Source organism: Streptomyces sp. NPDC045695 (assembly GCF_056432025.1).
The window spans coordinates 143,919-199,786 of record NZ_JBWKJU010000002.1 but is presented as its reverse complement, the minus strand read 5'-3'; the positions used below and the strand labels follow the sequence as shown (position 1 = coordinate 199,786).

Annotated in this window: 55 protein-coding genes and 1 pseudogene; 30 read left to right on the top strand and 26 right to left on the bottom strand. The window is 71.8% G+C overall.

What is annotated here, in order from left to right:
- Positions 1–59: 59 nt before the first annotated feature.
- The 5 genes from AC07DU_RS04045 (at position 60) to AC07DU_RS04025 (ending at position 5,866) form a co-directional block, all read left to right on the top strand.
- Positions 60–821: an isoprenyl transferase gene (locus AC07DU_RS04045; RefSeq protein WP_360898798.1), complete on the top strand. Its 762-nt coding sequence runs from the start codon at positions 60–62 to the stop codon at positions 819–821.
- 354 nt (positions 822–1,175) lie between these two features.
- Positions 1,176–2,492: a PhoH family protein gene (locus tag AC07DU_RS04040; RefSeq protein ID WP_360898703.1), complete on the top strand. Its 1,317-nt coding sequence runs from the start codon at positions 1,176–1,178 to the stop codon at positions 2,490–2,492.
- Between the two features lie 455 nt (positions 2,493–2,947).
- Positions 2,948–3,640: an aggregation-promoting factor C-terminal-like domain-containing protein gene (locus tag AC07DU_RS04035; protein WP_360898705.1), complete on the top strand. Its 693-nt coding sequence runs from the start codon at positions 2,948–2,950 to the stop codon at positions 3,638–3,640.
- 131 nt (positions 3,641–3,771) lie between these two features.
- Positions 3,772–5,148, top strand: a complete 1,377-nt coding sequence (locus AC07DU_RS04030) for an AI-2E family transporter (RefSeq protein WP_360898707.1) — start codon at positions 3,772–3,774, stop codon at positions 5,146–5,148.
- Between the two features lie 19 nt (positions 5,149–5,167).
- Entirely contained in the window at positions 5,168–5,866 is a 699-nt protein-coding gene (locus AC07DU_RS04025) for a hypothetical protein (protein ID WP_479109494.1), read from the top strand.
- A 59-nt stretch (positions 5,867–5,925) separates the two neighbouring features.
- Here AC07DU_RS04025 and AC07DU_RS04020 read toward each other — a convergent pair whose 3' ends face one another.
- Positions 5,926–6,462, bottom strand: coding sequence for an alkyl hydroperoxide reductase (locus tag AC07DU_RS04020; RefSeq protein WP_360898711.1), 537 nt, complete (start codon positions 6,460–6,462; stop codon positions 5,926–5,928).
- Positions 6,463–6,465: 3 nt separating this feature from the next.
- Entirely contained in the window at positions 6,466–7,020 is a 555-nt protein-coding gene (locus AC07DU_RS04015; protein ID WP_360898713.1) for a peroxiredoxin, read from the bottom strand.
- A 135-nt stretch (positions 7,021–7,155) separates the two neighbouring features.
- On the opposite strand from AC07DU_RS04015, the gene AC07DU_RS04010 reads away from it, so the two are divergent.
- Positions 7,156–8,103 (top strand): hydrogen peroxide-inducible genes activator, encoded by a 948-nt coding sequence (locus AC07DU_RS04010; RefSeq protein WP_360898715.1) that lies wholly within the window; start codon positions 7,156–7,158, stop codon positions 8,101–8,103.
- Positions 8,104–8,200: 97 nt separating this feature from the next.
- Here AC07DU_RS04010 and AC07DU_RS04005 read toward each other — a convergent pair whose 3' ends face one another.
- From AC07DU_RS04005 to AC07DU_RS03985, 5 genes are all read right to left on the bottom strand, one after another.
- Positions 8,201–10,507 carry an ABC transporter permease gene (locus AC07DU_RS04005; RefSeq protein WP_479109890.1) on the bottom strand — a complete coding sequence of 769 codons (2,307 nt, stop codon included), beginning with the start codon at positions 10,505–10,507 and terminating at the stop codon, positions 8,201–8,203.
- A 32-nt stretch (positions 10,508–10,539) separates the two neighbouring features.
- A complete protein-coding gene (locus AC07DU_RS04000; protein ID WP_361949076.1) occupies positions 10,540–11,226 on the bottom strand; it encodes an ABC transporter ATP-binding protein in 687 nt (228 codons plus the stop codon).
- Positions 11,223–11,747: a PadR family transcriptional regulator gene (locus AC07DU_RS03995; protein WP_360898721.1), complete on the bottom strand. Its 525-nt coding sequence runs from the start codon at positions 11,745–11,747 to the stop codon at positions 11,223–11,225. Before AC07DU_RS03995 ends, AC07DU_RS04000 begins: the two co-directional genes overlap by 4 nt.
- Positions 11,748–11,845: 98 nt before the next feature.
- The gene (locus AC07DU_RS03990; protein WP_360898723.1) at positions 11,846–12,079 is read right to left on the bottom strand and encodes a type II toxin-antitoxin system antitoxin; all 234 of its coding nucleotides are present in this window, start codon (positions 12,077–12,079) and stop codon (positions 11,846–11,848) included.
- Positions 12,076–12,984 (bottom strand): SPFH domain-containing protein, encoded by a 909-nt coding sequence (locus AC07DU_RS03985; protein ID WP_479026781.1) that lies wholly within the window; start codon positions 12,982–12,984, stop codon positions 12,076–12,078. Before AC07DU_RS03985 ends, AC07DU_RS03990 begins: the two co-directional genes overlap by 4 nt.
- A 231-nt stretch (positions 12,985–13,215) precedes the next feature.
- On the opposite strand from AC07DU_RS03985, the gene AC07DU_RS03980 reads away from it, so the two are divergent.
- A complete protein-coding gene (locus AC07DU_RS03980) occupies positions 13,216–15,483 on the top strand; it encodes a transglycosylase domain-containing protein (protein WP_360898727.1) in 2,268 nt (755 codons plus the stop codon).
- A gap of 90 nt (positions 15,484–15,573) precedes the next feature.
- Here AC07DU_RS03980 and AC07DU_RS03975 read toward each other — a convergent pair whose 3' ends face one another.
- The 3 genes from AC07DU_RS03975 to AC07DU_RS03965 form a co-directional block, all read right to left on the bottom strand.
- Positions 15,574–17,946 (bottom strand): SpoIIE family protein phosphatase, encoded by a 2,373-nt coding sequence (locus tag AC07DU_RS03975; protein WP_479109491.1) that lies wholly within the window; start codon positions 17,944–17,946, stop codon positions 15,574–15,576.
- 276 nt (positions 17,947–18,222) lie between these two features.
- Positions 18,223–18,942 carry a cytidylyl-2-hydroxypropylphosphonate hydrolase gene (fomD, locus tag AC07DU_RS03970; protein WP_360898731.1) on the bottom strand — a complete coding sequence of 240 codons (720 nt, stop codon included), beginning with the start codon at positions 18,940–18,942 and terminating at the stop codon, positions 18,223–18,225.
- Positions 18,943–19,072: 130 nt separating this feature from the next.
- Complete coding sequence (locus AC07DU_RS03965; protein WP_479026788.1) at positions 19,073–20,476, bottom strand: class II fumarate hydratase; 1,404 nt, start codon at positions 20,474–20,476, stop codon at positions 19,073–19,075.
- A 132-nt stretch (positions 20,477–20,608) separates the two neighbouring features.
- On the opposite strand from AC07DU_RS03965, the gene AC07DU_RS03960 reads away from it, so the two are divergent.
- On the top strand, positions 20,609–20,851 hold the full coding sequence (locus tag AC07DU_RS03960; protein ID WP_479109489.1) for a hypothetical protein: 243 nt from the start codon (positions 20,609–20,611) through the stop codon (positions 20,849–20,851).
- Positions 20,852–20,943: 92 nt separating this feature from the next.
- On the opposite strand, the gene AC07DU_RS03955 is transcribed toward AC07DU_RS03960, so the two are convergent.
- Positions 20,944–21,717: a glycerophosphodiester phosphodiesterase gene (locus AC07DU_RS03955; RefSeq protein WP_479109487.1), complete on the bottom strand. Its 774-nt coding sequence runs from the start codon at positions 21,715–21,717 to the stop codon at positions 20,944–20,946.
- A gap of 100 nt (positions 21,718–21,817) precedes the next feature.
- Between AC07DU_RS03955 and AC07DU_RS03950 the strand changes: the two genes are divergently transcribed.
- Complete coding sequence (locus AC07DU_RS03950; RefSeq protein ID WP_479026795.1) at positions 21,818–22,210, top strand: hypothetical protein; 393 nt, start codon at positions 21,818–21,820, stop codon at positions 22,208–22,210.
- Positions 22,211–22,213: 3 nt separating this feature from the next.
- Here AC07DU_RS03950 and AC07DU_RS03945 read toward each other — a convergent pair whose 3' ends face one another.
- Positions 22,214–22,852, bottom strand: coding sequence for a hypothetical protein (locus tag AC07DU_RS03945; RefSeq protein ID WP_479109485.1), 639 nt, complete (start codon positions 22,850–22,852; stop codon positions 22,214–22,216).
- A 136-nt stretch (positions 22,853–22,988) separates the two neighbouring features.
- Complete coding sequence (locus tag AC07DU_RS03940) at positions 22,989–24,653, bottom strand: fumarate hydratase (RefSeq protein ID WP_360898741.1); 1,665 nt, start codon at positions 24,651–24,653, stop codon at positions 22,989–22,991.
- Positions 24,654–24,824: 171 nt separating this feature from the next.
- Between AC07DU_RS03940 and AC07DU_RS03935 the strand changes: the two genes are divergently transcribed.
- Both AC07DU_RS03935 and AC07DU_RS03930 read left to right on the top strand, forming a co-directional pair.
- Positions 24,825–25,490, top strand: a complete 666-nt coding sequence (locus AC07DU_RS03935) for a DUF1707 SHOCT-like domain-containing protein (RefSeq protein ID WP_360898743.1) — start codon at positions 24,825–24,827, stop codon at positions 25,488–25,490.
- Positions 25,491–25,662: 172 nt separating this feature from the next.
- Positions 25,663–26,070, top strand: coding sequence for a WhiB family transcriptional regulator (locus AC07DU_RS03930; RefSeq protein ID WP_392050538.1), 408 nt, complete (start codon positions 25,663–25,665; stop codon positions 26,068–26,070).
- A gap of 224 nt (positions 26,071–26,294) precedes the next feature.
- Here the strand turns inward: AC07DU_RS03930 and glpX are convergent, their stop codons facing one another.
- Positions 26,295–27,326, bottom strand: a complete 1,032-nt coding sequence (glpX, locus tag AC07DU_RS03925) for a class II fructose-bisphosphatase (protein ID WP_360898745.1) — start codon at positions 27,324–27,326, stop codon at positions 26,295–26,297.
- Positions 27,327–27,562: 236 nt separating this feature from the next.
- Between glpX and AC07DU_RS03920 the strand changes: the two genes are divergently transcribed.
- Positions 27,563–28,087: a DUF4245 domain-containing protein gene (locus tag AC07DU_RS03920; protein ID WP_453372829.1), complete on the top strand. Its 525-nt coding sequence runs from the start codon at positions 27,563–27,565 to the stop codon at positions 28,085–28,087.
- Positions 28,088–28,219: 132 nt separating this feature from the next.
- On the opposite strand, the gene AC07DU_RS03915 is transcribed toward AC07DU_RS03920, so the two are convergent.
- From AC07DU_RS03915 to AC07DU_RS03900, 4 genes are all read right to left on the bottom strand, one after another.
- Complete coding sequence (locus tag AC07DU_RS03915) at positions 28,220–28,810, bottom strand: malonic semialdehyde reductase (RefSeq protein ID WP_360898746.1); 591 nt, start codon at positions 28,808–28,810, stop codon at positions 28,220–28,222.
- Positions 28,811–28,914: 104 nt separating this feature from the next.
- Entirely contained in the window at positions 28,915–29,133 is a 219-nt protein-coding gene (locus tag AC07DU_RS03910; RefSeq protein WP_360898748.1) for an exodeoxyribonuclease VII small subunit, read from the bottom strand.
- Between the two features lie 123 nt (positions 29,134–29,256).
- Positions 29,257–30,519, bottom strand: coding sequence for an exodeoxyribonuclease VII large subunit (gene xseA, locus AC07DU_RS03905; RefSeq protein ID WP_479109482.1), 1,263 nt, complete (start codon positions 30,517–30,519; stop codon positions 29,257–29,259).
- A 121-nt stretch (positions 30,520–30,640) separates the two neighbouring features.
- The gene (locus tag AC07DU_RS03900; RefSeq protein WP_479109888.1) at positions 30,641–32,020 is read right to left on the bottom strand and encodes an APC family permease; all 1,380 of its coding nucleotides are present in this window, start codon (positions 32,018–32,020) and stop codon (positions 30,641–30,643) included.
- 86 nt (positions 32,021–32,106) lie between these two features.
- Between AC07DU_RS03900 and AC07DU_RS03895 the strand changes: the two genes are divergently transcribed.
- Complete coding sequence (locus AC07DU_RS03895) at positions 32,107–33,099, top strand: 4-hydroxy-3-methylbut-2-enyl diphosphate reductase (RefSeq protein ID WP_360898752.1); 993 nt, start codon at positions 32,107–32,109, stop codon at positions 33,097–33,099.
- A 21-nt stretch (positions 33,100–33,120) separates the two neighbouring features.
- Entirely contained in the window at positions 33,121–33,873 is a 753-nt protein-coding gene (ppgK, locus tag AC07DU_RS03890) for a polyphosphate--glucose phosphotransferase (RefSeq protein WP_479109479.1), read from the top strand.
- Here ppgK and AC07DU_RS03885 read toward each other — a convergent pair.
- Positions 33,870–34,286 (bottom strand): DUF6542 domain-containing protein, encoded by a 417-nt coding sequence (locus tag AC07DU_RS03885; RefSeq protein ID WP_360898756.1) that lies wholly within the window; start codon positions 34,284–34,286, stop codon positions 33,870–33,872. The genes ppgK and AC07DU_RS03885 overlap by 4 nt on opposite strands.
- A gap of 231 nt (positions 34,287–34,517) precedes the next feature.
- Here AC07DU_RS03885 and ychF point away from each other — a divergent pair, with 231 nt between their 5' ends.
- Positions 34,518–35,606, top strand: coding sequence for a redox-regulated ATPase YchF (gene ychF / locus AC07DU_RS03880; protein ID WP_360898758.1), 1,089 nt, complete (start codon positions 34,518–34,520; stop codon positions 35,604–35,606).
- Between the two features lie 98 nt (positions 35,607–35,704).
- Here ychF and AC07DU_RS03875 read toward each other — a convergent pair.
- From AC07DU_RS03875 to AC07DU_RS03865, 3 genes and pseudogenes are all read right to left on the bottom strand, one after another.
- Positions 35,705–35,967: pseudogene (locus AC07DU_RS03875) on the bottom strand (type II toxin-antitoxin system RelE family toxin).
- On the bottom strand, positions 35,960–36,133 hold the full coding sequence (locus AC07DU_RS03870; RefSeq protein ID WP_479109886.1) for a type II toxin-antitoxin system prevent-host-death family antitoxin: 174 nt from the start codon (positions 36,131–36,133) through the stop codon (positions 35,960–35,962). The pseudogene AC07DU_RS03875 and the gene AC07DU_RS03870 overlap by 8 nt, the downstream one beginning before the upstream one ends.
- Before the next feature lie 112 nt (positions 36,134–36,245).
- Positions 36,246–36,827 (bottom strand): Uma2 family endonuclease, encoded by a 582-nt coding sequence (locus AC07DU_RS03865; RefSeq protein WP_479109477.1) that lies wholly within the window; start codon positions 36,825–36,827, stop codon positions 36,246–36,248.
- A gap of 125 nt (positions 36,828–36,952) precedes the next feature.
- Between AC07DU_RS03865 and AC07DU_RS03860 the strand changes: the two genes are divergently transcribed.
- From AC07DU_RS03860 to AC07DU_RS03845, 4 genes are all read left to right on the top strand, one after another.
- Positions 36,953–37,408, top strand: a complete 456-nt coding sequence (locus AC07DU_RS03860) for a hypothetical protein (RefSeq protein ID WP_479109475.1) — start codon at positions 36,953–36,955, stop codon at positions 37,406–37,408.
- 423 nt (positions 37,409–37,831) lie between these two features.
- Positions 37,832–38,197: a hypothetical protein gene (locus AC07DU_RS03855; protein ID WP_479109473.1), complete on the top strand. Its 366-nt coding sequence runs from the start codon at positions 37,832–37,834 to the stop codon at positions 38,195–38,197.
- 82 nt (positions 38,198–38,279) lie between these two features.
- Positions 38,280–38,657, top strand: coding sequence for a PadR family transcriptional regulator (locus AC07DU_RS03850; RefSeq protein ID WP_479026873.1), 378 nt, complete (start codon positions 38,280–38,282; stop codon positions 38,655–38,657).
- Entirely contained in the window at positions 38,654–39,253 is a 600-nt protein-coding gene (locus AC07DU_RS03845; protein ID WP_479026875.1) for a hypothetical protein, read from the top strand. The genes AC07DU_RS03850 and AC07DU_RS03845 overlap by 4 nt, the downstream gene beginning before the upstream one ends.
- Positions 39,254–39,261: 8 nt before the next feature.
- Here the strand turns inward: AC07DU_RS03845 and AC07DU_RS03840 are convergent, their stop codons facing one another.
- Positions 39,262–40,236, bottom strand: coding sequence for an SMP-30/gluconolactonase/LRE family protein (locus AC07DU_RS03840; RefSeq protein WP_479109471.1), 975 nt, complete (start codon positions 40,234–40,236; stop codon positions 39,262–39,264).
- An 82-nt stretch (positions 40,237–40,318) separates the two neighbouring features.
- Here AC07DU_RS03840 and AC07DU_RS03835 point away from each other — a divergent pair, with 82 nt between their 5' ends.
- The 4 genes from AC07DU_RS03835 to AC07DU_RS03820 all read left to right on the top strand — a co-directional run bounded on the left by AC07DU_RS03835 (position 40,319) and on the right by AC07DU_RS03820 (position 44,251).
- Positions 40,319–40,756: a MarR family winged helix-turn-helix transcriptional regulator gene (locus tag AC07DU_RS03835; RefSeq protein WP_366868197.1), complete on the top strand. Its 438-nt coding sequence runs from the start codon at positions 40,319–40,321 to the stop codon at positions 40,754–40,756.
- Positions 40,757–40,996: 240 nt separating this feature from the next.
- Positions 40,997–42,091, top strand: coding sequence for an alpha/beta hydrolase (locus tag AC07DU_RS03830; RefSeq protein WP_479109469.1), 1,095 nt, complete (start codon positions 40,997–40,999; stop codon positions 42,089–42,091).
- A gap of 289 nt (positions 42,092–42,380) precedes the next feature.
- Positions 42,381–43,463 (top strand): alpha/beta hydrolase, encoded by a 1,083-nt coding sequence (locus AC07DU_RS03825; RefSeq protein WP_479109467.1) that lies wholly within the window; start codon positions 42,381–42,383, stop codon positions 43,461–43,463.
- A gap of 5 nt (positions 43,464–43,468) precedes the next feature.
- Complete coding sequence (locus tag AC07DU_RS03820; protein WP_479109465.1) at positions 43,469–44,251, top strand: trypsin-like serine peptidase; 783 nt, start codon at positions 43,469–43,471, stop codon at positions 44,249–44,251.
- Positions 44,252–44,371: 120 nt separating this feature from the next.
- Here the strand turns inward: AC07DU_RS03820 and AC07DU_RS03815 are convergent, their stop codons facing one another.
- The 3 genes from AC07DU_RS03815 to AC07DU_RS03805 all read right to left on the bottom strand — a co-directional run bounded on the left by AC07DU_RS03815 (position 44,372) and on the right by AC07DU_RS03805 (position 48,223).
- On the bottom strand, positions 44,372–45,313 hold the full coding sequence (locus tag AC07DU_RS03815; protein ID WP_479109463.1) for an EamA family transporter: 942 nt from the start codon (positions 45,311–45,313) through the stop codon (positions 44,372–44,374).
- A gap of 44 nt (positions 45,314–45,357) precedes the next feature.
- A complete protein-coding gene (locus AC07DU_RS03810) occupies positions 45,358–46,179 on the bottom strand; it encodes an isocitrate lyase/PEP mutase family protein (protein ID WP_479026891.1) in 822 nt (273 codons plus the stop codon).
- Positions 46,180–47,110: 931 nt separating this feature from the next.
- On the bottom strand, positions 47,111–48,223 hold the full coding sequence (locus AC07DU_RS03805) for a pyridoxal-phosphate dependent enzyme (protein ID WP_479109461.1): 1,113 nt from the start codon (positions 48,221–48,223) through the stop codon (positions 47,111–47,113).
- A gap of 246 nt (positions 48,224–48,469) precedes the next feature.
- On the opposite strand from AC07DU_RS03805, the gene AC07DU_RS03800 reads away from it, so the two are divergent.
- From AC07DU_RS03800 to AC07DU_RS03770, 7 genes are all read left to right on the top strand, one after another.
- Positions 48,470–50,041 carry a S8 family peptidase gene (locus tag AC07DU_RS03800; RefSeq protein WP_479026897.1) on the top strand — a complete coding sequence of 524 codons (1,572 nt, stop codon included), beginning with the start codon at positions 48,470–48,472 and terminating at the stop codon, positions 50,039–50,041.
- A 310-nt stretch (positions 50,042–50,351) separates the two neighbouring features.
- Positions 50,352–51,926 (top strand): S8 family peptidase, encoded by a 1,575-nt coding sequence (locus AC07DU_RS03795; protein WP_479109459.1) that lies wholly within the window; start codon positions 50,352–50,354, stop codon positions 51,924–51,926.
- Between the two features lie 199 nt (positions 51,927–52,125).
- Positions 52,126–53,331: a DUF4190 domain-containing protein gene (locus AC07DU_RS03790; RefSeq protein WP_479109457.1), complete on the top strand. Its 1,206-nt coding sequence runs from the start codon at positions 52,126–52,128 to the stop codon at positions 53,329–53,331.
- Between the two features lie 177 nt (positions 53,332–53,508).
- Positions 53,509–54,261, top strand: coding sequence for a GntR family transcriptional regulator (locus tag AC07DU_RS03785; RefSeq protein ID WP_360900787.1), 753 nt, complete (start codon positions 53,509–53,511; stop codon positions 54,259–54,261).
- A 275-nt stretch (positions 54,262–54,536) separates the two neighbouring features.
- Complete coding sequence (locus tag AC07DU_RS03780; protein WP_360900784.1) at positions 54,537–54,722, top strand: SPOR domain-containing protein; 186 nt, start codon at positions 54,537–54,539, stop codon at positions 54,720–54,722.
- 39 nt (positions 54,723–54,761) lie between these two features.
- Positions 54,762–55,190: a (deoxy)nucleoside triphosphate pyrophosphohydrolase gene (locus tag AC07DU_RS03775; protein ID WP_479109455.1), complete on the top strand. Its 429-nt coding sequence runs from the start codon at positions 54,762–54,764 to the stop codon at positions 55,188–55,190.
- Between the two features lie 185 nt (positions 55,191–55,375).
- On the top strand, positions 55,376–55,804 hold the full coding sequence (locus tag AC07DU_RS03770; RefSeq protein WP_479026907.1) for an ATP-binding protein: 429 nt from the start codon (positions 55,376–55,378) through the stop codon (positions 55,802–55,804).
- Positions 55,805–55,868 lie beyond the last annotated feature (64 nt).

Here is a 55,868-nt window from a genome sequence, read left to right as displayed (position 1 = left end):
GCCGCCTCGGGGGAGACCGCAATTCGCACGGGGGCATGGCACGGAGGGGCTGGAAGATCGTGAAGCTGCGCGACCTGGTGTACAGGCTCTATGCACGCCGGGTGGAAGGCCGTCTCGACCATGACGCGGCGCCCAAGCACATCGGCGTCATCCTGGACGGGAACAGGCGCTGGGCGAAGGCGTCCGGAGGTACGACGGAGCAGGGCCACCAGGCCGGAGCCGACAAGATCTCCGAGATGCTCGGCTGGTGCACCGAGACGGACGTCGAGGTCGTCACCCTGTGGATGCTCTCCACGGACAACCTGGACCGGCCGGAGGTCGAGCTCCGCCCCCTGCTCAACATCATCGAGAACACGGTCCGGGGCCTCGCCGCGGACGGCCGCTGGCGCGTCCACCACGTCGGCAACCTCGACATCCTGCCCGCCGGGACGCAGACGGTCCTGAAGGAGGCCGAGGAGGCCACCCACGGCGTCGACGGGATACTCGTCAACGTCGCCGTCGGCTACGGCGGCCGCCAGGAGATCGCCGACGCGGTCCGCTCGCTGCTCCTGGAGCACGCGCGCAAGGGCACCTCCTTCGAGGAGCTCGCGGAGATCCTCGACATCGACCACATCGCCGAGCACCTCTACACGCGCGGCCAGCCCGACCCGGACCTCGTGATCCGTACCAGCGGCGAGCAGCGGCTGTCCGGATTCATGCTGTGGCAGAGCGCGCACTCCGAGTACTACTTCTGCGAGGTCTTCTGGCCGGCCTTCCGCAAGGTCGACTTCCTGCGGGCCCTGCGCGACTACGCCGCCCGCCACCGGCGCTACGGCACCTGAGCCCACCTCTTCCCGCAGCCGGGGGGTCTGACGGCCCCTCGGTCCCGGCATGCCCCGGCGCGTCCCCCTCGCCCCGCCTCCGAAGCCTTCACCAGGGATTCACCGAGCGTCCGTCATATGCCATGGCATGGCCGGGCCTGTTCGGGGAATATCCCTTTCAGGTCGACGCCCGATCCACGGGTGTCGAGTCTCAGCGGACGGCATGGGGTCGTCCGCCCGGGAGGCCCTTTGCACCAGGACGCACGTGCGGTTCGCACGGACGAAGTGGGAGGGCCGGAAATCGGCCCTGGCATGGGTGCCGATGACCGGTCCGGTCTTCATGGCCCGACCTCTTCCGAGGGGGTACGTCCTTCCGTGGTGACCAGCACAAAGCGCCGCCTGCCCGACAGGCGGACCTACGTCCTCGACACCAGCGTCCTGCTGGCAGACCCCAACGCGATCACCCGCTTCGACGAGCACGAGGTCGTGCTCCCGATCGTGGTGATCACCGAGCTGGAGGCAAAGAGGCACCATCCCGAACTCGGCTACTTCGCGCGCCAGGCCCTGCGCCTGCTCGACGACTTCCGGGTCCGGTACGGACGTCTCGACGCCCCCATCCCGCTGGGCGATCTGGGTGGCACCCTGCGTGTCGAACTCAACCACTCCGACCCGGGCGTCCTGCCCGCCGGCTTCAGGCTGGGGGACAACGACTCGCGCATCCTCGCGGTCGCCCGCAACCTTCAGGCCGAGGGCTACGACGTCACGGTGGTCTCGAAGGATCTCCCCCTGCGCATCAAGGCCTCCTCGGTGGGCCTGCTCGCCGAGGAGTACCGCGCCGAGCTCGCCATCACCGACGGCGGCTGGACGGGCATGAGCGAGCTCGCCCTCTCCGGTGAACAGGTGGACCTCCTCTACTCCGAGGAGCGGCTCTACGTGCCCGAGGCCGCGGAACTGCCCGTGCACACCGGACTGGTCCTGCAGTCCGAGCGCGGCAAGGCGCTGGGCCGGGTCACCGCCGACGGCAACGTGAAGCTCGTACGGGGCGACCGCGAGGCCTTCGGGCTGCACGGCCGCAGCGCCGAGCAGCGCATCGCCCTGGACCTCCTCCTGGACCCCGAGATCGGGATCATCTCGATGGGCGGCCGGGCCGGCACCGGAAAGTCCGCGCTGGCGCTCTGCGCGGGCCTGGAGGCGGTGCTGGAGCGCAGGCAGCACCAGAAGGTCATGGTCTTCCGGCCGCTGTACGCGGTGGGCGGGCAGGACCTCGGCTATCTGCCCGGGGACGCCGCCGAGAAGATGAGCCCCTGGGCGCAGGCGGTCTTCGACACCCTCTCGGCGGTCGCCGGGCGGGAGGTCATCGAGGAGGTGCTGAACCGCGGGATGCTGGAGGTCCTGCCCCTCACGCACATCCGCGGCCGCTCGCTGCACGACGCCTTCGTGATCGTGGACGAGGCGCAGTCCCTGGAGCGGAATGTCCTTCTGACCGTTCTGTCCCGAATCGGCGCCAATTCGCGGGTCGTTCTGACCCACGACGTCGCCCAGCGGGACAACCTGCGGGTCGGCCGGTACGACGGAGTCGTCGCCGTGGTCGAGAAGTTGAAGGGGCATCCGCTGTTCGCGCACGTCACGCTGACGCGTTCCGAGCGCTCCCCGATCGCCGCACTGGTCACCGAGATGCTGGAGAACCTCTAGGCCCGGGAGGCCCTGGAGGTCCGGCAGGGAGGGCTGGCAGGCCCGTCGAAACGGTCAAAAACCCCATAGCGGGAAGGTGAGTTCGCGCCGCCCGGTAAAGGCCCGAGAGCCTAGCCGGGCGGCGCCGTGCTGCACAGGCTTTTGTCCAAAACAGCGGCGACATACCTGGTGTGACCTTTCCCACGCAACGGAGAATTGCCTTGCGGCGTCGCGTTCCGGCAGAGTCTGGTTTCCGTCAGGCCCCGCATACGGCACACCTGTACCTCCCGTGAGGTACCGCAGCACCACAACTCCACAGACGATGGCCGTATGCCGCCCGAGCTTCACGCGGCAGCCCCCGCAAGGGAGTTGCCCACGGGCCCGCGCCTCCAGTGACCGTAGAACCACGGAGGCCAGAGTCGAGGGGCACTTTTGCGCCCGCGCGGTCACTGCGGACGCTGCTGGAAGGACACCGTGTGAGCCGGATCTCGGTCCGGGGGTTCGCCGTGGCTTCGGCCACCGCGGTCACCACCGTCGGCGCAGTCGTGGGCGTTGCCACCGGCGACCCCACGAACGATCTCGAAACGACCGCATCCGGGGCGACCCTCCTCGCCGACATCCCGGTCGGCGACCAGGCGCAGGTCCAGAGCGCGTCCCTGACGCAGCAGGCCGACACCATCGCCCACGCGGCCGACGCCGAGGCCAAGCGCTCGGCCGAGGAGGCCGCCCGCCTCCAGGCCGCCGAGGACGCCAAGGCCAAGAAGGCCGAGGCGCAGAAGGCCGCCGACGAGCAGGCGAAGAAGGACCGCGAGGCGAAGGAAGCGGCCAGCCGCTCCGCCGCCCGCGACGCCGGGGACTTCGCGCTCCAGAGCTCCTACACGGTCGCCCAGGTCAAGGCCATCGCCCAGCAGATGGTCCCGGCCGGCCAGTTCCAGTGCTTCTCCAACATCATCAACCAGGAATCCACCTGGAACTACAAGGCCGTCAACTCGTCCTCGGGCGCCTACGGTCTCGTCCAGGCGCTCCCGGGCTCGAAGATGGCCTCGGCCGGTGCCGACTGGCGCACCAACCCCGCGACGCAGATCAAGTGGGGCCTGAACTACATGGAAGACCGCTACGGCAGCCCCTGCGCCGCATGGACCTTCCACCAGGCCAACGGCTGGTACTAGGCGCTGTCGTCAAAGTCCCGCCTAGCCCCGCTCAACCTCCGGGAGCCCCGCACCGTCCTACGGTGCGGGGCTCCTCGCGTGTACGGTCGTCGGGGTGTGCCCGCAGACCGGGGGCGGGGGAAGGAAGCGACATGACGAAGAGGGCAGGCTGGCTCGGCCGGCTGGGAAACAGGCTGAACCAGCTGGAGGCGCGGCTGAACGAGCTGCGCGCCGAGGTCGACGCCCAGAGCAGGGGCGACCTGCCGGGGCCCGTCGCACCCGAACCGGCGCCCGCCCCGGCGCCGCCGGCTCCCCCCGCCCCGCCCGTCGCCGCGCCTCCGGCCCCGGCGGCCCACGCGACCGCCGTCGCCGTCCCCGAGCGTCCCTCGCCCGCGAGCGTCATCCCCTGGGGGATGCGCGTCGCCGCCGAGGCCAGCTGGCGGCTGCTGCTGCTCGCCGGGATGCTCTGGGTGATGATGAAGGTGATCAGCGAAGTCCGCCTGGTCGTCCTCGCCTTCGCCGCCGCCATGCTCGTCACCGCGATGCTCCAGCCCTTCGTCGTCCGGCTCCGCAGACTGGGCCTGCCGAGGGGGCTGGCCACGGCGGTCACGGCCATCCTGGGCTTCGTGGTCATCGGGCTCGTGGGCTGGTTCGTGGTCTGGCAGGTCATGGAGAACCTCGACGACCTCTCCAACCGGGTGCGCGAGGGCATCAACGAACTCAAACTCTGGGCACTGGACAGTCCGTTCCACGTGACCGAGAAGCAGATCAACGACATCGCCAAGAACCTCAGCGAGACCATCGGCACCAACACCGAGCAGATCACCTCCGCCGGCCTGCAAGGTGTGACGGTGCTCGTCGAAGTCATGACGGGCATGCTGCTCGCGATGTTCTCGACGCTCTTCCTGCTCTACGACGGCAAGCGCATCTGGACCTGGACGCTCGGCCTGGTCCCCGCCGCCGCCCGGCCCGGGGTGGCCGGTGCCGGACCGCGCGCCTGGCGCACGCTGACCGCGTACGTGCGGGGCACCGTCCTCGTCGCGCTCATCGACGCCATCTTCATCGGCCTCGGCATCTACTTCCTCCACGTGCCGATGGCCGTCCCGCTCGCCGTCTTCATCTTCCTGTTCGCTTTCATCCCGCTGGTCGGCGCGGTGGTCTCGGGCGCGCTCGCGGTGGTCGTGGCGCTGGTGACCCAGGGCGTGTGGAGCGCGCTGATGGTGCTGCTCGTGGTGCTGGCCGTGCAGCAGATCGAGGGGCACGTGCTCCAGCCCTTCATCCTGGGCCGGGCGGTACGGGTGCACCCGCTCGCGGTGGTGCTGTCGGTGGCCGCGGGCGGGATGATCGCGGGCATCGGCGGCGCCGTGGTCGCCGTCCCGCTGGTCGCCGTCACCAACACGGTGGTCGGCTACCTGAGGGCGTACTCGCGCGAACACCACCTCGGAGCCGGAGCGGCCGGCCCGGCGCCGCACGGCTCGACGGCCCTGGGCCGCGCACTGCCGGAGGAGACGGCCCGGAACGGGTCGTAAGGGACATCGGGGGGCGGACATGATCACCGAGCCGGAGATCGACGGGGGCTGGGACACGGCGGGGACGGCGCAGCCGCCGCAGGAGTTCGCCCCGGGCGGGCGGGCGGCGACGGCGGGCGCCTCCACGGCGCGGCCCTGGCTGTGGGCGCTGGGTGGCGTCGTGGTGGCGTCGGCGGTGTGGGCCGGCGGACTGTACGCCTTCGGGGACCGGCTGTCGGAGCCGACGCTCTCCTACCGGGCGTCGAAGAACCTGTGCGAGGACTTCAAGGCCCGCACGCTGAGCGGCCTGACCGGAGACCTGCACAAGAAGCGGCCGATGAACCAGGAGAGCGACCATCCGGCCGTGTACGGCGCGGCGTGCGTGCTCAACAACGTCGAGGGCATGCCGGACTTCGTCGTGCGTGCGCAGGTCGACCTGCACAAGAAGACCGACCCCTCCACCGAGTTCGACGTGCCACCGCTGGCGGCCATCGCCTCCACCGGCGACGTCCGCACGGAAGCGGTGCCCGGTCTCGGTGAGCGTGCTGTCGTGCTCACGTCCCCCGGCGGTCTGGATCAGGAGCTCAAGGTGCTGGACGGCGGTGCGGTGTTCACCGTCCGGGTGCTCGCCAACGGCACCTACGAGGAGAAGAACGGCCGACCCGCCACTGACGCCACCGCGGTCCAGGCGGCGATGATCGAGGACATGCGCGCGCTGATGACGGCCCTGAGGAAGTGAACGCGCGGGGCCCCCGCGGCCGTGAACGGCTGCGGGGGCCCTGGTGGCCGTGCGGGTGACTACGGGGTCGCGAGGGCGGCCTCGGCGTCGAGGGTGACCGCGACGGCCTGGATCACCGAAGCGATCTTGAAGGCCTCCTGGATCGTCTCGCGCTCGACGCCCGCCTTGCGCAGGACCTGCTCGTGCGAGTCCAGGCACTGGCCGCAGCCGTTGATGGCGGAGACCGCGAGCGACCACAGCTCGAAGTCGACCTTCTCCACGCCCGGGTTGCCGATGACGTTCATCCGCAGGCCCGCGCGCAGGTTGCCGTACTCCGGGTCGGAGAGCAGGTGCCGCGTGCGGTAGAAGACGTTGTTCATCGCCATGACCGCGGCGGCGGACTTGGCGGCGGTGTACGCCTCCGGGGAGAGGTTCGCCTTCGCCTCGGGCTCCAGCTCACGCAGGACGCGCGGGGAGCGGGCGGCGATCGCGCAGGACAGGACCGTGCCCCACAGCTGCTGCTGCGGGAGGTCGCTGTTGCCGATGACCGAACCGAGGTTCAGCTTCAGGTCCTTGGCGAAGTCCGGGATCGACGACTTGAGGGAGTCGAGGGACATCCGTCACTCACCGGCCAGCAGCGCGCCGGCGTCGATCGTGCTGTCGCCCTTGTTCCAGTTGCAGGGGCACAGCTCGTCGGTCTGCAGGGCGTCGAGGACCCGCAGGACCTCCTTGGGGTTACGGCCCACGGAACCGGCGGTCACCATCGAGAACTGGATCTCGTTGTTCGGGTCCACGATGAAGACGGCGCGCATCGGCAGGCCGTCCTCGCCCAGGATGCCCAGGTCGCTGGAGAGCTCGCGCTTGATGTCGGACATCATCGGGAAGGGCAGGTCACGCAGGTCGGCGTGGTCCTTGCGCCAGGCGTGGTGCACGTACTCGGAGTCGAGGGAGAAGCCGAGGACCTGCGCGTCGCGGTCGGCGAACTCCTCGTTCAGCTTGCCGAAGGCGGCGATCTCGGTCGGGCACACGAAGGTGAAGTCCAGCGGCCAGGCGAAGACAACCTTCCACTTGCCGTCGTAGGTCTTGTGGTCGATCTGCGCGAACTCGGCGCCGGCCTCGAGCGAGACACAGGCGGTCAGGTCGAAGGCGGGGAACTTGTCACCAACAGTGAGCACGCGCTCTCCTTGAGAAAGGGAAAGATCCCCTTTTGGGGGTTTTCCGATGGGGTTGGACGTATCTCACATGCTGACACACCTGCATTGATTGCGGAAATAGCTACTCTTGACCTGGGTGATCGGAGGTACCTATCAGTGGCTGTGGGTAATAGGGGAGCGAAGCAACCGACGCTCGCCCAGCTGCGCGCCTTCGCGGCCGTCGCCGAGCACCTGCACTTCCGGGACGCCGCGGCGGCCATCGGCATGAGCCAGCCCGCGCTCTCCGGAGCCGTCTCCGCGCTGGAGGAGGCCCTCGGCGTGCAGCTGCTGGAGCGCACCACCCGCAAGGTGCTGCTCTCCCCGGCGGGCGAGCGGATCGCGGCCCGGGCGCAGGTGGTGCTCGACGCCATGGGCGGGCTGCTGGAGGAGGCCGAGGCGGTACGGGCGCCCTTCACCGGGGTCCTGCGGCTCGGGGTGATCCCCACGGTGGCGCCGTACCTGCTGCCGACGGTGCTCGGGCTGTTCCACCGGCGCTATCCCCGGATGGACCTCCAGGTGCACGAGGAACAGACCTCCTCGCTGCTGGAGGGGCTGGCCGGCGGACGCCTGGACCTGCTCCTGCTGGCCGTGCCGCTCGGGGTGCCGGGGGTCACCGAACTCCCCCTCTTCGACGAGGACTTCGTCCTGCTCGCCCCCCGGGAGCACGAGCTGGCCGGGCGCCGGGACATCCCGCTGGAGGAACTGCGCGGGCTGCAACTGCTGTTGCTGGACGAGGGCCACTGCCTGCGCGACCAGGCCCTCGACATCTGCCGCGAGGCGGGCCGCACGACGGGGGCGGACGTCACGACCACCGCCGCCGGGCTGTCCACCCTCGTACAGCTGGTCGCCGGGGGACTGGGCGTGACGCTGTTGCCGCGCACCGCGCTGCGCCTGGAGACCGCCCGCAACGAACACCTGTCCACCGGGTACTTCGCCGAGCCCGCCCCCTCGCGGCGGATCGCCCTGGCCATGCGCACCGGGACCGCCCGCCAGGAGGAGTTCCGGGCCGTCGCCGCCGCACTGCGCGAGGCCGTACGCCCCCTCCCCGTGTGGCCCACCGACTAGGGGGGTGCCTGGCGGATCAGGCCGGATCCACCAGACACCTCCCAGGCCCGCGGGCCACGGGCGGGAACGGGCGTACGGGACTACGCGCGCCGCCCGTTCACTCCGTGCGCAGGCCGTCCGGTCGCATCATCCGCAGCAGCGCCGGCAGGCTGAGGGCGGTCACCAGGGCGACCACGCCCGCACCCGCGCCCGTCATGGCCGCGACCGAGGCCCAGTCGATGCGCACGGGCCGGGAGGCCATCCGCATCAGGACGCTCCCCAGCCCCACGCCCACCACCGTGGCCAGGGCCAGCCCCAGCCCGACGGGCAGCGCCGTCTGCCACAGCACCGAAAGGCTCAGCGTGGAGCGCTTGGTGCCGAAGGCGACCAGGGACGACAGCAGGCGCTTGCGTTCGCGCAACTGCTCCAGCTGCGAGACCAGCAGGCTCGCGGCGATCAGGATCAGTACGGCGGTCGCACCGAAGAACAGCCCGGTGCGGATCGCGGCGTAATCGGAGTCCCTCCGGGTGGACTTCAGCGTCATCGTGCGACTGAGCGGATCCGCCGTGAAGACGGCGGTACGGGCCCGTTCCATGGCGTCCGGCACGGACTCGTCGAGCTCGACGAACACCTGGGCGGACCCGGCGTCCGCCACGCCCTTCGGTGCGAGCGAGGGCGTCGCCAGGATCCCGTCGCGCAGCGCACCGGTCGGGTCCTCACGGCTGGCGACCGTGGCCGCCGCGACCGGGACGGTCCACTCGACGCTCTGCCGCTCCTTCGGTGTGTCCGTGAAGGGGTTGACGGAGAGCGTGTCGCCCGGCTTGGCGGGGGAGCCGTAGACGCCGGAGTCCTTGTCCGCGGTGCCGGTGAGCACGAAGGCGTCGCCGTCCTCGCAGGAGTCCAGTACGGCGACTTCGCGCAGCGCCTCGCAGGTGCCGACGGTGATCTTGACCTTGTCGCCCGTGTCCGGCCGGCGGTCGGCGTAGACGGTCGCCAGCGGGGTCGCGGCGGCGACGCCCTGCGCGCCGGCGATCCTGGCGGCGAACTCCTCACCCCGGTCCCAGTCGGCCGGGGGCAGCAGGACGGAGAGCGCCGCCCGGGACGGGTCGTGGCCGGTGTGGACGGTGTAGTCGTCCTCCACGGAGGCGAAGAGCATCTGCAGGGCGATGGCCCCGGCCACGGCGACGGCGATGCCGTTGACCAGCCGGACGGCGGGTCCCCCGCTCACCTGGAGGCGGCGGACGGCCAGTTGCCAGGAGAGCGGGCCGCTGCCCGACATCAGGGCGACGAGCCGCTCCAGCAGCCAGGGAAGCAGCGCGGTGATCCCGACCAGGAGCAGGGCGACGCCCGCGCTGACCTGCCACTGGTTGAAGTCCTCGCCCTCGCCGCCGCCCGTCAGCGGGACCAGCAGCCCCAGTCCGCCCAGCGGCAGCAGCAGCCGCCACCAGATGCGGCGCCGCCGCGGGACGGTCCTGCGGACGAGACCGAGCGGCTCGACGACCACCCCGCGCAGCGCGAACAGGGTCACGGCGACGGCCGCGGCGGGCACCACGAGCGCGACGAGCAGGGCCAGCCACAGCGATGGATCGAGGTCGGCGGGGAAGACGCCGCGCTGGCGCAGGGTGACGCTGCCCACGAGGGCGCGGCCGGCGGCGAAGAACCCGACGCCCAGGGCCAGTCCGACCAGCGATCCGCCGAGCGCCTCGCCCGCGGCGATCCGCCGCACCGTGCGGGTGTCGGCGCCGACCAGGCGGATGGCCGCGAGCCGCAGGTCGCGGCGCTCACCGCCGAAGCGGACGGCGGCGGCGATGAACACCGCGACCGGCAGCAGCAGCGCGACGAAGGTCAGCACCACCAGGAGCATCAGCACGGGGTCGAGCGGCTCGGGCTCCTCCCCGGCGCCGAAGCCGGTGATCCGCTGGACGCGGTAGTGCTCGGGGCCGGTCTGGTGCAGGCTGTCGTTGCCGGCGTAGAAGAGCAGCTCGCCGGGGCCGACCAGGCCCGCGTCCCCGATGACCTCGCTGACCGGCCAGTCGAGGCGCTCGCGCAGGAGCGTGCCCCCGGGGGAGTCCAGCAACCGGCGCAGGGCGGGGGAGACGGCCATCTCGCCCGGCCCGGGGATCTTCGTCAGGCCGGGCGGGACGGGTGCGTCCGGGCCCTCGGCCTTCAGGTAGGCGCCCCCGATGTCCCTGCCGCGGTACGTCTGGTTGGCGGCCGAGATCAGCAGGGTGTCGGGGCCCGGCTGAGCGGCCGTCGGCGCGTTCGTCGTGGAGCGGGCGTCGTCGCGTTCGTAGCGGACGGCGAGGGCGCTCGGCAGGGCGGTGGTGATCAGCAGCAGGGCGACGCCGAGGCCGACGCCTATGCCGGTGAACAGGGTGCGGGTCCAGCCCTCGCGGCCGCCCCCGAAGGCGAACCGGACCCCCATGGAGAGGTCCCGGGTCCATCCCCCGAGCGCGCTCACGCGATCCGCTCCATGTCGCGCGTCCGGCCGTCGCGTACGACGATCTCGCGGTCGGAGTAGGCGGCCACGCGCGTCTCGTGCGTCACGAGGACGACGGCGGTGCTGGCGGCCCGGGCGGTCTCGGTGAGCAGCTGCATCACGAGCTCGCCGTTGAGGGAGTTCAGGGCGCCGGTCGGCTCGTCGGCGAAGACCACCCGGGGCCGCGTGACCAGCGCGCGGGCGACGGCCACCCGCTGGCCCTGGCCTCCGGACACCTCGCCGGGCCGCTTGCGGGCCAGGTCCTCGACCTGGATCCGCTCCATCCAGTGCAGGGCGGTCCGTTCGGCCTCCTTGCGCTTGACGCCGGTGAGGCGCAGCGGGAGGGCGACGTTCTCCAGGCAGGTCAGCTCCGGTACCAGCTGGCCGAACTGGAAGACGAAGCCGAACTCGGAGCGGCGCAGGGCGCTGCGCTCGGCGTCGCTCATGGAGGAGAGCTCGCGGCCGGCGTAGGTGAGGGAGCCCGAGTCGGGAGCGACGATCCCGGCGAGGCAGTGCAGCAGGGTGGACTTGCCGGAGCCGGAGGGCCCCATGACGGCGACGATCTCGCCGGCGTGGATGGAGAACTCGGCGCCGTCGAGCGCCTGGGTGCTTCCGTACGCCTTGCGGAGGTCCGTCGCGGCGAGCAGAGAGCCGGCCGGGGTCATCGGCGTACCTCCTGGGCGAGCTGGTCGAGGCGGGCCGCGGTGAGCTCCAGCCACCGCAGGTCCGCCTCCAGATGGAACAGGGCGTGGTCGCAGACGAGCTGGTCGGCGATGTCCCCCTTGCGCTTGCGCTGGGTGAGGATGCGCATGAGGCGCAGGTGCTCGGCGCGCTGGGTGTCCAGCAGCTCGTCCGCGCGGCGGCCGGTGAGCAGCGCGAGGACGACCTTGGTGAAGAGGGTCGACTGGAGGTACGGCTCCGGCTTCTCGGGTTGCGAGAGCCAGGTCTGCACGTCGGTGATGCCGGCGTCGGTGATGGCGTACCGCTTGCGGTCGGGACCGCCGCCGCTCTCGATGCCGTCGACCTCGACGAGGCCGTTCTTCAGGAGGCGGGACATGGTCGAGTAGACCTGCCCGTAGGCGAGGGGGCGGTCGTGGCCGAACTTCTCGTCGAAGGCGCGCTTGAGGTCGTAGCCGTGGCGCGGGCCGGCCTCAAGGAGGCCGAGCAGGGTGTGACCGATGGACATGCCACGACTGTACACGCCGTGTATACCTCGTGTGTATACCTGCCGCGTATAGCTCCCCAGGGCCCGCGCCTCGACGCCGACGGGCGCCAACGCGCGGGTCAGTCCGCGGGCTTCGGGGGCCGCCCCCGGCGCGGGATGGGGGCCGGGCCCGAGGGGAGGCGGCCGGCCTCGGCGAGGGCCCGGCGGAGCAGGAACTCGATCTGCGCGTTCGCGCTGCGCAGTTCCTCGCCCGCCCAGCGGGCCAGCGCCTCGTACACCTGCGGGTCGAGTCGCAGCAGTACCTGCTTGCGCGCCTGGCGGCCCGCCGGTTTCTCCTCGCCGCCGGGGGTCACTGGTAGAGGGTGCCCGTGTTGACGACCGGCTGGGCGGCGCGGTCGCCGCACAGGACCACCATCAGGTTCGAGACCATGGCGGCCTTGCGCTCCGGGTCCAGGTCCACGATGTCCTCCTCCGCCAGGCGGGTCAGGGCCAGCTCGACCATGCCCACCGCGCCTTCGACGATCTGCTTGCGGGCCGCCACGACCGCGCCCGCCTGCTGGCGCTGGAGCATCGCGGAGGCGATCTCCGGAGCGTACGCGAGATGCGTGAAGCGGGACTCGATGATGTGCACCCCGGCCGCCTCCACCCGCGCGTGCAGCTCCACGGCCAGCTTCTCGGTGATCTCCTCGGCGTTCCCGCGCAGCGACAGGCCGCCCTCCTCGTGCGCGTCGTACGGGTACTCGATCGCGATGTGCCGCACCGCCGCCTCGGTCTGCGTCTCGACGAACTCCGTGAAGTCCTCGACCTCGAAGGTGGCCCGCGCGGTGTCCTCGACCCGCCACACCACGACCGCCGCCAGCTCGATGGGGTTGCCGTAGGCGTCGTTGACCTTCAGGACGGCCGTCTCGTGGTTGCGCACCCGGGTGGAGATCTTCTCGCGCGAGGTCAGCGGATTGACCCAGCGCAGCCCGTCCGCGCGGATCGTCCCCCGGTAGCGGCCGAAGAGCTGGACGACCCGGGCCTCGCCGGGGGCCACCGTGTTCAGCCCGCTCATCGCGATCAGGGAGGTGAGTACCAGGATCACGCCGGCCGCGATCAGCGCCGCCTTCAGGGCGACGGCGCTCGACAGCGCCCCGCCCGCGATCAGCCCCGCCCCGCCCAGCAGGCCCGCCAGCCCGAGCAGCAGCGCGGCGCCGCCGGCCACGCTGTTTGCGGGGAACTCCCGTACGCCGTCAGGTGTCGAGATGTCCTTCGTCATGCTATGCCCCGTTTCGTTCGCCGCGGTCGGTCGAACCGCTTATCAAAGTGATATCACTTTTTTGCGCTACAGCAACCCTTCGGCTTAGGTGGGCGTCGGTTCCAGTGATGTGGGTGCTGATTCTCACGTCCGAATTGACCGGTATTGGCCATGGTTGGCCAGCCTTTGTCACAGCCTGCGGTGTTAGCTTTCTGAGCTGACGTCGGGGGGTAATCGAGCGGAGCGGGAGCGATGGGCCGAGCAGAAGTGCGTAAGGCGCAGCAGCAGCGCGGTGCGCGGCGTGCGCCGAGCGGACGCGCGAAGGGCACCAAGGGCACGGCAAGTGGCGGCAAACGCACGGGCATACGCCGCTTCTTCACCTGGAAGAAGGTCCTCGGCACCCTTCTCGGGCTGGTCCTGCTCGGCATGGCCGCGCTGATGGCCCTGTACTTCTACGTCGAAGAACCGGACCCCAACAAGCAGGCGCTCCAGCAGAGCAACGTCTACAAGTACGCAGACGGCACGATCATGGCCAGCAAGGGCAAGGTCAACCGCGAGATCCTGCCGATCAGCAAGATCCCGCTGGACGTCCAGGAGGCGTTCATCGCGATCGAGAACAAGTCCTTCCGCAAGGACCGAGGCGTCGACTTCAAGGGCCTGGCCCGCGGCCTGTGGAACACGGCCAGCGGCCGCGGCAAGGCCGGCGGTTCAACGATCACCCAGCAGTACGTCAAGAACTACTACCTGACCCAGGACCAGACGGCGAGCCGCAAGCTCAAGGAGCTGGTGATCTCCCTCAAGGTCGACCAGCGGATGAAGAAGCCCGAGATCCTCGCGGGCTACCTCAACACCAGCTACTTCGGCCGCGGTGCGTACGGGATCCAGGCCGCGGCCCAGGCCTACTACGGGGTCGACGCGGAGAAGCTGACGCTGGAGCAGGGCGCGTACCTCGCGACCCTCGTCCAGGCGCCCAGCCAGTACGACTGGTCGACCGCCAGCGAGGAGACCAAGAAGCGGATCAAGATCCGCTACGACGCGACCCTCGTCAACATGGTCGACATGGGCAAGCTGGACGAGGCCAAGCGCAAGGAGATGAAGCTCGCGGAGCCGATGCCGCCCCAGCCGCCGATGGGCATGGACGGCCAGAAGGGCTACCTGGTCCAGGCCGCCGAGGCCGAGCTCGTGAGCCAGGGCGTCGAGAAGAAGCTGATCGACGCCGGCGGCTGGACCTTCACGCTCAACATCGACCCGAAGAAGCAGGAAGCCCTGGAGAAGGCCGTCCAGGAGGAGCTGGAGTCCAAGCTCGAACGCGAGAACACCAAGGGCCGCCCGCAGGACCAGAGCGTGCAGGCCGGCGCCACCTCCGTGGACCCGAAGACCGGTCACATCGTCGCCATGTACGGCGGTACCAGCCTGAAGGACCACTGGTCGAGCAACGCCCTGCGCAAGGACTACCAGCCGGGCTCGACCTTCAAGCCGGTCGTGCTCGCCTCCGCACTGGAAACCGGGGCGACCACCCAGGACGGCAAGCCGATCACCCCGAACGCGCTCTACGACGGCACCAGCAAGAGGCCCGTCGTCGGCAGCAAGATCCCGTTCGCCCCGCAGAACCAGGAAGACCGCAACTTCGGCGACCCGATGATGACGGTCCAGGAGGCCACCAACTACTCGGTGAACTCCGTCTACGCGCAGATGATCGTGGACGTGAAGCCCGCGGTCGTGAAGAAGACGGCCCTGGCCCTCGGCATGAAGGACCGTGACGGCTGGCCCGAGGACAAGCCGGCCATGGCGCTCGGCACCATGAGCGCCAACACCGTGGAGATGGCGGGCGTGTACGCCACCCTCGACAACCACGGCAAGAAGGTCACGCCGACCATCATCAAGAAGGCCGAGCACAAGGACCGCGAGGTCGAGCCGGCGCAGCCCATCGGGGCGCAGGCCATCAGCCGCCGCACCGCCGACACCGTCACCAAGGTGCTCACGGGCGTCGTCAACGACGACGGCGGCTCCGGCAACAAGGTCCGCAGCAGCGCCTACGAGGCCGCGGGCAAGACCGGTACCACCGAGAACAACTACTCCGGCTGGTTCACCGGCTACACCCCGGAGCTGGTCACCGTCGTCGCGATCTTCGGTGAGGAGCCCGGCACCGCCAAGCAGGTCACCCTGACCGGTGCGGCCGGACTCGGCCGTCTCGGCGGTTCCAGCTTCCCCGCCTCGATCTGGAAGGCGTACACCCTCGCCGTCCTCAAGGGCGAGGACACGGGCAAGTTCCAGCTGACCGAGGCGGACATGGGCGCTGTCCAGGCGCCGTCCCGCACCGCCTCGCCGACGCCCACGACGAGCCAGTCCTCCAGCGCACCGGCCACCAGCAGCGCCCCGCCGCAGTCGCCGACGCCGACCCCGACCCCGACGCCGACCCGGACCGGTGCGTCGCCGACCGCGACGCCCACCCCGACGCCCACGTCGACCAAGACCGGCGGTCCCAAGCCGCCGGACCCGCCGCTGGTGCCCGAGAACTAGACACCGGGCCCGTGACGACACACCGCCGCCCCGCAGCCTTCACGGCTGCGGGGCGGCGGTCTTCTCAGCGGCGGTCTTCTCGGGCTCTCCTCAGCGGGGCTCTGGCGTCCCGGGCAGTGCGAGCTCGAACCAGACGACCTTTCCGCTGCTGAGCCGGGTGGCACCCCAGCGGCGGGCCATCCGGTTGACCAGGAACAGGCCGCGGCCGCCCTCGTCGGTGTCCCGCGCCCGGCGCTGGCGCGGCAGTTGCGGGGAGTCGTCGCCGACCTCGCAGCGCAGTACGTCCGTCCGCAGCAGGCGCAGCGTCACCGGCCGCTCCGCGTACCGGACGGCATTGGTGACCACCTCGCTCACCAGCAGCTCCAGGGAGTCCTCCAGCTCCTCCAGGCCCCAACGCGCCAGCGCGCGGCGGGCGAACCGGCGGGCCCTGCCCGGAGCGGTCTCCTCCGGGTCCAGGAACCAGTACGCGACGTCGCTGGGCGCGATCCCGTCGAAGCGGGCCGCGAGCAGCGCGATGTCGTCGTCCCGGTCGCCCGGGCCGAGCATGTCCAGGACGTCGTCGCAGAGCGCCTCCAGCGGCGGCGGGTGGTCCAGGCCCGTCAGCTGGGCGGTGGTGGCCAGGCGCTCGCGGAGCTGCTCGATGCCGGTCCACACGTCCCGCAGGCGCGATTCCACCAGGCCGTCGGTGTAGAGCAGCAGGGTGGCCCCGGCGGGCGCGTCCAGCTCCACGGCCTCGAAGTCCACGCCGCCGACGCCGATGGGGGCGCCGGGGGGTACGCGCAGCACCTCGGCGCGGCCGCCCAGGTGCAGCAGGACCGGCGGCGGGTGGCCGGCGTTGGCGATGGTGATCCGGTGCGCGACGGGGTCGTAGACGGCGTACAGGCAGGTGGCCATGCGGTCGGAGCCGAGGCGCTGCGCCTGCTCGTCCAGGTGGTGCAGGACCTCGGCGGGCGGCAGGTCCAGCTGGGCGAGGGTCTGCGCGGTGGTGCGCAGCTGCCCCATGATCGCGGCGGAGGTCATGGAGTGGCCCATGACGTCGCCGACGACGAGGGCGACCCGGCTGCCGGGCAGGGGTATCGCGTCGTACCAGTCGCCGCCGACCCGGGCCGTCTCGGCGGCGGGCAGGTAGCGGGAGGCCAGGCGCACCCCGGTGGGCTGCGGAAGGCTGTCCGGCAGCATGGTGCGCTGGAGCTCGTCGGCGATGTACGCCTCGCGGCCGTACAGGACCGCCTTGTCGATGCCCAGCGCGGTGTGGGTCGCCAGCTGAGCGGCGACCAGGAGGTCGTTCTGCTCGAAGGCGGGGCGCTCCGGGGTACGCAGGAACACGGCGGCGCCGATCACCCGGCGGCGGCCGCGCAGGGGCGCGAGGACGGCCCGGTTGCCGCGCGGCAGCGGATGCTCCGAACCCAGCAGCTCCGCCAGCGCCTCCTTCGCGCCGGCCGCGGACCCGAAGACGGGCCGTACGCCGCGCAGCACCTCGGCGAGCGCGCCGCCGGGCAGGATCTCGCACAGCTCGGCCGCGGGGAGGTCACCCTGCGGGCCGACCAGCGGCAGTTGGCTGAAGTCGAGCTCGCCGGTGGTCCGCGCGGCCCCGGCGAGGTCGGTTCCCGCGCCGATGGTGCCGTTGCCGTCGGTGAAGTCGTCGATCGGCCGGAGCCGGTCGGTGCGCCGGAGCCTTAAGACGACCGGCCCGAGGGGGCGTTCGTCCCCGACCGGGAGCGGGTCGCGCAGGTAGACGAGGATGGCGTCCGAGAAGGTCGGCACCGTGGCCCGGCACAGGCCGAGCACGATCTCGTCGAGGTCGATGCCGCGGGCGATCCGCCGGGTGGCGGCGCCGACGAAACGCAGCCGGTCCCCTTCGCGCCGGGCCGGCTCGCCTGCGGCGGGGTACGCGGCCGCGGTCCCCGGCGGGTCCTGCGCGACGGGGCGCCCTTCCGGCCCGGCGCCTTCGACGGGACGCCCGGCTTCCGGCCCGGCGCCTTCGACGGGGCGCCCTTCCGGCCCGGCGGCGTCCTGCGCGGTGCGCGCGGGGTCGTCCGCCACGGGGCGGGGGGCTGCCTGCCCGGGGAAGTCCTGTGCGGTGCGGGCCGGCTCGGCGTCCCCGCCCTGCGGGCCGTCCACCGGCCGGGCGGCGCCCCGGGCCCCGCCCGGACCCGACGCGTTGAGGGCGGCCTCGGTGTCCCGCGGTCGGGCGCTGCCCGGGCCCTCGCCGGGGCCTGCGGCGGCCTTGCGGGGCCGGGGGAGGCCGCTGCCGGGTCCCGGGCCCACCGCGGAGCGGGCCGCGCGCGTGTCGGAGGCCGCGGCGGCCGCGCCGCCCTGCTCGGCCGCGGCACCGGGGCCCGGCGCATGCGTGCGTACGGCCTCGGCAGCGGCGATGGGCGCCTTGCCGTGGCCGGCCTCGTCCGTCCCTGCGCCGGAGGCGACGGGCTTCGGGCCCTCCTGGGAGGTGGGGTACTCCGTCACGCGTGGAATTCCGTCCGTTTGCGCTCGATGTGCGCTGCACTCAACTCGGTCAGTCGCGGTATACCCGCTCAGCGGCCCGGGCACCATCGCCCCGAGGATCCTCCCCCAAACTCCCTGCGGCGGACCGCCGCCCCTCGCTGCCTCTCGTCCTGTGTCGAGCCGTCAAGTCCCGCGTGCGGCATGACGCTTGCCGGTGCGCGGCCCGACCGCGCCGTCCCGCGCGCGACCTCGCGGGGGACGATCCTACGGTCGAACCCCCGGGGCGCATCAAGGGTCTCATGAGGTCATATACGCCGGGGTGCGGTCCCAGTCCCCGGGCAGGACCGGAACGGGCCAGGCCGGATCCGGCCGCCAGTCCTGCCAGCCGTCGGAGAACGGCGCCCCCCACGCCTCGATCACCTCGACCGCCGCCCGCCCGGCGGCCCGTACGTCCCGCGCCTGCCGGCGGTCCATCAGGCCGGAGCGCTGCGCCTGCGCGAACTCGTCCTCGTCCAGCCACTTCCAGGTGCGGTCCGGGTAGACCGCGATGTCGAGGAAGTGGTCCACGGAGTCGACCCCGCCGGCCCAGCGGGAGCGCGGGTCCTCCAGGTTCACGTACCAGTTCTTGAACCGCCAGCCGTTGCCCCAGAACAGCCAGACCGACCAGGGGTCCCCGGGCCGTGCCAGCTTCAGCACGCCCCCGCCGAACCAGCGCGAGCGCACGGTGGTGCGCGGCGCGGTGTAGCGGGTGGCGAGCGGCTCCTGGTGGACGGGGGCGCCGTCGGTGAGGGCCGGTCTGACGCATTCGGTGCCGGGCGCCATCCAGACGGCCAGGAGCTCGTCGGTGTCCTGCACGACGGTCACCGGGCGGCAGATGTGCACCGGGCCCTTCAGCCCGGGGGCGTGGTCGCGGTAGCGCCAGAGGATCTGCTCCCCGGGCGCCCAGCGCCTGCCCTGCGCGGGGTCCGACGGCGCGCTGCGCGCCGCGTCGCTCCCAGGCTTGAAAGTACCTGTCATGCGGAGATCTTAGGGCGGGGCCCCGCGGGCCCGCTGCGGGGCGGGTCACCGTGGAGGTCGCCCCGGCCGGGCCGGGGGGAGGGTCCGGGGACGAGAATCGGCCGAATCCGGCCCCCGCCCGGCGGGTGGGTCAGGGGCGCGTCATGCGCAGGACGTCCAGGGCCTCGTCGAGCTGCTCCAGCGTGAGGGCGCCGCGTTCCACGTAGCCGGACTCCAGCACGACCTCCCTGATCGTCTTGCGTTCGGCGAGGGACCTCTTGGCGACCTTGGCGGCCTCCTCGTAACCGATGTAGCGGTTGAGCGGGGTCACCACGGACGGCGAGGACTCGGCGTACTCCCTGGCCCGGGCCTCGTTGGCGGTGATCCCGTCGACCGTGCGGTCCGCGAGCAGGCGGCTCGCGCTGCCGAGCAGCCGGATCGACTCCAGGAGGTTCCTGGCCATCACGGGGAGCATCACGTTGAGTTCGAAGTTGCCGGCCGCGCCCGCCACGGCCACGGTGGCGTCGTTGCCCATCACCTGTGCGGCGACCATCAGGACGGCCTCCGGGATCACCGGATTGACCTTCCCGGGCATGATCGACGAGCCGGGCTGGAGGTCCGGCAGGTTGATTTCGGCCAATCCGGTGCGCGGCCCGGACGCCATCCAGCGCAGGTCGTTGGAGATCTTGGTGAGTGAGACGGCGACCGTACGGAGCATCCCGGAGGTCTCCACGAGCGCGTCCCGCGCGCCCTGGGCCTCGAAGTGGTCGCGCGCCTCGGTCAGCGGCAGGCCGGTGGCGGCGGCCACCTCGGCGATCACCGCGGCGGAGAACCCGGGCGGGGTGTTGATCCCGGTGCCCACCGCGGTGCCGCCCAGCGGCAGCTCGGCGAGCCGGGGCAGGGACGCCTGCAGCCGCTCGATCCCGTAGCGGATCTGCGCCGCGTACCCGCCGAACTCCTGGCCCAGGGTGACCGGGGTGGCGTCCATCAGGTGCGTCCGCCCGGCCTTGACCACCTCCGCGAACTCGGCGGACTTGCGCTCCAGGGCGATTTCGAGGTGGCGCAGGGCCGGGACGAGCTCCCGGGTGACCGCGGCGGTGGCGGCGATGTGGAGGGAGGACGGGAAGACGTCGTTGGAGCTCTGCGAGGCGTTGACGTGGTCGTTGGGGTGGACCTCGCGGCCCAGGCGCTCGGTGGCCAGGGTGGCGATCACCTCGTTGGCGTTCATGTTGGACGAGGTGCCCGAGCCGGTCTGGAAGACGTCCACGGGGAAGTGGTCGTCCCAGCGGCCGTCCGCGACCTCCTCGGCCGCGGACCGGATGGCGTCGGCCACGTCCTGGTCCACCACGCCCAGCCGCGCGTTGACCACGGCGGCGGCGGCCTTGATCCGGGCGAGGGCCTCGATGTGGGCGCGCTCCAGCCGCTGCCCCGAGACGGGGAAGTTCTCCACGGCGCGCTGGGTCTGGGCGCGCCACTTGGCGTGCGCGGGCACCCGTACCTCGCCCATGGAGTCGTGCTCGATCCGGAACGCTTCGGCCTGCTGATCATCGGTCATTTTCACGGCCTCCTCGAAAACATGAGCAATGGTCTGGTTCAAAGTGTTCCCAACTCCCCTACCGGCCGGTAAATCCGGTGGGTAACACCGATGCCCGGGGCGGCGTTCATGGCACGTGCGCGCACCAGACCCGTGCTCAGATCTACCGTCGCCGCGGCCGCGGCGATCGCGGCCGCCCTCGGGGGCGTCACCGCCGTCACCCCGTCGGCCCAGGCGGCGGCCACTGCCGGGGCCCCGGCGGCCACGACGGGAGCCGTCACCCCTGTCGAACTGACCCAGGACCGCTTCCTCGACGCCCCGGGCGCCGCCTACGGCTCCGGCACCGGCCTGATCGTCTGGAACTGCCACGGCGGCACGAACCAGCGCTTCGCGTAACACCGCCGCCCTGTCGGGCCCGTCCCCGACCCGCCCCCACACCCGGCCGGCGCACCCCGGCCGGGCGCTCACCCGACCGCTCACCGCTCACCTCACAGGTCGAGCAGCAGCTTGCGCACGTCCCGCGGCCGGTTGGTGATGATCGTGTCCACGCCGAGCCGCACGCACAGCTCCACGTCCTCGGGCTCGTCCACGGTCCACACCCGCACGGACAGCCCCTCGGCCTTCAGCCGGGCCACCAGACCCGGGTCCCGGCGCACGAGATCGATGCCCGGGCCCGCGTGGGTCGCGTACGGCGGCCGCGGCGGCCTGACCGCCCGCTCGATCAGATAGACGGCCGGCAGCCCGGGCGCGAGCCGGTGCATCCTCGTCAGCGCGTTCCGCGAGAAGCTCATCACCTCCACCCGGCCGGTGGAGCCGTCGGCGAGCCCGTACTCCCGCAGCATCCGCGCCAGCTCGGCCTCCAGCCGGCCGCCCGCGCGGGTCGGGTGCTTGGTCTCGACGGCGAGCCCCACCGGCCGCGGCGCGGCCAGCGCCTCCCGCAGCAGGTCCTCGAAGAGCAACACCCCCGCCCCGCGGTGCTCCTCGCCCTTCCACCCGCCGAAGTCGAGCGCGGCGAGCTCCTCGTACGTCATCTCGGAGACCGCCCCCCGCCCGTCGGAGGTCCGCTCCACGCGCCGGTCGTGCACGCAGACCAGCTTCCGGTCGGCGGTGAGCCGCACATCGCATTCGAGCGCGTCGGCCCCGTCGGCGATGGCCTGCCGGTACGCGGCCATCGTGTGCTCGGGATGCTCGTGGGAGGCCCCCCGGTGGGCGATCACCCGCGTGTCGCGGGCGGTACGGGGGGAGGAGGTCGTCGCTGCCATGGGGAAATCCTTGCAAACCGGCGTGCACGGACAGGTGCGGGGTCGTGTCCCCGACGTTAACCGGATGCGGGCCCCCTCCCGCGCAGGGCAGGGTGACGCCATGCCGGAACCAGGATGGACCCTCTGTGCACCGTGTCCACACTGCGTCTTCCACGCCTGGCAGCGGATCGACGGCGGGAGGTTGTGCTGGGAAGCGGAGTGGGAGTGCGACCAGTGCGAGTTCGGGGGGCCACGCGACGCGTGCACCATCGACGGGGGGTGGGGGCCGGCGCCCGATGGCGTCCGGGCGGCCGTCGTCGCCGCCGAGGGCACGGTGCTGCTCCGCGTGGAGGGCTCCGGGGGCGCGGCCCTGAAGGTCCTCCGCGACGCGCTCGGCATGACGATCCCGCAGGTCCTGGCCGCCGTGCGCGACGGGTACCGGGCCACCCCCGTTGAGGCCCGGTACCTGACGCAGCGGCTGCGCGCCGCCGGGTTCGGCGTCCGCACGCAGTAGGGCCTACTGCTGCGCCGCCGGGCGGGGGGCCAAGGGAGCCGGGGTGACCTTGAAGCCGCCCCGGGTGACCTCGGTGAAGGGCGCCGGGGCCATGCAGGTGCCCACCGTCGGCTCGGCCACCGAGCCGTCGGGCTTCACGTCGACGTTGGCGATGGCCCACGAGAAGCCGACGCGGTCGGGGCCGCCGCGTTCGCCGTCCTGGACGCTGATGCCGATCCGCTTGCCCTCCCAGCCGACGTTCGAGCTCGTGACCACCGCGGTGACCGAGGCCGTCTTGCCGCCGGTGACCATGCAGTCGACCTCCGCCTCGGCCACACCGGTGAAGTCCCGCGCCGGCATGTGGTGGTAGACGGTCACCCGGCCGCGGGCGTCGGTCGGCAGCCCCTGCTCCAGGCCTGTGGACGGATGGGGCCTGCTCCACGGGGCCGATTCGGCGTCGACCGTGAAGCGGATGTCGTCCTCCTTCGGGGCGTAGGGGAAGAGCACCGTCCCGCCCCCGTGCACGGAGGCGGGCTTCGCCGCCACCGCCGCCGCGGACGTGGCGGTGCCGGGTGCGGCCGGTGCGGGGGCCGCCGCGATCAGGCTGGCGACCAGGGCGGCTGCCGATCCGGTGAGGACGAGGGCGCGCGTGCGGTTCTTCATCGTGAATTCCCGTTCCGGGTAGGCCGTTCGGATACGGGAACAGCCTCGCCGGGACCCCGCGCGCCTGCCATCTGCCGAGAGGCGGACATGCGCGAGGGCCCCTCCCCCGAACGGGGGAGAGGCCCTCAGCCGTGCGCTACAGACCCGGTCCGCGGACCGGGATGTGCGTGAACGTCGGCTCCGGGGCCGGGTTCTGGAAGAAGTCGTTGCCCTTGTCGTCCACGACGATGAAGGCCGGGAAGTCCTCGACCTCGATCTTCCAGACCGCCTCCATGCCGAGCTCCTCGTACTCCAGGACCTCGACCTTCTTGATGCAGTCCTGGGCCAGGCGCGCCGCGGGCCCGCCGATCGAGCCCAGGTAGAAGCCGCCGTGCGTACCGCACGCGTCCGTCACCTGCTGGGAGCGGTTGCCCTTGGCCAGCATGACCTTGGAGCCGCCCGCCGCCTGGAACTGCTCGACGTAGGAGTCCATGCGGCCCGCCGTGGTGGGGCCGAAGGAACCGGAGGCGTAGCCCTCGGGGGTCTTCGCGGGGCCGGCGTAGTAGACCGGGTGGTCCTTGAGGTACTGGGGCATCGGCGCGCCCGAGTCCAGCAGCTCCTTGATCTTGGCGTGCGCGATGTCGCGCGCCACGACCAGCGGGCCGGTCAGCGAGAGGCGGGTCTTGACCGGGTGCTTGGTCAGGGTCGCCAGGATCTCGTCCATCGGCTGGTTCAGGTCGATGGAGACGACGTCGGCCGACTCGTCCAGGTGCGAGTCCGTGGTGTCCGGCAGGAAGCGCGCCGGGTCCGTCTCCAGCTGCTCCAGGAAGACGCCCTCGGCGGTGATCTTCGCGGTGGCCTGGCGGTCGGCCGAGCAGGACACGGCGATCGCGACGGGCAGCGAGGCGCCGTGGCGCGGCAGGCGCACGACGCGGACGTCGTGGCAGAAGTACTTGCCGCCGAACTGCGCGCCGATGCCGATCTTCTGGGTGAGCTCGAAGACCTTCTCCTCAAGGCCCAGGTCGCGGAAGCCGTGGCCGGTGGCGGAGCCCTCGGTGGGCAGCTCGTCCAGGTAGTGCGCCGAGGCGTACTTCGCGGTCTTCAGCGCGTGCTCGGCGGAGGTGCCGCCGACCACGATCGCCAGGTGGTAGGGCGGGCAGGCCGCCGTACCGAGCGAACGGATCTTCTCCTCCAGGAACTTCATCATGGAGGCCTCGTTGAGGACCGCCTTGGTCTCCTGGTAGAGGAAGGACTTGTTGGCCGAGCCGCCGCCCTTGGCCATGAAGAGGAACTTGTACGCGCCGCCGTCGGTCGCGTACAGCTCGATCTGCGCGGGCAGGTTCGAGCCGGTGTTCTTCTCCTCCCACATGGTGAGGGGGGCCATCTGCGAGTAGCGCAGGTTCAGCCGCGTGTACGCGTCGTAGATGCCGCGCGAGAGGGCCGCCTCGTCGCCGCCCTCCGTGAGGACGTTCTGGCCGCGCTTGCCCATCACGATGGCCGTGCCCGTGTCCTGACACATCGGCAGGACGCCGGCCGCCGCGATGTTCGCGTTCTTCAGCAGGTCCAGGGCCACGAACTTGTCGTTCGAGGAGGCCTCGGGGTCGTCGATGATGCGGCGCAGCTGCGCGAGGTGCGCGGGGCGCAGGAAGTGCTGGATGTCGTGGATCGCCTCTTCGGCGAGCTTGCGCAGCGCCTCGGGCTCGACCTTGAGGAACGTACGGCCGTCCGCCTCGAAGGTGGACACGCCCTCGGCGGTCACCAGCCGGTAGGGGGTGGTGTCCTCGCCCAGGGGCAGCAGGTCGGTGTACGCAAACTCTGGCATGACGGCAGTCATTCCTCACTCGGCAGACAGCACTGGCGACCATTTGGCAGCGCGGTTAACCAGCGTAGGACCTCTTCCGGGCGCTTCGTCTGTGAGGTAAGGCTCATTGGGCGGGCGCGGGACTCCACTGAGGAGTATCGCGATCTATCGTGTCTGGCTATGCTGGGTGGCGTGGACCTGGAAAAGCACCCCGCCGCCCCCGCCGCACCGGCCGATCTGCGTGCCTCCGACGCCGACCGGGACCGGATCGCGCAGATCCTCTCCGACGCCCTCGCCGAAGGCCGCCTGACGGCCGAGGAACACTCCGACCGCCTGGACTCGCTGTACGCCTTCAAGACGGTCGGTGAGCTGGAGGTCCTCGTACGGGACCTCCCCGCGCCCGGCGGCGTCCATGCCCCGGCCGCGCATCCGGCGCACGCCGCCCCGGCCGACGGCCCCGGCGGCTACACCGAGACGATCGTCGCCGTGTGCAGCAGCTCCGCCCGCAAGGGCCGCTGGCGGCCGGGCGCGCACACCCGCGCGATCTCGGTCATGGGCGACATCACCATCGACCTCACCGAGGCGGTCTTCCAGCAGCAGGTCACCGAGATCAACGTGACCAGCGTCCTCGGCAACGTCGAGGTCCTGGTTCCGGAGAACGTGACCCTGCGCGGCTACGGCAGCGGGGTCCTCGGCAACTTCGAGGTGCGCGGCGAGGGCCGCGGGGAGACCGACCCGCAGGCGCCGGTGGTGATCGTCCGGGGCTTCGCCCTGCTGGGCAACATCGAGGCGCGGCCCCGGCTCGGCGCCCGCCTGGTCGACCTGGCCCGCAAGCTGCGCAAGCCCGACGAAGGCTGACGGCAGCTGACGACGGCTGGCGTGCCGGGGCCCTCGGGGGCGGGGTCTCGCCCAGGGGCTCGTTTCGGCCGAACCCGGCCCGACCCGTGCCACGCGGTGCATAGGGGCGCGTACAGCGGGTAGGGACAGGTGCGTCGTCTCTCGCTCACGTATCCGTCGTCAGGAGTAGACCGTGCCGCAGCCGCCGCATCAGTCCCTGCAGGTCGCCGTCGTGAAGAGCCTTCAGGGTCCTGGGGTGCTCCCGGCGGCAGTCCCGAAGCCACGGGTGCCGGCGCGGGCGGACGACGGCCCATGGCACGCGGAGGCCGTGTGCCGCCGCGACGAGGCGGGTCTCTTCTTCGCACCCTCCAAGGAACCGACCGCGGCCCGGCTCTCCCGCGAGGAAGCCGCCAAGCGCGTCTGCGCCCGCTGCCCGGTGATGGTCGCCTGCCGGGAGCACGCGCTGCTCCAGCCGGAGCCTTACGGGGTCTGGGGCGGGCTCACCGCGGCCGAGCGCCGGGTGGTGCTGACGCGGATGCGGCGCAGGTCGGCCGAGCTGCGCCAGGCCCCGGACGCCGGACCCATCGCCGCCGCGGGCTGAAGTCCAGCGCCGCCGGCGTTTGAGGCGCGGGTCGGGGCGGAGCCCCGGGAAACGCCGCGGCAGGCCGCCCGGTGCACCTGGCACCCCCCGGCCGTCGCTGCCGCCGGCCGCAGGCCGGGGCCGCGGGCGCGAGGCCCCGTAGACCTGCTGCGGTACGCGTACATGCGGAAGGGGCGGTCACCGCCGCATACGGTGACCGCCCCTCTCGTGCCGCCGAGCGCCGACTAGAGCGCGCGGTCGAAGTCGATCGCGCTGTACGCGCGCAGCTTCGACAGGCGGTGCGTGGAGTCGATCTGCCGGATCGTGCCGGACTTCGAGCGCATGACCAGCGAGGACGTCGTCGCGGTCTCCGAGCGGTAGTGGACGCCGCGCAGCAGCTCGCCGTCCGTGATGCCGGTGGCGACGAAGAAGACGTTCTCCCCGGACACCAGGTCGTTCGTGTGCAGGACGCGGTCCAGGTCGTGGCCCGCGTCGATGGCCTTCTGGCGCTCGGCCTCGTCCTTGGGCCACAGCTTGCCCTGGATCGTGCCGCCGAGGCACTTTATGGCGCAGGCCGAGATGATGCCCTCGGGGGTGCCGCCGATGCCGAGCAGCAGGTCCACGCCGGTGCCCTCGCGGACGGCCATGACGGAGCCCGCGACGTCGCCGTCGGAGATGAACTTGATCCGGGCGCCGGTCTCGCGGATCTCCTTGACGATGCCCTCGTGGCGGGGGCGGTCCAGGATGACCACGGTGACGTCCTCGACGGCCATGTTCTTGGCCTTGGCGACCCGGCGGATGTTCACCGAGACGGGCGCGTTGATGTCGACGAAGTCGGCGGCCTCGGGGCCCGTGACCAGCTTCTCCATGTAGAAGACGGCGGACGGGTCGAACATGGTGCCGCGGTCGGCGGCGGCCAGGACGGCGATGGCGTTCGGCATGCCCTTGGCGTTCAGGGTGGTGCCGTCGATCGGGTCCACGGCGATGTCGACCTCGGCGCCGGTACCGTCGCCGACCCTCTCACCGTTGAACAGCATGGGGGCCTCGTCCTTCTCCCCCTCGCCGATGACGACGACGCCGTTCATCGAGACGGTGGAGATCAGGGTGCGCATCGCGTTGACCGCGGCGCCGTCCGCGCCGAGCTTGTCGCCGCGGCCGACCCACCGGCCCGCGGCCATGGCGGCGGCCTCGGTGACCCGGACGAGTTCCAGGGCGAGGTTGCGGTCGGGGGCCTCCGGAGAGACCACGAGCTGGGGCGGCAGGTTGTGCTCGGTCATCGGAGCGCACCTTTCTGTACGGCGACGGCCGGGAAGTGAGGGTGCTGGAACTCTATCGGTAGGTCGACATATTGAGCAGGGCGGGTCACGTATGAGCGGAATATCGGTCAGTCCATTGGCCTGAGCGGACATCTTGCGGCCCCCGGCGCTCCGCGCGTGTCCGACGCGCCGCCCGGCGGGGGTGACCCCGGCGGAGATCGCCCGCGGCGATGCGGGACGATGGTGCCGTGGCAGGTATGAAAGGCAAGCAGACGATCTGGGACATGGTCCGGTCGCTGGGTGTGGTGGGCCTCGTGGTCGCGGGGATGGGGATCTACCTCTTCATCCCGCACGACGACAAGGCCGATCCGACGCGCCCGGTCGACTACCGGGTGGAGACGCTCACGGCCCGGCGCGCGGCCCCGTACCCGGTGGCGGCCCCCGTGGGGCTCCCGGAGCAGTGGCGGGCGACCTCGGTGACGTACGAGCGCAGGAACGCCAACGCCTGGCACCTGGGCTTCCTCGACCCCGACCAGCAGTACGTGGCGGTCGAGCAGTCCACGGACACCTCGCCCGCCTACCTGACCCGCGTCACCCAGAAGGCTGCGGCCACCGGTCAGACGCAGCAGGTCGGCGACACGGCCTGGGAGCGCTGGGACGGCGAGAAGTACGACGCCCTCGTGCGGCGCGAGCAGGGGCACGTGACGGTGGTGACCGGCACGGCCTCCTTCGAGCAGCTCGGGGCGATGGTGGCGGCGCTGGAGTTCAAGCAGGGCGCGTAGCGCGAGCGGGACGCGTAGCGCGAGCGGGGCTGTGGCCCCGTACGCCCGTACCGCGTGCGAAAGGGCCGTGCCCCCGGAAACCCGGGGGCACGGCCCTTTCGCGTGCGGCTGCGACGGCAGCGGCGTCTGCGGTCAGACGGTGGTGACGACCTCGTCGAACGCCAGGCGCGGGGAGCGCGGGAACGCGGCGTCCTCGCCCGGCTTGCCGATGTTGATCACCATCAGCGGGGTGTGGTCGTCGTCCAGGAACTCCTTCTGGAGGCCGTGGAAGTCCACGCCGGTCATCGGGCCCGCGGCCAGGCCGGCGGCGCGGACGCCGACGATGAAGTACGCGGCCTGGAGCGTGGCGTTGACCAGCGCGGACTGCTCGCGCACCGGGCGCTCGGCGAAGAACATGTCCTTGGCCTGCGGGAAGTGCGGCAGCAGCTTGGGGATCTCCTCGTGGAACTCGTTGTCCGCGGAGAGGATCGCGACCAGCGGGGCGGCGGCGGTCTTGGCCTGGTTGCCCTCGTACATGTGCTGCACGAGGCGCTCGCGGGCCTCGGGGGAGCGGACCAGGGTGATGCGCAGCGGGGTCTGGTTGAAAGCGGTGGGGCCGAACTTCACCAGGTCGTAGATCGCCTGCACCTGCTCCTCGGTCACCGGCTCGTCGGAGAACGAGTTGGCGGTGCGGGCCTCGCGGAAGAGGAGGTCCTGCGCGGCGGAGTCAAGAACGAGAGACATCGGAAAGCCTTCTTCCATACGGAGGTGAAGCGTCGAGCGATGTCTCCGACTCTACGGCTGAAGTAGATGAAATTTCAACTAAACCGCTGGGGCGGTGACCGGGATCACTCCTCCGCGGCGGGCTCCCGCGCCGCCAGCGCCGAGTCCAGCCGGGCGCGCGCGCCCTCCAGCCAGTGCCGGCAGACCTTCGCCAGCTCCTCGCCGCGCTCCCAGAGCGCGAGGGAGTCCTCCAGCGAGGTCCCCCCGGCCTCCAGCTTGCGGACGACCTCGATGAGCTCGTCGCGGGCCTGCTCGTACCCCAGCGCCGTTTCGGCCTCTGCCATTCCCTCTTCCCTCCTGTGCGTCGTACGACCCGGTGGTCGAGACGATCTGTTGGTGGCGACGATCTGTTGGTGACAACGATCTGTCGGTCGCGGCGGCGGCCCGATGGCTGCGGCCGTGTGCCCCTACTGCGAAGCCGCGGGCGCCTCGGCCGGCTCCTCGGCCGCCGGTCCCTCGTCCTCGGCGCCCACCCGCACGCAGAACGTGCCCTCCGCCACCCGGGCCCGCAGCGCCTCGTGCGGCGCGACCTCCCCCGGTGAGCGCACCACGTGCCCGTCGGCCCGCTGGAGGACGGCGTAGCCCCGCTCCAGGGTCGCGGCGGGGGACAGCGCCACCACCCGGGCCAGGGTGTGGGAGAGCTCCGAGTCCGCCCGGTCCAGCAGGTGGCCCAGCGTGCGGCGGCTGCGCGCCAGCAGCGCGTCGAGCTCGTCCTCGCGGATGTCCACCATCCGCTGCGGATGCACGAAGACCGGCCGGGCCAGCGCGTGCGCGAGCCCCCGCTCCTCCCGGTCGAGCAGCCCGCTCACCGCGCGCAGCCCCCGCGCCTGCAACTGGCGTACGCGCTCCAGCTCCTCGCCCACGTCCGGCACGACCTTCTTGGCGGCGTCCGTGGGCGTGGAGGCCCGTACGTCCGCGACCAGGTCCAGCAGGGGGGAGTCGGGCTCGTGGCCGATGGCCGAGACCACCGGGGTGCGGGCGGCGGCGACCGTCCGTACGACCTCCTCGTCGGAGAAGGGCAGCAGGTCCTCCACGCTGCCGCCGCCGCGCGCCACGATGATCACGTCCACCTCGGGCAGGGCGTCGAGCTCCTTGACCGCCTCGATCACCTGGGGCACCGCGTGCACCCCCTGGACGGCGACGTTGCGCACCTCGAAGCGGACCGCCGGCCAGCGGCGGCGGGCGTTCTCCAGGACGTCGCGCTCGGCCGCCGAGGCCCGCCCGACCACCAGCCCGACCAGCTGCGGCAGGAAGGGCAGCGGCTTCTTGCGGTCCAGCGCGAAGAGGCCCTCCGAGGCGAGGGACCGCTTGAGCCGCTCCAGCCGGGCGAGCAGCTCACCGATGCCGACCGGCCGTATCTCCGTGGCCCGCAGGGAGAGCTGACCGCGCGGGGCGTACCACTCGGGCTTGGCCAGTACGACCACCCGCGCGCCCTCCGAGACGGCGTCCGCGACCTCGTCGTAGACCTGGCGGAAGCAGGTCACGCTGACCGAGATGTCGTGCGACGGGTCGCGCAGCGTCAGGAAGACCACCCCCGCCCCCGGCCGCCGCGAGAGCTGCGTGATCTGCCCCTCCACCCACACCTGACCGAGCCGCTCGATCCAGCCCCCGATGAGCCGGGACACCTGGCCTACCGGCAGCGGCGCCTCGGCCGACGTATTCAGACCCATGTGCGCAGGTTATCCGTCGGCGCTGACAGCGTCTCAGGCTCCCGCGCGGTGTCGCGGTCCGCGGCCCCGCGCCCGCTCGCGGCGACGCCGGCCGTCCCCGCCGGTCCGCGGCCCCGCCCGCTCACGGCGAAGCCGGCCGTCCCCGCTGGACGAACAGCACCCCCAGCCCCACCACCAGCCACACCGCCCCCACGAGCTGCGCCGTCCTGGCGGCCCCGGCGATCACCGCGACCGTCACCACGGCGCCCAGCACCGGGACCAGCAGGTGCTTCCACCAGTTCGGCGTGCCCTCCCGGCGCCGGACCACGAACCAGCCCACGACCGAGGCGTGCAGCAGCGTGAACGCCACCAGTGCCCCCACGTCCACCACGGACACCAGCTGGTCGAGTCCGTCGTCGCGCCGGGCCGCCCACACGGCCGCGGTCAGCGTGACGGCGGCCGACACCAGCAGCGCGGGCCGCGGGGCGCCGCCCGAGGTCCGCGCGAGCAGCCGGGGCAGGCGCCGCTCCCGGGCCATCGCGAACACCAGCCGCGCGGCCGCCGCCTGCCCGGCCAGTGCCGCGAAGGCCGCCCCGACGGCCTTGCTGACCGCCACCAGGTCGTGCAGCCAGGAGCCCACGGAGGACTCCACCGCGGTGTAGAAGGCCGGGCCCTGGCGCACCGGATCGGCGGCCAGCTCCGCCGAGGAGACCGGGCTGAGCAGCGCCACCAGGTAGGTCTGGACGACGAACAGCACCCCGGCCAGCGCCAGACAGGACAACACCGCCCGCGCCACGCGCCGCGAGCCCCCCGTCACCTCCTCGGCGAAGGAGGCGACGGCATCGAAACCGAGGTACGACAGCACCGCCACGGACACCGCACCGAGGACGGCGCCCGCGGAGAAGCCGAGCGAGCCGTCGCCGGTCAGCGGGGAGAGCCAGCCGCGCCGCGCCCCGTCCTGGACCAAGGCGCCCACCGCGGCGACGACGAAGACGAGCAGGACCAGGACCTCCACGGCCAGCACGGCGAAGCCCACGCGCGCGGCCGCCCGTACGCCCCACAGGTTGAGCAGGGTGGTGACCACGACGGCCAGCGCCGTCCACACCCAGCGGGAGACCTCCGGCACCAGCGCGTTCATCGCGATCCCCGAGAAGAGGTACGCGACGGCCGGGATCAGCAGGTAGTCGAGCATCGCCATCCACCCGGCGATCAGGCCCGGCCCCTCGCCGAGGCCCTTGCGGGCGTACGTGAACACCGAGCCGGCCTGCGGGGCGACCCGCACCATCTGGGCGTAGGAGAAGGCCGTGAAGGCCATCGCGGCGGTCGCGGCGAGGTAGACGAGGGCGACGGCTCCGTGCGACCTGGCGTCCAGGGCGCCGAAGACCCCGACCGGGGCCATGGGGGCGATGAAGAGGAGCCCGTAGACGACCAGGTCCCGGAAGCCGAGGCTCCGGCGCAGGGGGCCGTCCTGGGCCGGCGGCGGTGCGGGCGTCGCCGTACTGGAGTGCGTACCGGACGCCATCGACCCTCCGAGTGATGCTGCGGACACGCTTGCGATCAAGTGTGGGGCGGACGGGGGACGAACGACCTGCTGGGCGCCCCCGTACGATGGAGGGCATGACTGCTGCCGCTTCCCGCCGTGTCCTGCTCGCCGCCCCTCGCGGCTACTGCGCGGGCGTCGACCGAGCCGTGATCGCTGTCGAGAAGGCCCTCGAGCAGTACGGCGCGCCGGTCTACGTCCGTCACGAGATCGTGCACAACAAGTACGTGGTCCAGACCCTGGAGAAGAAGGGCGCCATCTTCGTCGAGCGGACGGAGGAGGTGCCCGAGGGCTCCATCGTGATGTTCTCCGCGCACGGCGTTGCCCCCGTGGTGCACGAGGAGGCGGCGCGCGGCAAGCTCGCGACGATCGACGCGACCTGCCCGCTGGTCACCAAGGTGCACAAGGAAGCCATCCGGTACGCCAACGAGGACTTCGACATCCTCCTCATCGGCCACGAGGGCCACGAGGAGGTCATCGGCACCTCCGGCGAGGCCCCGGACCACATCACGATCGTCGACGGCCCGGACGACGTGGCCAACGTCGAGGTGCGCGACGAGTCGAAGGTCGTCTGGCTGTCCCAGACCACCCTGTCCGTCGACGAGACGATGGAGACCGTCGACGCGCTGAAGACGAAGTTCCCGCTGCTGGTCTCGCCGCCGAGCGACGACATCTGCTACGCCACCTCCAACCGCCAGGCCGCCGTCAAGGCGATGGGCGCGGACTCCGACCTGGTCATCGTGGTCGGCTCGAAGAACTCCTCGAACTCCATCCGGCTGGTCGAGGTCGCGCTCGACGCGGGCGCGCGCGCCGCCTACCTGGTCGACTTCGCGAGCGAGATCGACGAGGCCTGGCTGGAGGGCGTGAGCACGGTCGGCCTCACCTCGGGCGCCTCGGTGCCGGAGGTCCTGGTCGAGGAAGTCCTGGAATGGCTCGCGGCGCGCGGCTACGAGGACGTCGAGATCGTCAAGACCGCCGAGGAGTCGATCGTCTTCTCGCTGCCCAAGGAGCTGCGCCGCGACCTGCGCGCGGAAGCGGCCGAACTGGTCGCCGACAAGTAACTCCTTTCGTACGGTATGTCCATGCAGATCATGGGTGTGGACATCGGCGGTTCCGGGATCAAGGGCGCTCCCGTAGACCTGGACCGCGGCGACCTGGCGCACGAGCGCCACAAAGTACTGACACCGCAGCCGGCCACCCCCGAGGGGGTGGCCGGCTGCGTCGCCGAGGTGGTCGGCGCGTTCTCCTGGTCGGGCCCGGTCGGGGTCACCTTCCCGGGCGTGGTCACGGGCGGCGTCACCCGCACGGCGGCGAACATGGACAAGGCGTGGGTCGGCGTCGACACGGCGGCGCTGCTCAAGCGGGAGCTGGGCGGGTTGCCGGTCACGGTCCTGAACGACGCGGACGCGGCGGGGATCGCGGAGATGACGTACGGGGCCGGGCGCGGGCGGGGCGGCACGGTCATCATGCTCACGCTGGGCACGGGCATCGGGTCCGCCCTGTTCACGGACGGGCGGCTGGTCGCGAACAGTGAGCTCGGGCACCTGGAGCTGAAGGGCCACGACGCGGAGACGCGCGCGTCGGTGAAGGCCAAGGAGGACGGGGACCTCACGTGGGAGCGGTGGGCGCACCGGCTCCAGAAGTACCTCGCGCACGTGGAGATGCTGTTCTCGCCGGACCTCTTCATCATCGGCGGCGGCGTGAGCCGCAAGCCGGAGAAGTTCCTGCCGCTGATCGAGGGCATCCGGGCGGAGATCGTCCCGGCGAAGCTGCAGAACAACGCGGGCATCGTGGGGGCGGCGATGGCGGCTGCGGAGGCGGCGAAGGGTTCCTAGGCGACGCGTCGGGGGAGCCGGCGCCGGCCGATCAGCACGGCCTTGCGCACCACGACGATGAGGGCGGCGGCCAGCGTCCCCGCGTACAGCCAGCCCGCGTGCAGGGACAGGACGGACACCAGCCCCATCAGCTGCCCGCCGAGGCCGCCGGAGCCGCCCGAGATGGGCCACACTCCGGCGGCGAAGGCGATCGGGACACTGATAGGCGCGGTGATCAGGTCGGCGGGCCGCACCCAGAGGCCGGTGGCGGCCGCGACGGGCACGAAGAGCAGCCCGTAGACGAAGAGCGACGCGTCGAAGAGCAGCCAGCAGATCCCGCCGACCAGCACCATCGCGGCGCACGAGAACAGCCCGCCGCCCAGCCCGGTCAGCCGGGGCCGGGGCATCCGCCGCGCGGCGGTCGCGGCGGCCACGGCCGGGTGCGTGCGCTGGGCCGGGGGCCGCACGGGCCGCCGTGGTCCCGAGGGTCGCTGCGGGTGAGGGGCCGGTCGCGTCCTGTATTGCTCCACCCCACCAAACTAGGCGGGGGGAGCGCCGGATCGGGCCCCGGACACGCGTACATCCACGGCCACTCATCGGAAAGTAAACTGTCCGGTGGCCCACCTCCGGGCCGCCGCCCCCTCCAGCTACGGGAAGTCGCCAACGTGTCGCTCACGATCGGAATCGTCGGCCTGCCGAATGTCGGCAAGTCGACCCTGTTCAACGCCCTGACCAAGAACGACGTGCTGGCGGCCAACTACCCGTTCGCCACCATCGAGCCGAACGTCGGCGTCGTCGGCGTCCCCGACAAGCGCCTCGCGGTCCTCGCGGACATCTTCGGCTCGCAGCGGGTGCTCCCGGCGACGGTCGACTTCGTCGACATCGCGGGCATCGTGCGCGGCGCCTCGGAGGGTGAGGGCCTGGGCAACAAGTTCCTCGCCAACATCCGCGAGTCCGACGCCATCTGCCAGGTCATCCGCGCCTTCAAGGACGAGAACGTCGTCCACGTCGACGGCAAGGTCTCGCCGAAGGACGACATCGAGACGATCAACACCGAGCTGATCCTCGCCGACCTCCAGTCCATCGAGAAGGCGGTGCCGCGCCTGACGAAGGAGTCCCGCCTCCAGAAGGAGAAGGTCGCGGTCCTGGCCGCCGTCGAGAAGGCGCAGAAGATCCTGGAGGAGGGCCACACCCTCTTCTCCCGCGGGATCACCAAGGGCACGGAGCAGGGCGACCTCCTCCACGAGCTCCACCTCCTGACGACGAAGCCCTTCCTCTACGTCTTCAACGTGGACGAGGACGAGCTGACGGACGACGCCTTCAAGGCGGAGCAGTCCGCGCTGGTCGCCCCCGCGGAGGCGATCTTCCTCAACGCCAAGCTGGAGGCGGACCTCGTCGAGCTCGACGACGACGAGGCCCTGGAACTCCTCCAGTCGGTCGGCCAGGACGAGCCGGGCATGGCCACCCTGGGCCGCGTCGGCTTCACCACGCTGGGCCTGCAGACCTACCTGACGGCCGGCCCGAAGGAAACCCGCGCCTGGACCATCAAGCGCGGCGCCACCGCCCCCGAGGCCGCCGGCGTGATCCACACCGACTTCCAGCGCGGCTTCATCAAGGCCGAGGTCATCTCGTTCGAGGACCTGGTCGCCTGCGGCTCGGTGGCGGAAGCCCGCGCGAAGGGCAAGGCCCGCATGGAGGGCAAGGACTACGTGATGCAGGACGGCGACGTGGTGGAGTTCCGCTTCAACGTCTAGTCGTTTCGTTGCTGCCTGCGAGCGAGTTCCAGTAATCGCAAAGGCCAGAAGGGGTCGGCTCCTCCAGGGGTCGGCCCCTTCGCCGTCAGCAGTCGGCGTCAGGTGTCGTAAACGGTGACGCGATGCCCGATGTGTACGACCACACCACGAGCTCTCCGTTGTCGATCGTGTAGACGACCCGGTAGTCGCCGACTCGCAGCCGGCGGCGTTCCGGCTGGGACACGAGTGCGGTGGTGTTGAAGCCGAAGGGGTCGGTCTCCAGCTCGGTCAGCTTGGCCAGGATGCGCAGCGCCATGTCGCGGGGGATCTTCCGGAGCTCGGCCTGCGCCTCCGGTCGAAAGGCGGTCCGGTACTCACTCACCGCGCGCCAGCGTCTCCCTCATGATGTCCTCGATCGGGACGCCGGGTGCCGGGTTGGCCATGCGCTCGTCGATGATCCGGTTGATCTCGCGCTCTTCCCACTCCAGGTACTTGCGCAGCACCTCGATGGAGACGACGGCGGCGACTTGCTTGCCCCGGCGCGTGATGACCGTGGGGACGTCGTCGCTCGCGCCGTGCTGGGTGGGTGTTGGTTAGAAGGGGTCGGACTCTGGCGAGTCCGACCCCTCTGCGTTCCCGTGCCGACGTGGTGCTGACTTTTCAGTCGCTTCGGGGCGGCGTGAGCTTGTCGAGGTCCAGGCTGATCTCGAAGGGCACCGGGCGCTGGAGGGTGGCACGGAAGATCCCGGCGGGCGCGTAGGCGCGGGTGGGTTCGTCGAGCTCGTAGACGTGGACTACGGGCGCCCCGTCCTCGTCCTCGATGCACCAGTAGTGGGGGATGCCGGCCTCTGCGTACTTGCGGAGTTTTACTGTGCGATCGCGATGGGCGGACTCGGGGGAGACGACCTCGATGACGAGCTGGACGTCCTCCGGTGCGAACCAGGTGCGGTCGGCGTCGAAGTGGGCCGTGGTCACCAGCAGGTCCGGTTCGGGACGGTTGCGCGGGTCGAGCTTGATGGTCATCTCGCGGCCGACTCTGCTGTCCGCGGGAACCTGCTCCATGAGCGCGACGGTGAGCATGATGACGAGGTGGCCGTGCCACCACCTCTGGGGCGACATCCTGAAGACGAGGGCTCCGTCGATCAGCTCGGTGTGGCGGGGTGCCTCGGGGAGACTGTCCAGGTCCTCCGCGAACCAGCCTTCTGGGCGCGGCGGGCGCATCCAGTCGGGCAGTGCGGTCATGGCTTCACGGTAGCGGCCCGCAGCTCAGCCTGGAGAGCCGACGATCCCGGCCGGAGAATTTTCGGGGTGTGCAGCCCGTTGGGATGAGTTGCTGATCGGGGTGTGCCGTGAGACAGAGGAAGACCGTGCACGCTGAACGGAATGTCCGTACCAATTTCGCCTTCTACCCGCCCCAGGGTGACGGCGGAGCTTGGCGCGCCACGGCCGAGTGCCTGGAGCGGGCTCTGAGGGAGGCGTTCCCCGGGCCGAGTGTGGAGTATCGGGTCTCGGGGATCCGTAGCGTCCCGGTCCTCGATTTTGAGATCCAGCTGGCGCCTGGCGTATGGATCGACGGGACGGTGTCGATGGCCGAACCCGACTGTGCCTACGTGGCGCTGACCGATGTGACCGCCGACGAAGCCGCTGTCTTCGCGCGGTGGCTCCGGGACTCCTTTGTGCCTGCACGGCACCTCATCTGGTTCGCGAGCAGCCTTGCTGCGGCGAACGGTGAGCAGGGTCCTTGGCCGCTGCCGGCCGAGGGTGGGAACGAGGCGATCGCGGCGGAGCTGCGCAGGCATCTCGACTCCGTCGAGACCCCGTAGAGGGGGCGGCAGCAGGTCGCAGGCTGGCGGCGGGACACCCGTGAGTGCGTCCGGAGCCGCGGCTCGACAATGGAGAAGGGTCGGGTGGCGCCGCATACAGAGCGCCGGGCGCGGTAGCGCGTGGCCAGTCGTGGTGGACATCCCGTCGTCTACGAGGGGTGCGGGCGCAGCGAAGGGCGTGGATGATCGGCGCATGGATGTCGTCGGGATGTTGGAGGCCGCCTCGTTGCTGGTGCCTGAGGCGGTGGCCACCGGGAACGACATCACCGTCGCCGATGTCTGGGACTACCTCGCGCACGACGAGTGGGAGGTCGCCTTCGGCCTTCTGGAAGAGCTGGGGGGTGAGTGGTCGGCGCCCGCGGGCTTCTGGGGGGAAATGGAGGTCGCAGCCGGGATGTTGGGGTTCGGACGGAGCCGGGAGTGGTGCTGGTGGCGGGGGGGGGCGAGGCGCGGCTGGGTGTCATCCGGGCCGAGCTCGTGCTCCGGCCGGCCGGTGAGACCTTCCGGCGTACGCCCATCCCTGGAGCGGGGGTGTTGCGCCCGATGTGGGACATCGGCCATCGGAGGGACGACGGAGCGTGTGAACTCGACATCGCCCTGCTGTGGGTCGAGTTCGCTGATGACCTCGCGCCCGGTGCGCAGGCTGCGGTGCGGCTTCTGCCCCTGACTCCGCCGCGGTGGAGGCACCTCGCCCCGGGTGTCCGGATCACGCTGTACGAGACCGCGCAGGCCGGCGGAACGGCGACGATCCTGGAGGTCCGGCCTCCGGCCTCCGGCGTCGGCGGCTGAGGGGAACGCGCTGCGGGGCTGAGCGTGCCCGGCGCCTGGAGTGTCTTGCCGTGCAAGGTACTGGGTGGGTATCTTGTGCCGCATGACAATGGAGCCGCCCGCAGCCGGTGACCAACGGCGCAGTCAGCTCCTGCGCGGAGTGCTCGATCTGTGTCTGCTGTCCCTGATCGCCGAACGGCCCCGCTACGGCTTCGAGTTCGCGCAAGCGCTCGCCGAAGGCGGGCTCCAGCTGGTCAGTGACGGCAGTATCTATCCGCTGCTCGCACGGATGGAGCGGGCGGGGCTCATCTCCTCGTACCGTGCCCCGTCGCCCAGCGGCGGCGCCCCGCGCAAGTACTACCGCCTGACCGAGGCGGGGCGCGCCGAGCTGGGTGGGGGCCGGGCCGACTGGCTCGCCTTCGCCGGGCCGGTGGGCCGGATCCTGACCGGCACGCACTCCACGGGGGAGACCACGCCATGACGAACGCGCAGATACTCGCCGCCTGCCGCAGCAATTGGGAGTACCGCGGGATCGACGACGCGTCCGTGCGGGAGATGCTCGACGAGCTCGCCGCGCACTTCGAGGACGCGGAGGCCGCCGGCCGCACCGCGCAGGACGTCGTCGGCGGGGACGTACGGGGCTTCGCCGCCGCTTGGGCGCGGGCGCGCGCTCCGCTGCCCCGCCGGGTGCTGCGGACCGCGGCGCTCGCCTGCTTCGTGCTCGGCTGGCTCCTGCTGTTCTCGTACGCGGCCCGGTGGAGCACGCAGCTGACGGTGACCGCCGACCACGTCGCCTTCTGGGTGGTCATCGCCACGGTCACGGTCGTCTGGGAGATGCGGCGCGGGAGCCTGGGCCTGGGCCGGAGCTGGGCGGTGGCGCTGCTCGTCGGTGTGCCCGCGGCGGCGCTCACCAGGTGGCTGGCCGGCGACGCGGCGCTGGTCACGCTGCCGCTGTGGGCCGCGCTCGTGCTGCTGCTGCCGGGACTGCCGTACGCCGTCGCCGATGTGCGGGCCAGGCGTCGTCCCGTTGCCGTCTCCGATCCCGTTCCCCCTCCCGTTCCCCCTTCCGGTCGCTGAGCAGGGAGTCAGAGGCCGCGTACCGAGGCGATGGTGAAGGTGGTGGGCGCGCCCGTGCTCGGGGTCAGCGGGCCGCCTTTGTCGAACTGCGAGCGGACCACCAGCGTGCGGCCCCGGGTGTGGGTCAGGGTGGTGGGGATCTGCAGTGCGGGGTCCGTCAGGGTCTGGACGAGGTGGGCGCGGGTGCCGTCCCCGGAGAGCCGCCAGCGGGTCAGCGTGTTGGGGACGTTGTGCGCCACCCGCAGGGTGCCGTCGGGGGAGAGGTCGAGGCCGTCGGCGGCCTTCAGATCGCCGCCGACGAGGTCGACGCGGCGGACGGCGCCGTCCGCGAGGTCCACCCGGTAGAGGTCGCCCCCGGTCATGTCCACGGCGAGGAGGTAGCGGCCCGCCCGGTCCGAGACGATGCCGTTGAGGGTGAAGGTGCCCGCCGGCCGGGGCCGGAGCGCGGGGGTGAGGTCGTAGGCCTCGGTCAGGGTGCCGCTCCCGGCGGCCAGCTGGTCCGGGGTCACGCGGTAGATCACGGCGCGGACGCTGTCCGTGAGGTAGGCCGTCCCGTCCGGTGTGATCGTCAGGTCGTTGACGAAACGGGGGCTCGTGCCGGCCACCTCGAAATGGGCCAGGCGGGCGCCGGTCGCGGTGTCGTAGACCGAGACGCCGACGGTCGAGTCCGTCACCCACAGGCGGCCCCGGACGTCGACCCGCAGGCCGTTCGCCGTGCGGCGTCCGTCGGTGCCCGACGGCAGGAACACCTCTGCCGTGCGCCGACCGGGACGGGCCCGGTAGACGGTGCCGTCCGCGTACGAGCCCACGTAGACCGTGTGGGTACGGGGATCCGCGGCGATGCCCTCGGGGTAGACCTTGCCGCCCGGCAGGGAGAAGGCCGTGGATATGCGGGCGTCCGTCGCCCCGGCCTGCGCCGGGGCCGCTCCCAGCGCGGCGAAGGTCAGGGTGGTGGTCACCGCGACCGTGGTCAATAGCCTCATCAGGTGTCCTCTTTCGAGTAGGTGAAGGCGAATGTATGTGAGAGGTCTAATGTTCGCAAGGGTGGCGTCGTAGGATGCGGGCATGACCTCCATGGCCCCCGGGGAACGCATCGGCTCGCACCTCAAGCGCGCCGAGCAGGCGCTCCTCGCGGCGAAGGCCGTTGCGCTCAAGCCCGCCGCAGTAACGGTTCCGCAGTACGCCGCCCTGCTCTGGCTCTCCGAGAAGCCCGGCATCTCCGCCGCCGCGCTCGCACGGCTGTGCGGGGTGACGCCGCCGACCATGAACACCGTGCTGAAGAACCTCCAGGAGCGCGGGTTCATCGAGCGGACCCCGCACGAGTGGCACCGCAACGTGCTGGAGACGCGGCTCACCGACGAGGGCCGCGCGGCCGCGGAGCTCGCCGACGCCGGTGCGGTGCGGGTGGAGCGTGCGCTCGCCGCCGCGTTCAGCGAGGAGGAGCGGGACCTGTTGATCGCGCTGCTGGGGCGGTGCGCCGAGGCGCTCGACGCGCAGCGCTGAGCAGGTCGGCCGTCTGTCGTCGGTGTCGGTGTCGGTGTCGGTGTCGGCCGGCGTACGTCGCCCGGCGCGCATGCGCTGAAACGTCCGGCGCGCATGCGCTGAGCCCGTCGCCCTGCGGTGCGGTTATCGTGATGCTTTTGCTGGGATGCGGAACTGTGCGTGGCTTTCGCACATCAGAAGCAGGGGATGGCCCAGCCGTTCTGCCCCCGGGGCAGTCGTGAGCGTTCGGAGCGAAGTTTCGTGTACCAGTACCAGGATGAGCCGCAGCCCAAGCGGTCCCGCCGGCGCATATGGATCGGCGCCGTGGTCGCCCTCGCGCTCCTGCTCGGCGGCGGGGGTGGCTTCGCCGCCTGGAAGCTCGACTGGTTCTCGGGCAACGGTGAGGCCGTGAGCTTCGGCAAGACCACCCCGCCCCCGGCCACGCAGAAGCCGGAGCCGAGCGCTCCGGCCACTCCCGCCCAGCCTTCCGGTGACCCGGACGTCCTCATGCCGACCGGCCCGAAGTCCGACTTCAAGCAGACCACCAAGCTCGACGACGGCACGGTCATCGCCAAGACCCGCCTCGCGGGCGCGAAGTCCGGCTTCGAGGGTGACGTGTGGGTGTGGGCGCCCAAGGAGTACGACGACCCGAAGTACGCCAAGAGCGGCTTCCCGGTGCTCATCGCGCTCCCCGGCGGCAACGGCTTCCCGGCCAACTACTGGTCCGACCGCAGCCTCGGCCTCCAGAAGGCCATCAGTGAGGGCGTCAAGGCCGGCACCAGCCTGCCGTTCATCGTGATCATGCCGGTGCTCAACCCGGACAACAAGTTCTACTACGACGGCTCCGACATCCCCGGCCAGCCCAAGATGGGCACGTGGATCGCCGAGGACGTCCCGGACTTCACCAGGGCCAACTTCCGTACGTACAAGTCGCGTGACGGCTGGGCCTTCATGGGGTCGTCCTCCGGCGCCTTCGTCGGGATGAAGACGGTCCTCCAGCACCCGGACAAGTTCAAGGCCGTGATCGCCAGCGGCGGCGAGCTCGTCCCCGATTCCCCGCTGTGGAAGGGTCACCAGGCGGAGATGGACGCGAACAACCCGGAGAAGCTCGCGAAGAAGCTGATCGACGCCAAGGGTCCGGAGGTCTACATCAACTTCCAGATCGGCACGAAGGAGAGCGGGAAGGGCGGGATGACGAAGTTCCAGCAGCAGTTCGGCCAGGGACCCGTCAAGATCACCATCCGTGACATCCAGAACGGCGAGCACAACGGCTGGCACTACGTCCGGGGCATGAAGGAAGGCTCCCTGGAGTGGATCAGCCGCGTGCTCAAGGGTCCGAAGCCGGACAGAGCCTGAACGGTGTTCTTCGGCGTGTTCTTCGGTGCCGGTGCCGCCTCCGCTGCTGCCGCGCCTTCCGCTGTCGCTTCCGCTTTCGATTCCGCTTCCACAGCCGCGCCGAAGGCCGCCTGACCACTGGCCCGGCGCCCCCGACCGCTGCCCGGTACCGCCCGACCGCCGCGCGACACGCCCCACCCGTCCCAGGCAACCCATCGCCTCGTTCATACCTCTGTAATGGGTGTAAGGGGGACCGATCGGTCCGACCCGCGCTCCGCTGTGAGCGCCGGAGAAGGAACGGGACAAAACCGTGCAGCATGACCAGCAAGGCGACGGCAGCCCCATGACCACGGGCCGCCGTCGCCCCCACCGCCTGCGCCTCATCCTGATCGGCAGCGGGCTCGCGCTCACCCTCGCCGGAGGCGGAGCGGCAGCGTACAAGTACCACCTGTTCTCGGACATAGGGGATCCGGTCTCCTTCGGGAAGGTGCAGGAGAAGACGGCGGCGGCCGCCGCGGTTCCGCCGGAGGTGAGCATGCCCACGGGGCCGGCGGCCTCGTTCGTCCGCACGCACCGGCTGGCGGACGGCACCCAGATCGGCCGGACCACCCTCACGGGCAAGAAGTCCGGCTTCACGGGAGACGTGTGGGTGTGGGTGCCGAAGGAGTACGACGATCCGAAGTACGCCAAGAGCGGCTTCCCGGTCCTGATCTCCCTGCCCGGCGGCCGCGGCTACCCCACGAACTACTGGGGGACGGGCCCCGGCCTCGGCCTCCAGAAGGCCGTGAGCGACGGGGTCAAGGCCGGTACGTGCCTGCCCTTCATCCTGATCATGCCGGTGCACAACGCCGACACCAAGCACCACTTCGACGCGTCGGACATCCCCGGAGAGCCCAAGATGGGCACCTGGATGGCCGAGGACGTCCCGGATTTCACGAAGGCCAATTTCCGGACCTTCACCTCCCGCGACGGGTGGGCCTTCATGGGCTCCTCCGCCGGCGGATTCGGCGCCTTCAAGCACGTGCTGAAGTACCCCGACCGGTTCAAGGCCGCCATCGCGAGCGGGGTCGACATCGTCCCCGACTCCCCTCTGTGGAAGGGGAACACGCAGGCCATGGACGAGGACAACCCCGAGAAGCTCGCCGAGAAGCTGATCGCGACGGGCGGTCCCGACGTCTACATCAACTTCCAGATCGGCACGAAGGAGAGCGGCCGCGACAAGGCCGAGAAGTTCATGAGCGAGTACGGGAAGGGTCCCGTGCACACCCGGCTCCAGGTGATCCAGGATGGTGAGCACACCGGAAAGTCGTACGTGCGCGGCATGAGGGAGGGCTCCCTGGAGTGGATCAGCAAGGTGATGAAGGCACCGACACCCGACCCCGGCGTGCGTTGAACACGGTGGTGAAGGGGGCATCGGCGGCGGCCGCGGCGGGGATCGCCGCGATGTGCGCCGTCGCGTTCCTCAAGGCGCCCGGCGAACGGACCGTGCACCCATTCCCCGCCGTCGGAGTGCTGATGGCCGGCGGCGAGCACTGGTGCACGGCGAGTGTCGTCGACAGCCCCAAGGGCAATGTCGTCGCCACCGCCGCGCACTGCGTGGCCCCCGCCGGTGAGGACGGGCAGCCGGGCGAGCTCGCCCACGACGGCCTGGCCATCGGCGAGCTCTCCTTCGCCCCCGCCTTCTCCGGCGAGGGCTCCGGCAGCCAGCCGCTGGGGGTGTGGAAGGTCCGTTCGATCCACGTGGACGAGCGCTGGACGAAGTGGGGCGAGGACACCGCCGACTTCGCCTTCCTCACCATCGCGCCGGACAAGGACGGGCGCAGCGTCCAGCAGGCCGTCGGCGGGCGCGCCGAGGCGCCCCGTCCGGACTGGACCTCCGGGTACGAGCGGGACGTGACCGTCGTCGGCTACCCGGAGTCCGAGCACAACCCGCAGAACAAGCCGGTCTCCTGCACCACGCAGACCCGGCACGACGACGAGGACCCCGACATGCTCTACATGAGCTGCGCCGGGTTCTGGACGGGGACCAGCGGCAGCCCCTGGATCGCCGACCGGGGCGGGCCCGACGCCGCCGGGCGGCTGATCGGGGTGCTCAGCGGCGGGGACACGGACGTGGACTCGACGGCGGCGCTGTTCGACGAGCACGCGAAGGCGCTGTACGAGCGGGCCGCGCGGGGCTGAGCGCCCGGCCGCTTCGCCTCTTCAGGCGCGCCTCCTCAGGCTCGCCTCTTCAGCCGAGGCCGGCCGCTTCTCCGCCGGAGGCGCACCTTCCCAGGCGTCACCCCTTCCGGCGTCACCCGCTCACTTCTTCTTGCGCTCCGTCGTGACGATCACGCCCACCGCCGCCACCACGATCGCGCCGCCGGCCACGATCGGCCAGGTCAGGGCCTCGCCCAGGATCAGCGCGCCGAGCGCGACGGCCACGACCGGATTGACGTACGCGTACGTGGCCACCAGCGACAGCGGCGCGGCCTGGAGCAGCCACACGTACGCCGTGAAACCGACCAGCGAGCCGAAGAGGATCAGGTAGCCGAGGGCCAGCCACGAGGCGGTGGAGAAGGCCGCCGGATCCAGGCCGCGGTGCTCGCCGCGCAGTAGGCCGCAGGTCATCGCGGCCGCCCCGCCGGCCAGCATCTGGTACGCGCTGCCCGTGAAGGGGTTGTTCGGGAGGGTGAGCTTGGACGCCGAGAACGAGCCGAGCGACCACATGATCGAGGCCGCCACGACCATCAGCACACCCGACAGCCGCACCGCACCGCTCAGCCCGGGGCTGGTGAGCACCGCGAGCCCGGCCAGGCCGACCAGGACTCCGCCCAGGGTGCGCAGCGGAGGCCGGTCGCCGGTGCTCGCGCGCAGCACCACCACCCACATCGGTACGCCCGCCACCAGCAGCGCCGCCAGGCCCGACGGCACCCAGGTCTCGCCGAGGGCGACCAGGCCGTTGCCGCCGGGGATCAGCAGCAGGCCGACCAGGGCCGCCGAGCCGAGCTGGGTGCGGGTGACGCGGAGTGCGGCCGGGCCGTGGCGCCAGGCGACGGCCGCGGCCAGCAGCAGGCCCGCGGTCATGAAGCGCACTCCCGCGGACAGGAAGGGCGGCATGGTCTCGACGACGATGCGGATGCCGAGGTAGGTGGACCCCCAGACGACGTAGACGAGGCCCAGGGCGGTCCAGACCGCGCCGGTGATCTTGCCCTGCGAGGACTCCACGGGCTGCTGCCCGTCCACCGGCGTTGAGGTGCTCATGGCTGGATCCTACGGTCGTTGGCCCATGCAGGCTTCCCGATTTCTCAGCCCTTGAAGAGGGCGTTCACCTCGCCGTACGGGAGGGAGTGCGCGAGGGCGTCGTAGGTGCCGCTGGACATCAGCTCCTCGGCGGCGCGGCGGACCACGGCGTACGCGGCTCCGGCGACCCAGGAGCCGAGGCTGACGCGGGAGACGCCGAGGGCGCCGAGGGCGGCGACGGTGGGGGCGTCGGGGCCGAGCAGGACGTTGAGGGGGGCGTCGATGCCCTTGGCCAGTTCGGCGACCGTGGCCGGGTCGAGGACCCCGGGCACGAAGATGCCGGTGGCGCCCGCGCGGAGGTAGGCGGCGGCGCGGGCCAGGGTCTCGTCGAGGCGGGTGGCGGGGTCGCCGATGCCCCGGAGGTAGGTGTCCACGCGCGCGTTGATGTAGAGCGGGACCCCGGCGGCGTCGGCGGCGGCGCGGGCGGCGGCCAGGCGCTCGGCCATGTCGGCGGGGGTGCGGGTGGCGCCGTCCTCGATGTTGACGCCGACCGCGCCGGCGGCGAGGACCGCGGCGACGGTCTCGCCGACGGCGTCGGCGTCGGCGCCGAAGCCGCCCTCGATGTCGGCGGTGACGGGCACGGAGACGGCGGCGGCCACGCGGGCGACGAGGTCGAGGGCCCGGTCGCGGGCCAGCGCGTCGCCGTCGGGCGAGCCGAGGGACCAGGCGACGCCCGCGCTGGTGGTGGCGACGGCGGGGGCGCCGGTGGCCTCGACGATGCGGGCGCTGGCGACGTCCCAGGCGTTGGCGAGGGCGAGGGGGGTGGCGGGGGTGTGCAGGGCCGCGAACGCGGTGGCTTTGGCGGCGAGGCCAACGTTGGTGGTCATGGGGTCAGTTGATCAGACCCTGCGGGTCCGGGGCTCGCGGATTTGCGACATGGTGGTGGGGCGGGGGCGGGGGCGGGGGCGGGGCGGGGCCTGGGCCTGCGGCGCCGCTGCCGGGGCCCCGCCCCGGACCCCGCGCCTCAAACGCCGGCGGGGCTGGATGTGCGGGGCGCGGCCCGGGGCCCCCGTCTCACGCGCTGGCGGAGCTGGGTGGGTGGGGCTCCGCCCCGGAGCCCGCGCCTCAAGCGCCGGCGGGGCTGGATGTGCGGGGCTCCGCCCGGGACCCCGCGCCTCAAGCGTCGGCGGGGCTGGATGTGCGGGGCGCGGCCCGGGGCCCCCGTCTCACGCGCTGGCGGAGCTGGGTGGGTGGGGCTCCGCCCCGGGCCCCGCGCCTCAAGCGCCGGCGGGGCTGGACGTGTGGGGCTCCGCCCGGGACCCCGCGCCTCAAGCGTCGGCGGGGCTGGATGTGCGGGGCGCGGCCCGGGGCCCCGGCTCAAGCGCTGGCGGGGCTGGGAGCGCGAGGTTCGGCCCCGGAGCCCGCGCCTCAAGCGCCGGTGGGGCTGGATGTGTGGGGCTCCGCCCGGGACCCCGCGCCTCAAGCGTCGGCGGGGCTGGATGTGCGGGGCGCGGCCCGGGGCGCCCCGGCTCAAGCGCTGGCGGGGCTGGGAGCGCGAGGTTCGGCCCCGGAGCCCGCGCCTCAAGCGCCGGCGGGGCTGGATGTGCGGGGCTCCGCCCCGGAGCCCGCGCCTCAAACGCCGGTGGGGCTGGATATGGGGGGCTCCGCCCGGGACCCCGCGCCTCAAACGCCGGCGGGGCTGGATGTGCGGGGCTCGGCCCCGGAGCCCGCGCCTCAAGCGCCGGTGGGGCTGGATGGGCGAGGCTGGATGGGTGGGGCTTGGCCCGGGCATGGGGTGGGTTGACCCACGAGGCCCGCCTAGGGTGCCAGGCCCGACTTCGCGCCCGCGCCGCAGAGGGGGAGGACCGCCGTGCGGCCTCGCAAGGGGTTGGTGGGGGACCACGGGCCGACCGCCGCCCAGCACGCCGCGGCCGTCGGTTCGACGAAGAAGCCGCGGCGGGCGAGGTCGCGTTGGGCCTCGCGGAGGTGGGTGTCCGGGACCGTCAGGAAGGTGCCGCCGGACGCGCGGACCGCGGCCAGGATCTGGCGGGCCCGTGGTGGCGCCGGGATGGCGATGCCCTCGGCCAGCGTGGGCATTTGGGGTACCGGATCCGCGTCCTGCGCGCCCGCCGCGAACGCTTGCGCCAGCGGGGCCACCGCTTGCGACTGCACCGCGATCAGGGCCGGCGCCCGCACCCCGCGCCGGGCCAGCTCCGCCACGGCCAGCGCGGCCCCGAGCAGCAGGGTGCCGTTGCCCACCGGGAGCACCAGTACCTCGGGCAGCCGCCCGCCGAGCTCCTCCCACACCTCGTACACGTACGTCTTGGTGCCGTGCAGGAAGTACGGGTTGAACACGTGGCTCGCGTAGAAGACCCCGGGCGCGTCCGCCTCCGTACGGGCGGCCCGGGCCGCGGCCTCGCGGCCGCCCGCGATGACCCGTACGGCCGCCCCGTGGGCCCGCATCTGTTCGGTCTTCTTCTCCGAGACCCCCTCGGGCACGAAGACCTCGCACGGCAGCCCCGCCCGCGCGCAGTACGCCGCGACCGAGGTCCCCGCGTTGCCGCTGCTGTCCGCCACGACCCGCTGCGGAGCCAGCCGCCGGGCCAGCTCCGCGAGCATCACCGCGCCCCGGTCCTTGAACGACAGCGTCGGCATCAGGAAGTCGAGCTTGGCGTGGATCCGCTCCGCCAGCGGAACGAGCGGCGTACGCCCCTCCGCCATCGACACGGAGAACGCCCCGGGCAGCGGCAGGACGGAGCCGTAGCGCCACAGTGAATTCGGTCCGGCCGACGGGTCGAGCGGGGCGGCCGGGTCCGGCGTGAAATCGAGGTCCCACGGGCCCGCGCACACCGGGCACCCCCAAGGAGCAGTCCGGACGTCCGCGCGTGTACCGTCCTCTGAGCAGACGTAACCGGGGGTCGCGTGCGTCATGTGCGGAGCGCCTTTACTCGATCATGGTCGGTGTGTGGCACGGATGGTACGCGTCCGCCGCCGGCGCGCGGTGGCCGCGCCGACGGGGGGTCAACCTTTCGGGCGCCGCCCGCCGTTGGGCCATCTGGCCGGGTCGCGGTAACCGCCGCGGTAACCGCCGCGCCCGTGGTAACCGCCGCGGTCACGTCGGCGCCACGCCGTTCCACCGGCCCCCGCACCGCACCACCCACGAGGAGAACCCGTCACATGCCCGTGATGCGTCACACCCGCCGGAAGACCGCCGGCATCAGCGCGACCGCGGTCGTGGCCCTGGCGCTGGGCGCGGCCGCCGCGCTTCCCGCCTCCGCGGCGGACATCGGTGTGCGAGGCGTGATCGAGAACGCCGGAGCCCCCGGCTCCGTACCCGGCAGCTACATCGTGACCCTCAAGGACACCGCGGCCCGCTCGACCGCCCCGAGCGGCAAGGCCGTCGCCCGGCGCTACGGCGCGAAGATCGACCGGACCTACAGCGCGGCCCTCAACGGCTACTCCGTCGTGGCCTCCGAGGCGCAGGCCACGCGGCTCGCCGCGGACCCGGCGGTCAAGTCGGTCGTGCAGAACCGTATCTTCAGCGTCAACTCCACCCAGCCCACCCCGCCGTCCTGGGGCCTGGACCGCGCCGACCAGCGCACGCTCCCGCTGAACCAGAGCTACACCTACCCCGACCAGGCGGGCCAGGGCGTCACCGCGTACGTCATCGACACCGGTATCCGCATCACCCACCAGGACTTCGGCGGGCGCGCGTCCTACGGGTACGACGCCATCGACAACGACATGACCGCCCAGGACGGCCACGGCCACGGCACCCACGTCGCCGGCACCGTCGCGGGCGGCTCTTACGGCGTGGCCAAGAAGGCCAAGGTCGTCGGCGTGCGGGTGCTCGACAACGACGGCTACGGCACGACGGCCCAGGTCGTCGCGGGCATCGACTGGGTGACCAAGAACGCCGTCAAGCCGGCCGTGGCGAACATGTCGCTCGGCGGCGGCGCGGACACCGCGCTCGACAACGCCGTCCGCAACTCCATAGCCTCCGGCATCACCTACGCCGTGGCCGCGGGCAACGACGGCACCAGCGCCTCGAAGAAGTCCCCGGCGCGCGTCACCGAGGCCATCACGGTCGGCGCCACCACCAGCACCGACGCGAGGGCCGCCTACTCCAACTACGGCCCCGTACTGGACGTCTTCGCGCCGGGTTCCGGCATCACCTCGGCCTGGGGCACGGGCGACACCGCCACCAACACGATCAACGGCACGTCGATGGCCACCCCGCACGTCGCGGGCGCGGCCGCCGTCTACCTCTCGCAGAACCCGGCCAGCACCCCGGCCCAGGTGGCCTCGGCCCTGCTGAACTCGGCCACCCCGGACCGGGTGACCAACGCCGGCACCGGTTCCCCGAACCGTCTGCTCCACGTCGGCGTCCTGGGTCCCGTCCCCCCGGGCAAGCGGTTCGAGAACACCACCGACTACGCGATCAACGACCACGCGACCACCGAGTCCCCGATCGCCGTCAGCGGTGTCGTCGGCAACGCCCCGCAGACGCTGAAGGTCCCGCTCGACATCAAGCACTCCTACATCGGTGACCTCAAGGTGGACCTGATCGCGCCCGACGGCACGGTCTACACCCTGCACAACCGTGCCAACGGGGGCGACGACAACATCGTCAGGACCTTCACGGTGGACGCTTCCGCGCGGGCCGCGAACGGCGTCTGGAAGCTCCGGGTCAACGACGGTGCGGACGGCGACACCGGGAAGATCGACTCCTGGGCGCTCCAGTTCTGACAGCCGCGAGGCGTCAGAGGCGAACCACGGGGGCGGCCGGCGGACCGGTCGCCCCCCGCCCCCGCCCCCCGATCCCCCGCGTCCGGACGTGCGACCGTCATGTGCGCGGCGATTGTGCCCCTCCAGTGGCCCGTACATGGCGGTGGTGTGGCACGGGCGTTACATATGCGCAGGCCTCTTGTGGCCTCAGCGGGCGTGCGTCAACCTTTCGGAGGCGGCGACCTCCCCCGTGAGTTGAGTTGTCATGTACACGTCGGTAGTGCGCCGCCTCACCCCCCGCAACGCACCACCTATGAGGAGGACCCCTCACATGTCCGTGATGCGTCACACCCGCCGGAAGGTCGCCGGCATCAGCGCGACCGCCGTCGTCGCCCTCACGCTCGGGGCGGCCGCCGCGTTACCCGCCGCCGCGGCCGACAGCGCTCCCCTGGGCGTCATCGAGAACGCCGGGGCCGCCGGAACCGTCCCCGGCAGCTACATCGTGACTCTGAACGACTCGGCCGCCCGCTCCACCGCGGACAGCGGCAAGGCCGTCGCCCACCGGTACGGCGCGAGGATCGACCGGACCTACAGCGCGGCCCTCAACGGCTACTCCGTCGAGGTCTCCGAGGCGCAGGCCAGAAGGCTGGCCGCGGACCCGGCGGTCAAGTCGGTGGTGCAGAACCGCGTCTTCACCGTCGACGCCACCCAGCCCAGCCCGCCGTCCTGGGGCCTGGACCGCATCGACCAGCGCGCGCTCCCGCTGAACCAGAGCTACACCTACCCCGACAAGGCCGGCGAGGGCGTCACCGCCTACATCATCGACACCGGCGTCCGCATCACCCACCAGGACCTCGCGGGGCGCGCGTCCTACGGGTACGACGCCATCGACAACGACAACACCGCCCAGGACGGCCACGGCCACGGCACACACGTCGCCGGCACCGTCGCGGGCGGCGCCTACGGCGTGGCCAAGAAGGCCAAGATCGTCGGCGTGCGCGTGCTCGACAACCAGGGCTCGGGCACGACGGCCCAGGTGGTCGCGGGCATCGACTGGGTGACGCGCAACGCCGTCAAGCCGGCGGTGGCGAACATGTCGCTCGGCGGCGGCGCGGACTCCGCGCTCGACACCGCCGTCCGCAACTCCATAGCCTCCGGCATCACGTACGGGGTCGCCGCGGGCAACGAGTCCACCGACGCCTCGACCAAGTCCCCGGCGCGCGTCGCCGAGGCCATCACCGTCGGCGCGACCACCAACACCGACGCGAAGGCCAGCTACTCCAACTACGGCTCGATCCTGGACATCTTCGCGCCGGGCTCCTCCATCACCTCCTCGTGGGGCACGGGCGACACCGCCACCAACACCATCTCCGGCACCTCGATGGCCACGCCGCACGTGGTGGGCGCCGCGGCGCTGTACCTGTCGCAGAACCCGTCGAGCACCCCGGCCCAGGTCCGGGACGGCCTGGTCGCAGCGGCCACCCCGAACGTGGTGACCAGCCCCGGCACCGGCTCACCCAATCGCCTCCTCTACGTGGGCGGCGGCACCACCCCGCCGAATCCGGGCACCCGCTTCGAGAACACCGCGGACTACGCGATCAACGACAACTCCACCGTCGAGTCGCCGATCACCGTCAGCGGGATCTCCGGCAACGCCCCGGCGAGCCTGAGCGTTCCCGTCGACATCAAGCACACGTACATCGGTGACCTCAAGGTCGACCTGATCGCCCCCGACGGCTCCGTCTACACCCTGCACAACCGGTCCGGCGGCAGCACGGACAACATCAACCAGACGTACACGGTCAACGCCTCGTCCGAGGTCGCGAACGGCGTCTGGAAGCTGCGCGTGAACGACAACGCGAACATCGACACCGGCAGGATCGATTCCTGGGCGCTCCAGTTCTGAGTCACGGGCTGAGTCCCCGGCTGAGTCACCGGAACTGAGCCACCGGAACTGAGCCACCGGAACTGAGCCACTGGAACTGAACGTCCGCGCAGAGCCGCGGTGTACGGGCGGGGGCGACCGACAGGGCGGTCGTCCCCGCTGCGTACTATTCGCGCATTCGTTCGCGCCCGTGCCGCCCCCTGCGATGGAGTCCGACCCCTTGAGCACCCCGCCGAGTCCTCCCTCCGGACCGGGCCACTCCTGGCCCCCGCCGTCCCCGCAGCCGGCGTGGGGACCGCCGCCGGGCTACGGGCAGCAGCCGGGCTACGGACAGCAGCGGCCGGGGCTCAACGGCTTCGCGCTCGCCTCGCTCCTCGTCGGGCTGCTGTGCTTCCCGCCGCTGGGCGTCGTGTTCGGCGTGGTGGCCCTCGTACAGATCGCGAAGAAGCGGGAGCGGGGCAAGGCCCTGGCGATCGTGGGCCTGGCCGTGTCGGTGGCGATGACGGGCGCGCTGGTCTTCACCGCCGAGCGGGTCGCGTCGGCGGTCGGCGACGGGTTCGGGACGCTGGGCGGGCTGCCCGACGCCGACACCGACGTCGAGGGCGAGCTCACGGACATGGACGAACTGCGGTCGGGCGACTGCTTCAACGTCCCGGGCGGGGACCTGATGGACGAGCGGCCCCTGACGTACAAGGTCGACTGCGCGCAGGTGCACCACGGCGAGGTCACCGCGTCGAAGTCGCTGGGCGCGGCGGACGCCCCCGGGTCCGCGGCGGGCGAGGACGAGCGCGCGTCCGAGGACGCGTGCTGGAAGGCCCAGGACGAGTACGCGATGGACACGTGGGCGCTGCCCGAGTACGCGGAGATGTTCTACTACGCGCCCTCACGCCAGTCGTGGCGCCAGGGGGACCGGCTCCTGCTCTGCGTGATCGGCACGACCGAGGAGGAGTGGCGCGGCAGCCTACGCCAGGACGCCGCCGCGCTGAAGCCCGAGCAGGTGGCCTTCCTGCGGGCCGCCAACGCCGTGGAGTTCGTCATGAGCCGGCCGCCCGAGGAGGAGGTCGAGGACGCGCTCGGCACCTACCAGGCCTGGGCGGCGCAGGTGCACGCGGCGCTGGGCGACGAGGCGAAGGTGCTCCAGAGCGACAAGGCCCGGCCCGGGCTGGAGAAGGCCGTGCCGACGCAGCTCAAGGCGATCGAGGAGGCCCGCGCGGCGTGGCAGCGCGCCGCGCAGGCGAGGACGCCGGCGGAGTTCGACAAGCAGTGGGGGCGGGCCATGGCCGCGTTGTCCCTGGACACGGAGCAGGCGCTGCGCGGAGCGTACGGCCTGACGACGGAGGTCCCGCAGTGGCTGGAGGACAGTCAGGGGGGCGGCCAGGACCCGGAGACGGGGCCGGGCCGCGGGCCCTCGTCCGAGGCGGTGTGAGGACGCGGGCCCGTCGGACCGGGGTACGAGCGTTGCCGGACGTCGCCCTGGTGACGCGCAGTAACGGGTTTGAGTGACCTGCCTTCATCACTTCGGGTGAAACTCTGGCCCTTGCTTGCAGTATTCAACCGTCGGTTGCCAGGGTGTAGCTGTCTGTCAACCTGATGGGAGTGGCCAGTGACTTTCGGTGAGCAGCCGGCCTATCTGCGCGTGGCCGGGGATCTTCGACGGAAGATCGTCGACGGTTCTCTGCCCCCGCACGCCCGGCTCCCCTCCCAGGCTCGCATCCGCGAGGAGTACGGGGTCTCCGACACCGTGGCCCTGGAGGCGCGCAAGGTCCTCATGGCGGAGGGGCTGGTCGAGGGCCGGTCCGGGTCCGGTACGTACGTGAAGGAGCAGCCCGTCCCGCGGCGGGTCGCCCGCTCCGGCTACCGCACGAGCGGCGCGTCGACGCCGTTCCGGCAGGAGCAGGCGGACGCGGGTGCGCGCGGCACCTGGGAGTCGAACAGCGAGCAGACGGGCGCGCCCGCGGAGATCGCCAAGCGGCTCGGCATCGAGCCGGGCGAGCGGGTGATGCGGACGCGGTACGTCTACCGCGACGCCGGGGAGGCGATGATGCTGTCGACCTCCTGGGAGCCCCTCGCCGTGACCGGCCGGACGCCGGTGATGCTGCCGGAGGAGGGTCCGCTCGGCGGCTCCGGGGTCGTCGACCGGATGGCCGCGATCGACGTCGTCGTGGACAACGTGGTGGAGGAGGTCGGAGCGCGGCCCGGCCTGGCGGAGGAGTTCCTGCTCCTCGGCGGGGTGCCGGGACACGTGGTGCTGGTCATCGGCCGCACCTACTTCGCGTCCGGCCGCCCGGTGGAGACGGCCGACGTGGTCGTCCCGGCGGACCGGTACCGCCTGGCGTACCACCTGCCCGTGCGGTGAGGTGAGGTGAGGCGGCCGCGCCGGACCGTGGGGACGGCGCCGGCCCCGTGCGGCGCCGCCGACGGGTGAGGCGCGCAGGTCCGGGGGCCGGCGCGCGACCGCGGCGCTCCTTCTGAACGGGCGCGCACGGCGCAGTCGTACGCATGGCCGGATGCGTACGCCCCGAGGTACCTCTTCGTGAAAAACCGTATCCGCTCCGTAAAGGTCGGGCGTAAGCTCGGGCATATGCGCAATGCGGTTTCCCGGGCAGGTACGTCGGCGGAGGGTGAAACGCGATGAATGACAGCGGTGCCCTGCTCCCGTGGCTGGTCATACGTCAGGACGACAACGGCAACCGCTACCGGGTGGGGCGCTATCCCACCCGGGCCGAGGCCCAGAAGGTCGCCGACAGCCTCGACGACCGAGGACACAAGCAGCTCTACTGGGTCGAGCGGATCGGTCAGACCGCCACGACGAACTGAGCGTCGCAGCTCCAGGCGACGCTGGCATAGGCTCCGCCCATGACGGTACGAGTGGTCGTGGGCGGAGCCCTTTGTCATGAAGGGCGCCTGCTGGCCGCCCGGCGCAGCGCGCCGCCGGAGCTCGCCGGGCGCTGGGAGCTGCCGGGCGGGAAGGCCGAACCGGGTGAGTCCGTCCCCGAGGCGCTGGTGCGCGAACTGCGCGAGGAGCTCGGCGTGGAGGTCGAGCCCCTGGAGCGGATCCCGGGGGAGTGGCCGCTGAAGCCCGGCCTGGTCCTGCACGTGTGGACCGCCCGGCTGCTCTCCGGAGTTCCCGCGCCCCTGGAGGACCACGACGAGCTCCGCTGGCTCGGGCCGCTGGAACTGGAGTCGGTGGACTGGCTCGACCAGGACCGGCCGGCCGTCGCCGAGGCGGGACGCCGACTGCGCGGCGAAGCGACGGAGGGCGAACAGGGCGAACAGGGCGAATAGGGCGGCGAGGGGGACGCCGGGGGGCGCGTGACATTCGCGCTCTAGGCCGTCTGCGTCACAGTGCGCCGGTGGGGGCGGGGCGGAGTGGTACGACGCCCTGAATATCGGGTATGTCGCTATTAATCCCTATCTCGTCCCCCTTTCGTCCCCGACGAACCGGACTGGGGTCACTGCTGGCCCGGGAAGTGATCGGCGTGATGGACACAGACGGCGCGTGTGCCGAGTGGGCCTTCCCCGCCGAGCCCGGCGCCGTCCGCACCGCACGTCACGCCGTCCGCGGCACCCTCCGCGCCTGGGGCCTGGAAGCCGTCGGCGACGTGACCGTCCTGCTGGTCAGCGAGCTCGTCACCAACTCCCTGCGGTACGCTTCCGGCCCCATCGGGGTCCGCCTGGAACGGCGGAATCCAGCCGCCGACAACGCCGCCGGAGGCCGCGCGCTTCTCGTGGAGGTCTCAGATCCGCTTCCGGATCCGCCCCTCGCGCGGGTCGCCGGGGCCCAGGACGAGGGGGGACGTGGACTGCACCTCGTCGCCGTCTCCTCGCGGCGGTGGGGGACCCGCCACGGGAAGTCGGGCAAGACTGTGTGGTTCGAGTTGGCTCTTCCTGGTGAGTAACAAGGTGAACGGTGACGAAATGACCCTCTGACGAGGTCCGGGGGAGATCACTGACGTGGCTCGA

Coding starts and splice junctions, on each gene's coding strand:
- AC07DU_RS04030 (WP_360898707.1), top strand. CDS start 3,772: ATGACGAAGAGGGCAGGCTGGCTCGGCCGGCTGGGAAACAGGCTGAAC.
- AC07DU_RS04025 (WP_479109494.1), top strand. CDS start 5,168: ATGATCACCGAGCCGGAGATCGACGGGGGCTGGGACACGGCGGGGACG.
- AC07DU_RS04020 (WP_360898711.1), bottom strand. CDS start 6,462: ATGTCCCTCGACTCCCTCAAGTCGTCGATCCCGGACTTCGCCAAGGAC.
- AC07DU_RS04005 (WP_479109890.1), bottom strand. CDS start 10,507: ATGGGGGTCCGGTTCGCCTTCGGGGGCGGCCGCGAGGGCTGGACCCGC.
- AC07DU_RS04000 (WP_361949076.1), bottom strand. CDS start 11,226: ATGACCCCGGCCGGCTCTCTGCTCGCCGCGACGGACCTCCGCAAGGCG.
- AC07DU_RS03995 (WP_360898721.1), bottom strand. CDS start 11,747: ATGTCCATCGGTCACACCCTGCTCGGCCTCCTTGAGGCCGGCCCGCGC.
- AC07DU_RS03985 (WP_479026781.1), bottom strand. CDS start 12,984: ATGACGAAGGACATCTCGACACCTGACGGCGTACGGGAGTTCCCCGCA.
- AC07DU_RS03980 (WP_360898727.1), top strand. CDS start 13,216: ATGGGCCGAGCAGAAGTGCGTAAGGCGCAGCAGCAGCGCGGTGCGCGG.
- fomD (WP_360898731.1), bottom strand. CDS start 18,942: ATGACAGGTACTTTCAAGCCTGGGAGCGACGCGGCGCGCAGCGCGCCG.
- AC07DU_RS03965 (WP_479026788.1), bottom strand. CDS start 20,476: ATGACCGATGATCAGCAGGCCGAAGCGTTCCGGATCGAGCACGACTCC.
- AC07DU_RS03955 (WP_479109487.1), bottom strand. CDS start 21,717: ATGGCAGCGACGACCTCCTCCCCCCGTACCGCCCGCGACACGCGGGTG.
- AC07DU_RS03950 (WP_479026795.1), top strand. CDS start 21,818: ATGCCGGAACCAGGATGGACCCTCTGTGCACCGTGTCCACACTGCGTC.
- AC07DU_RS03945 (WP_479109485.1), bottom strand. CDS start 22,852: ATGAAGAACCGCACGCGCGCCCTCGTCCTCACCGGATCGGCAGCCGCC.
- AC07DU_RS03940 (WP_360898741.1), bottom strand. CDS start 24,653: ATGCCAGAGTTTGCGTACACCGACCTGCTGCCCCTGGGCGAGGACACC.
- glpX (WP_360898745.1), bottom strand. CDS start 27,326: ATGACCGAGCACAACCTGCCGCCCCAGCTCGTGGTCTCTCCGGAGGCC.
- AC07DU_RS03920 (WP_453372829.1), top strand. CDS start 27,563: ATGAAAGGCAAGCAGACGATCTGGGACATGGTCCGGTCGCTGGGTGTG.
- AC07DU_RS03915 (WP_360898746.1), bottom strand. CDS start 28,810: ATGTCTCTCGTTCTTGACTCCGCCGCGCAGGACCTCCTCTTCCGCGAG.
- AC07DU_RS03910 (WP_360898748.1), bottom strand. CDS start 29,133: ATGGCAGAGGCCGAAACGGCGCTGGGGTACGAGCAGGCCCGCGACGAG.
- xseA (WP_479109482.1), bottom strand. CDS start 30,519: ATGGGTCTGAATACGTCGGCCGAGGCGCCGCTGCCGGTAGGCCAGGTG.
- AC07DU_RS03900 (WP_479109888.1), bottom strand. CDS start 32,020: ATGGCGTCCGGTACGCACTCCAGTACGGCGACGCCCGCACCGCCGCCG.
- AC07DU_RS03895 (WP_360898752.1), top strand. CDS start 32,107: ATGGAGGGCATGACTGCTGCCGCTTCCCGCCGTGTCCTGCTCGCCGCC.
- ppgK (WP_479109479.1), top strand. CDS start 33,121: ATGCAGATCATGGGTGTGGACATCGGCGGTTCCGGGATCAAGGGCGCT.
- AC07DU_RS03865 (WP_479109477.1), bottom strand. CDS start 36,827: ATGACCGCACTGCCCGACTGGATGCGCCCGCCGCGCCCAGAAGGCTGG.
- AC07DU_RS03850 (WP_479026873.1), top strand. CDS start 38,280: ATGACAATGGAGCCGCCCGCAGCCGGTGACCAACGGCGCAGTCAGCTC.
- AC07DU_RS03845 (WP_479026875.1), top strand. CDS start 38,654: ATGACGAACGCGCAGATACTCGCCGCCTGCCGCAGCAATTGGGAGTAC.
- AC07DU_RS03840 (WP_479109471.1), bottom strand. CDS start 40,236: ATGAGGCTATTGACCACGGTCGCGGTGACCACCACCCTGACCTTCGCC.
- AC07DU_RS03835 (WP_366868197.1), top strand. CDS start 40,319: ATGACCTCCATGGCCCCCGGGGAACGCATCGGCTCGCACCTCAAGCGC.
- AC07DU_RS03815 (WP_479109463.1), bottom strand. CDS start 45,313: ATGAGCACCTCAACGCCGGTGGACGGGCAGCAGCCCGTGGAGTCCTCG.
- AC07DU_RS03810 (WP_479026891.1), bottom strand. CDS start 46,179: ATGACCACCAACGTTGGCCTCGCCGCCAAAGCCACCGCGTTCGCGGCC.
- AC07DU_RS03805 (WP_479109461.1), bottom strand. CDS start 48,223: ATGACGCACGCGACCCCCGGTTACGTCTGCTCAGAGGACGGTACACGC.
- AC07DU_RS03800 (WP_479026897.1), top strand. CDS start 48,470: ATGCCCGTGATGCGTCACACCCGCCGGAAGACCGCCGGCATCAGCGCG.
- AC07DU_RS03795 (WP_479109459.1), top strand. CDS start 50,352: ATGTCCGTGATGCGTCACACCCGCCGGAAGGTCGCCGGCATCAGCGCG.
- AC07DU_RS03780 (WP_360900784.1), top strand. CDS start 54,537: ATGAATGACAGCGGTGCCCTGCTCCCGTGGCTGGTCATACGTCAGGAC.
- AC07DU_RS03775 (WP_479109455.1), top strand. CDS start 54,762: ATGACGGTACGAGTGGTCGTGGGCGGAGCCCTTTGTCATGAAGGGCGC.